The sequence below is a fragment of the Flavobacterium sp. 2755 genome, assembly GCF_031455715.1.
Classification (GTDB): Bacteria; Bacteroidota; Bacteroidia; order Flavobacteriales; family Flavobacteriaceae; genus Flavobacterium.
On record NZ_JAVDTG010000014.1, the window covers coordinates 57,447 to 115,117 of the forward strand.

Genomic DNA, 57,671 nt, shown 5'->3' on the forward strand with positions numbered 1-57,671 from the left:
TTCTTTTCTTCCTCAACAGAAACTATTTCAGTCACTTCAGTTGTTTTTTTTTCATCGGTTTCTGCATCTTTTGGAGCATCTGAACTTCTGTCAATAGGTTCTGCTTTAGCTAATTGTAACCACTCCTGAAAAGAATGTTTTTCACGTACAAAATCTATAGGTTTGCCTATTTCTAAATTCTCCTCTGCTTCTTTTACAGATTCAGAAACTTCAATTTCCGGAACTTCAAATTCTAACAGTTCTGCTTCAGCTTTTGGTTCTTCAGCAATTATTGGTTCTTCAAAAGTTACGGTTGATGCTTCTTTAATAGAAACGATTATAGATTCCTCGATTGGATCAACATGAACTTCTTCAATTTCATCATCTTCTACGACTTCATCAAAGAAAGTTATTTTTGTAACAGGTTTTTCGATAATAGCATCAGCTGTTTTTTCTTCAACTTCTGGTACTTCTTTAAAGGTATTTAGTATTTCTTCTTCGCTTGGAGTTAAAATAGTTTGTTCTGTTTCAACTTCAATAGTTTCTTCTTCTGTTTCTGTTACTTCTTTAAAAGTATCCAATATCGCTTCCTCGCTTGGAGTTAGAACAGATTCATTAACAATTGCTTCAACAGTTATATTTTCAATTTCAGCTGGCTCATTAAAAGAACTTTCAGCTTTTTCTTCTTCAAATGCTGAGATTGGTTCTTCTATAAGTTCCGGCTCAATGGTTTTTTCTTCAACTTCAGTTACTTCTTTAAAAGAGTTGAATATTTCTTCTTCATTAATAATAGCAATTGGTTTTTCGGTAACTAAATCTTCAGTTGTTTCATCAGTTACTTCTTTAAAAGTGCTAAGTATTTCTTCTTCTGTAGGAATTACAATTGATGGCTCTGCAATATGTTCAATTGTTTGTTCCTGAACTTTTACAGGTTCTTCAAAAGTATTAGATTCAATTTCTTCTGTTTGTGCTAAAGGTGATTCTTCAATAACAACTTCGGGTTTATTTTCTGCAATTTTAGAAGGCTCTTCAAAAACAACAGTTGTCGCTTCTTTAATCGATTTTAAAATTGATTGCTCGATTGGATCAATTCGAATTTCCGGAATTTTTACAACCGGTTCAAAAGTAACGACTTCGCTGTCAAATACTTTTATTTCTAAAAGTTCTCTTAACTTTTGATCGTAAAAATCATTCTGAATAGAAGTAAAAGTTTCAGAAGTTATAAAATCAAACAAAACCGAACGATCTGCCGTATGTGCCGCCGTTACTTTTAATGCATAATTATACTTAAAACTGTTTTGATTGTAAAGTCCTTTTAATCGAAGCGCTCTGGCACTTTGAAAATATGGAAATTCATTCAAAACACTTCCTAATGCTTCTGCCTGATTTTCTGTAATAGCATCAGGTTTGTTCATTAAGTATGTATAATCAGTAACGTTCATTTTTTATTGTTTAATCGTTTTTTGTGTTTATTCGTTTAACCGTTTATTTGTTTAATTGCTTTAAAATCGATTAATCGTTTAATCGATTCAACAAATAAACATTTTACCATTTTGCCAATGATTCATTAAAGATATCCTGTGTGATCCTTTCGTAAATCGTTTTAATAGCTGTATTTAAAGTAGATCCTGTTGGAAGATCTCTTCCTTCAAAATCATAGTAAAACTCAAAAGGTTTCTCAAAATCGTCAGTTTCTTTCTTTTTATTGGTAAACCTTACATTAATACGTATGGTTAAACGGTTTTGTGCCGCTTGCTGATCCGCTGTTGCGGTCATTGGCGTAATTCTGTAGTCTACAATTTCTCCTTCATATATTAAATCCCCGCCATTACTAACCAAGTTTAAATTGGTTTGATTCATAATTAAATCCTGTAATGCCAGTGTAAAATCTCTATCAATTCCAGGTTCAATCAAATCAGCATTATTATGGAAAAAGTTAACCTGAAAAGTTTTAGCATCAATTTGCCCTGTTGAACCAGTAAAATTGTAAAATCCACAACCGCTAAAAGTTGTCGCAATTAAAAGAATTAGAAGATATTTTAAGTGTTTCATTTTATTTTATAAGATTACTCCGCCAGTTTGCTAACGTTTGGGTCAAAGATATTCAATTCGTTTAAAACATTTTTGAGTTTTAACTTCTTTACAGGAAATTACAAGTCGAATTGTTTAATTTTTCGGTACAAAGTTCTTTCAGAAATCCCTAATTCATCTGCAGCCGCTTTTCGTTTTCCTTTGTTTTTTTCTAATGATTTTTTGATCATTTCGATTTCTTTTTGTTCTAAACGCAGAATTTCTTCTTCCTCAATAGTTTCGGCAAATAAATAATTATCATCGGGAATCTGCTGATAGTTTTCTTCGCGGGTGTTTGGCGTCATAACAGCTGTTCTTGGTTCTTCTTCAAAATCAATTTCGCTGTCATTTTCCTGTGATCCGTATATCTTCTGAATCAAATTCGGATTAATATCCTGCATTTTTGAAGTGCCGTTTTTCATCAATTCCAAAGTCAGCTTTTTCAGATCGTTTAAGTCGCTTCTCATATCAAAAAGCACTTTGTACAGAATATCTCTTTCAGTACTAAAATCGCTGTCTTTCTTAGTGTCGTTTATTACAGATGGTAAATTGCTTCCTTCTGATGGAAGATATGAGGATAAAGTTGAAGCCGAAATATCGCGATTGGTTTCTAAAACCGAAATCTGTTCAGCTACATTTCGAAGCTGACGAATGTTTCCGTTCCATCTAAATTTTTGAAGTACGTTTACCGCATCATCATCTAATTTTAACGGAGGCATTTTGTATTTATGGGCAAAATCGGCTACAAATTTTCTGAACAATAAATGAATATCGTCATTTCGCTCACGCAAAGGAGGTAATGTAATTTCGACTGTTGTTAAACGATAGTATAAATCCTCACGAAATTTTCCTTTTTCGATTGCATTAAACAAGTTTACGTTTGTTGCTGCTACAATACGAACATTGGTTTTTTGAACCTGTGACGAACCTACTTTTATAAATTCACCATTTTCAAGAACACGCAGTAATCTCACCTGAGTTGTTAATGGCAATTCACCCACTTCATCAAGAAAGATAGTTCCGCCGTCAGCAACTTCAAAATAACCTTCACGTGTACTTGTAGCGCCTGTAAAAGCTCCTTTTTCGTGTCCAAAAAGTTCACTGTCAATAGTTCCCTCCGGAATCGCTCCACAGTTTACTGCAATATATTTACCATGCTTTCTGTGTGAAAGCGAATGTATAATTCTAGGAATGTTTTCTTTACCAACACCACTTTCCCCAGTTACCATAACCGAAATATCAGTTGGAGCAACCTGAATGGCTTTTTCTATGGCACGATTTAATTTTGGATCATTACCAATAATCTCAAATCGTTGTTTTATTGCTTGAACTGTTTCCATGTATATTTTGTTTCAAGTTTTTGTTTGTTTCAGGTTTCAAGTTTGCACTTTTGCCTTTAACGTTTAAACTCCGGCTTATATTTTTTTTCTTTTGCCACGAATTTCACGAATTTTCACGAATTTTTTGAAAAGAGCTTAATGAATAACTCTTTTATGTTGTAATGACTTTTTATTAAAGTTAATAATAATTCCTAAATCACTATCTGCCAGTTTTAAATAATTAATTGTTTGAGCTGTATGTTCATCAATAATTTCTTTAGATGCTTTGACCTCTAAAATAATTTCATCATAAACAACAAAATCAGCATAGAATTTATGTGCTAAGACAATGTCTTTATATTGAATGCTGTATTCCTTTTCGCGTTCAAACGGAATATTGTGCTTTCTAAATTCATATTCTAAAGCATCTTTATAAACAATTTCAAGAAGCCCTCCACCAAGGATTCTATGAATTTCCATACAAATGCCTACAATTTTAAAATATTCTTCTTTTCTGTATAATTCCATAATTTACTTTTTCAAGCAAATTTATTGAATCATGAAATAAATGAAAGAAAATTCGTGTAAATTTGTGTAATTCGTGGCAAACTAACTTAATTCATTTCACTCAAACCAATAGCTTCACCTTTTAATGTTCCGCTCGTGCAGCTTGTGATTTTCACGTTTACAAAATCACCAATTTTATAATTCTCTTTAGGGAAAACAACCGTAATACTTTGAGAGTTTCTTCCTGAAAATTCATCTTTTGATTTTTTAGAAACTTTTTCTACTAAAACTTCAACTGTTTTTCCAACAAATTCCTCACTTCTAAACCAAGCATGTTTTTGCTGTAAATCGACAATTTCCTGAAGTCTTCTGGCTTTCGTTTCTTCCTCGACATCATCTTTCATTTTTCGTCCGGCCAAAGTTCCTGGTCGTTCAGAATACGAATACATATAACCAAAATTATATTTTACATATTCCATTAAACTCATCGTATCTTGATGATCTTGCTCCGTTTCTGTTGGGAAACCGGCAATCATATCCTGCGAAATCGAAGCATCCGGAACAATTGCTCTAATTTTATCAATCAAAGCCATATATTCTTCACGAGAGTGCAAACGATTCATTTCTTTCAAAATTCGGTTACTTCCAGATTGAACCGGCAAGTGAATGTGTTTACAAATATTTGGATATTTTGCAATAACATGCAGAATACTTTCATGCATATCCTGCGGATTTGAAGTCGAAAATCTGATACGCATTTTAGGGAATCCAACAGCAACCATTTCCAACAATTGATCAAAATCAACTGCAGTCGCTTTTTGCATATCTGAAGCGTTCACGAAATCTTTTTTCAAACCGCCGCCGTACCAAAGGTAACTGTCAACATTTTGACCTAAAAGTGTAATTTCCTTAAAACCTTTGCTCCATAAATCCTGAATTTCGGTCATAATACTTTGAGGTTCACGGCTGCGTTCGCGTCCGCGTGTAAAAGGCACAACGCAAAATGTACACATATTATCGCAGCCACGAGTAATAGAAACCAAAGCAGTAATTCCGTTACTCATCAAACGAACCGGCGAAATATCTCCGTAAGTTTCTTCTTTCGATAAAATTACATTAATGGCGTCACGGCCTTCTTCAACTTCCGCCAATAAATTCGGAAGATCTTTGTAAGCATCAGGGCCAACAACAAGGTCAACTATTTTTTCTTCTTCTAAAAACTGACTTTTCAAACGCTCTGCCATACAGCCCAAAACGCCTACTTTCATTTTCGGGTTCGTACGTTTTACCGCATTGTATTTTTCAAGACGCTTACGAATAGTTTGTTCTGCTTTATCACGAATTGAGCACGTGTTAACCAAAACCAAATCAGCTTCTTCTAAAACCGAAGTTGTATTATACCCGCCTTCAGATAAAATGGAAGCTACGACTTCACTGTCCGAAAAATTCATCGCACAACCGTAACTTTCTATAAATAGTTTTTTAGTATTCTCAGGTTTATTTTCTAAAACAAGACTTTCGCCCTGTTTACTTTCTTCAATAATCTTTTCCATTGTAAAATTTCAAAGTGCAAAGATAGCGTAAATACAGTCAATATGACAAGATGGCAGAGGAGAAATTTTAGATTTTAGATTTTAGATTGCAGATTATTTGTGCTTTTATGAAATTTTTGGGAATCTAAAATATTTAAATAGCACTGAATTTTCAGCTTACATTAAATCTTTGCGAACTTTGCGTAAACCTTTGTGAACTTTGCGGTTAAATTTTTAGTTTTAGCGCTTAGATTTTATATTAATAGAAATGAATTAAGATTCATGAGAAAGCTAAAATCTAAAATCAACAATCTAAAATAAAAGAATTTGACGGTCATAATCCTATAAAAGTTATACCTATATATATATTACAGAATATTACAGATAAATCTGCAATTTTAAGTTTCATAATATCAAAATACCTCAAAAATTCAATCGCGAGGTTAATATTTAAAAAAAATAAATACTTTTGTTGCAGAAAATAAGAGCAATGGCAAAGAATTTAGTAATAGTGGAATCACCTGCAAAGGCGAAAACGATCGAGAAATTTCTTGGGAGCGATTTTCAGGTGGAGTCAAGTTATGGTCACATAGCCGACTTACCATCAAAGGAAATAGGGGTAGATGTAGAGAATGGTTTTAAACCTAAATATGAAGTTTCTCCGGATAAAAAAGCCTTGGTAAGTAAACTTAAGACACTATCTAAAAATGCCGAAATGGTTTGGTTGGCAAGTGATGAGGACCGCGAAGGAGAAGCTATTTCATGGCACTTGGCGGAAGAACTGAAACTGGATACGAAAAAAACAAAGCGAATTGTTTTTCATGAAATCACCAAATCTGCGATTCTTAAAGCAATCGACAATCCAAGGGAAATTGATTATAATTTAGTAAACGCACAACAGGCACGTCGTGTCCTGGATCGTTTAGTAGGTTACGAATTATCTCCGGTTTTGTGGAGAAAAATCAAAGGAGGACTTTCTGCTGGCCGTGTACAATCTGTTTCTGTACGTTTGATTGTGGAGAGAGAACGCGAAATTCAAAGTTTCAATGCTGTTGCAACCTATTCAATTGTTGCCGAATTTGTAAACGAAGCAGGAAAAGCTTTCAAGGCAAAACTTCCGAAAAATTTTAATACTAAAAAAGAAGCCGAAGATTTCTTAAATCAAAACATCGGTTCTAAATATACGGTAGCTGATTTAGAAACTAAACCTACCAAAAAATCGCCAACAGCACCTTTTACGACTTCTACACTTCAACAGGAAGCAGCAAGAAAATTGTATTTGCCAGTTGGTATCACAATGCAGTTAGCACAGCGTTTGTACGAAGCGGGACTTATTACTTATATGAGAACTGACTCGGTGAATCTTTCAAAAGATGCAATGGATGCGGCTGAAGCTGAAATCATAAAATCATACGGAAAAGAGTTTTCGAAACCGAGAACTTTTGCAACCAAAAGTAAAGGAGCACAAGAAGCGCACGAAGCAATTCGTCCAACTGATATGTCTCGTCATACTGTAAATATTGATCGTGATCAGGCTCGTTTATATGATTTGATCTGGAAAAGAACATTAGCTTCGCAAATGAGCGATGCACAATTAGAAAGAACAAACGTGAAAATTGAAGCTGATAATCACAGCGAAATTTTTGCAGCTTCGGGAGAAGTTTTACTTTTTGAAGGTTTCTTAAAAGTATATCTTGAAGGTCACGATGATGATGAGGAAGAACAAGAAGGAATGCTTCCGGCATTAAAAGTAAACGAAAAGTTAGCTAACAATTATATTACAGCTACAGAACGATATTCAAGACCGCCTTCAAGATATACTGAGGCATCTTTAGTGAAAAAACTAGAGGAACTTGGAATCGGGCGTCCGTCTACGTATGCACCAACAATCTCTACAATTATCAACAGAAATTATGTTGAAAAAGGGACGCTTGAAGGTCAGGAACGTAAATATACGCAGCTTACTTTGCAAAACAGTAAAGTAGGAGAGAAGGTTTTAAAAGAAAATACAGGTTCAGATAAAGGAAAATTGGTTCCGACAGATATTGGAACTATCGTAACAGATTTCTTAGTTAAGAATTTCGGAAATATTTTAGATTATAATTTTACTGCAAAAGTAGAACAGGATTTTGATGAAATTGCCGAAGGAAATATTGACTGGGCAATTATGATGCAGGATTTCTACAATAAATTTCACCCAAATGTAAAAGAAGTTGAGGCAAATGCTGAACGTGAAAGCGGTGAAAGAATTCTTGGTAAAGATGCTGACGGAAGACAGGTTTCTGTTCGTTTAGGAAAATTTGGACCAATGGCTCAAATTGGGGAAGCAGACGACGAAGATAAAAAGTTTGCCAGCTTAATGGCAGATCAAAATATTGGAAATATCACCCTTGAAGAAGCTTTGAATTTATTCTTACTTCCTAAAACTTTAGGAGATTATAAAGGAGAAGAAGTAGAAGTGAGCAACGGTCGTTATGGTCCTTATGTTCGTCACGGAAGTGTGTTTATTTCATTACCTCGAGGAGAAGATCCTTTGAGTGTTACCAAAGAAAGAGCACAGGAATTAATTGATGAAAAAGCTCTTGCAGATGCTCCAATTGCAGTTTACAAAGGAGAAGCTGTTCAAAAAGGTGTGGGACGTTTTGGTCCTTTCATTAAATGGAATGGTCTTTTTGTAAATGTGAGTAAAAAATACAATTTTGATAATTTATCACAGGCTGATGTTGAGGAATTAATTGAAGATAAATTACAAAAAAACATAGATAAAGTTCTTCACAATTGGGAAGACGAAGGAATTTTGGTTGAAAAAGCGCGCTGGGGACGCTCGGTTATTACAAAAGGTAAAATCAAAATTGAGCTAAGCAAAGATGTTGATGCTACAAAGTTAACATTGGCCGAAGTTCAGGAAATGATTGAGAAAAAAGCACCGGCTAAAAAAACCGCTGCTAAGAAAACAACAGCAGCAAAAAAAGCACCAGCAAAAAAAACAGCAGCAAAAAAGAAATAAAGAATGGAATTTGATTTTCTAGAGCCTTTAAATGATGGAATTTTAAAATTCATTAGTTCATTGTCTTCACAAGAACTGGGAAGTAAAATTGTTCTGCATACTCAGGATCAATTTCCGGATATTAGTAAAATTAACATTGCAATTGTAGGTGTTTTAGAAGACCGACGCAATATTAACATGGTTAATGAAGTTAATCTTACTACAGTTCGTAAAAAGCTTTATGGAATGTTTCCCGGAAATTGGGATGCGTCAATTGCTGATTTAGGAGATATCCTTGCCGGAGATTCTGTAGAGGATACTTATTTTGCAGTTAAGAAGGTAACTTCTGCATTAATTAAAAATAAAGTCATTCCTATAGTTCTAGGAGGTTCGCAGGATTTGACATACGCTTTATATCGCGCATACGATGATTTAGAGCAAATGGTAAATATGGTTGCCGTAGATAACAGATTTGATTTTGGAAAAGAAGATGAAACAGTTTCGGCTAATTCATACTTAACAAAAATCATAATTGATGAGCCTAATAATCTGTTCAATTACTGTAATATAGGATTTCAAACGTACTATAATTCGCAGGAAGAAATTGATTTAATTGAAAAATTGTTTTTTGATGCTTACCGTTTAGGTGAAATCTCAAACAAAATAGCGCTGGCAGAACCTGTTTTTAGAGATGCTGATTTAGTTAGTATCGATTTGAATTCGGTAAAGTCTTCAGCTTCAGGAAATTCTATTACATTTGAACCAAATGGTTTCAACGGAAAAGAGATTTGTTCTTTGGCAAGATATGCGGGAATTAGTGACAAGGTATCTTCTTTTGGAGTATTTAATCATAATAGTACAGCTGCAGAAGCGCCTATTATTGCTCAGATTGTTTGGTATTTTATTGAAGGATATCACTATCGTTCAAAAGAATACCCATTTGGAAGCAGAACAAATTATTTAAAATATATTGTTCCTTTAGAAGAGGAAGAACTGGTTTTTTATAAAAGTGATAAAACAGAGCGTTGGTGGATCGAGATTCCATTTGAAACAAACGGCAGCAATAAACTAAAAAGAAATACGTTATTACCGTGTTCTTATGAAGAATATTTGAGCGCTTGTAATCAAGAATTGCCAGAAAGATGGTGGAAAGCACAGAGAAAAAACGCTTTGTAGAAGAAAATTTTAATGAAAATCTTAATTTTTTCAAGTTTTTCAAAATATAGTTAAAAAATTTAGTAAGATAAGGTTTATATATTATAAAATTTAACGTTTTACGTCGATTTTTTTAATCAGTTTGTCGATGAAATATTTTTTTTTTATTTTATTTAACATTATTTTTGAACGGTAAAATAAATTTCGCAAGTAGTATTGTTTTTTAGATAAATAATAAATACGTTTACGGACTTTTAATAATGAATAGATAATCCCAAATTTATATGAAGAAGTTTATTGCATTTGCAGCAATGTTAACACTAGTAATCGGCTGTGGTAAGTCAGGTGACAAAGGTGAATTAGTTGGTGTTACAGGAGGGAAATGGCATCCCGAGAAGCCTTATGGAATGACATTAGTTCCTGGTGGATCTTTTATCATGGGTAAATCAGATGCTGATTTAGCTAACGTAGAAGATGCTCCTACTAAAACAGTAACAGTTAGATCATTTTATATGGACGAAACTGAGATTACTAACAGTGAGTACCGTCAATTCGTAGAATGGGTAAAAGATTCTACAATGAGAGTACGTCTTGCTATTTTGGCTGATGAAACTGGTCAAAAAAGTACTGGTGGTAAAGGTGCTAAAGGAGGAAGTATCGCTGATTATGCATTTAATGATTCTGAGCCGGATAAAATGACAGCTTACGATAAATATATGTATGATAACTACTATAGTGTAGGAACAAAAGATGATCCGTATGCTGGTAGAAAATTAAACAAAAAAGTTAAGTTAATTAGAGATACTAAAGCTTATCCAGATGAGTATTATGCTGAAGTAATGGATTCTATGTATTTACCAATTGAAGAATCATACAATGGTTTAAGAACAATTGATGTAAATAAATTGAAATTCCGTTATTCTTGGATGGACATTCAGGCTGCTGCAAAAGCTAAAGTTGGAAAAAGAAAAGACTTCGTTAAAACTGAACAAGTTAGTGTATACCCTGATACTACAGTTTGGATTAAAGATTTCGCATATTCATATAATGAGCCAATGCATAATGATTATTTCTGGCATAAAGCTTATGGAGATTATCCAGTAGTGGGTGTAACTTGGAAACAAGCTAAAGCATTCTGTGCTTGGAGAACTTTAAACAAAAACAGCTACATTAAATCTAAGAAAAAAGGACGTGACCTAGTTAACGCATTCAGACTTCCAACAGAAGCAGAATGGGAGTATGCTGCAAGAGGTGGTCTTGAGTCTGGTACTTATCCTTGGGGAGGTCCTTACACTAAGAGTGACAGAGGATGTTTCATGGCAAACTTTAAGCCTAACAGAGGAGATTATGCTGCTGATGAAGCTTTATATACTGTTGAAGCAAAATCTTACGAACAAAACGGATACGGATTATATAACATGGCAGGAAACGTTTCAGAGTGGACAGATTCAGCTTATAATCCAAACGCATACGAGTATGTTTCTACAATGAACCCTAACGTAATTGACGGAAAGAACCAAAGAAAAGTGGTTCGTGGAGGATCTTGGAAAGACGTTGCTTACTTCCTACAAGTAAGTACTCGTGATCACGAATATGCTGATTCTGCAAGAAGTTATATCGGTTTCAGAACTGTACAAGATTACATGGGAACTCAAGTAACTGGAAACGGAACTGGTAAAAAGAAATAGTAATTTATAATTCAATCAATACAATAACCAAATCGAATCTATTTTAAAATTAAAACCTAAAAAAAAATTATTATGGCATTATTAAGTAAAAAAGCAATGAATTTCGCTTATGGTATGGGAGCGGCAGTAGTAATCGTTGGAGCATTATTCAAAATTACTCACTTTGAAATTGGACCATTAACAGGAACAGTTATGCTTTCAGTTGGTTTGTTAACTGAGGCGTTAATCTTCGCGTTATCTGCTTTTGAACCAGTTGAAGACGAGTTAGATTGGACTCTTGTTTACCCAGAATTAGCTAACGGACAAGCTAGAAAAAAAGCGGATAAACCAGAAACTACTGATGCCCAAGGATTATTATCTCAAAAATTAGATGCAATGTTAAAAGAAGCTAAAGTTGACGGTGAGTTAATGGCAAGCTTAGGAAACAGCATCAAAAACTTCGAAGGAGCTGCTAAAGCAATCTCTCCAACAGTTGACTCTATTGCAGGACAAAAGAAATATTCTGAAGAATTATCTGTGGCTGCTGCTCAAATGGAATCATTAAACAGTTTATACAAAGTACAATTAGAAAGTGCAGCAAGAAATGCTGAAGCTAATAAAGAAATCGCTGATAACGCATCTAAATTAAAAGAGCAAATGGCGTCTATGACTGCAAACATTGCTTCTTTAAATAGTGTTTATGGTGGTATGCTTTCTGCAATGAGTAACAAAGGATAATTAGTTTTTAACTATTATATTAAAATTATTAATAAGAACTAATTAGAAAAAAATGGCAGGAGGAAAATTAACCCCTAGACAGAAGATGATTAACCTGATGTATCTGGTTTTCATCGCGATGTTAGCAATGAACGTATCAAAAGAAGTAATTTCTGCTTTTGGTTTGATGAACGAAAAATTTGAAGCTGCAAACACTACTTCAGTTACAACGAACGAAGGTTTATTACAATCTTTAGATCAAAAAGCTGCTGAAGCAAAAGGAGAGTTCATTACTGCAGCAGAAACTGCTCACAAAGTTGAAGGAATCTCAAAAGAATTTTACGATTATATAGGTACTTTAAAAGCTCAGTCTATCAAAGGATTTGAGGTTGAAAAAGAAACTGGAAAACTACCATACGAAGCTATGGATAGAGGTGATAACATCGACGACTGGTTTACAGGAGACGGTTACACTAAAAAAGGTAACGAAATTATCGCTAAAATCGAAAAATACAAAGCAGACTTAAAAGCTGCTTTAGGAACAGATAAAAAGTACGCTAACATTATTGCAGAAGTTGAAAAGAAATTTGACGTTTCTGAAGTAAAAAACAAAGAAGGTATAAAAGAAAAATACTTAGCTTACCACTTTAAAGGTTTCCCTGCAATTGCATCTGCTGCTAAACTTTCAGCTTGGCAGAATGACGTTAAAAAAGCAGAAACTGATGTTTACAACAGTGCTTTAGGAAAAGCTGCAGTTGCTGCTGCTTCTTATAGCAACTACCAAGCAATCGTTGTTTTAGATAAAAATGCTTATTTCCAAGGAGAAAAAGTTACAGGTAAAGTAGTTTTAGGTCGTTATGACGAAAACACTAAACCAACTTCATTCCAAGGTCCTGGACAAATTGTTAATGGACAAGCTGTTATCTCTTTAACTGCTGGTGGTGTAGGTGAACAAAACATTAATGGTCAATTTACTTTCTTAGAAGACGGTAAAAATATTCCATTGAAATTTAAAGGAACTTACGTTGTAGTTCCAAGACCAAACTCAGCTACGATTTCTGCTGATAAAATGAATGTAGTGTATAGAGGAGTTGTTAACCCAATCTCTGTATCATTTGCAGGAGTTGATGCTAACAAAATCTCTGCTAGCGCTCCAGGATTATCTTCAGCTGGTAAACCAGGTAAATATAACATGAGCCCAGGTTCAGGTACAGAAGCTACAATTTCTGTAACAGGGACATTACCAAACGGAGATAAAGTTACTGATAAGAAATCATTCAGAATTAAAGGTATTCCTGGACCAACAGGAACAATTAGAGGTGAAATGGGTGTTGTTAAAGGACCTAGATCTAACTTAGAAATTGCTACTATTGGTGCTAAATTACTTGATTTTGATTTTGAAGTTGGTTTAGATGTTGTTGGATTTAACATGAAAATTGCTGGACAACCTACAGTTGTTGTTACTGGTAATAGATTAAATGCACAATGTAAGCAAGTACTTTCAAGAGCAGGTAAAGGAGATCAAGTTACTATTTCTGAAATTAAAACTAAACTTGTTGGAGCTGGTAGTTATTTATTACCAAGAACTGCTCCGGTAATTTATGAAATACAATAATTAAGTACTGAAATCTTCAGTCAATATCTTATAATAATACCACGATGAAAGTAAGAAATTTTTTAATAGCTATTGTTCTAATCGCTGGAGGTTTTGCTTCTAATGCGCAATCAAATTTGCTAAATGCAAAAACGCCTGCCCAAATTGGGCTTAAAACTCCTGCGCAACTTATCTCTGATAATGATAAGCCTTTAGCTTACGGTTATGTTGATGATAGAGATATCTTGATGGGTAAAACAACTTGGGAGATTATTGACTTAAATGAAAAGATCAACTTCCCTATGTATTTTCCAGTAGATACTGCTAATATTGGTTCTGATAGACGTTCATTATATGATGTTTTGACGAAAGCTGTTAGAAAAGGCCAAATAACTGAGGTTTATTCCGATAGTTATTTCAATACTAAAAAATCTATGAAAGACATCGAAGGTGCTTTATCTCGTATTGACACAACAGATGCTGGTAGAGAACTTATCAACCAATATCCAGATGACTATAAAGCACGTGTTGTGAAGAAAAAAGTAGTTACTGGTACTGGTAAAAAGAAAGTTGTTACTTATGTAGACGAAACAGTTGGGCCAACAAGAACAGTTCCTGCTGAATATATCTTAAAGCAAGATCTTACTGCTGCAGATGTTACTCAGTATAAAATTAAAGGATACTGGTATTTTGATAAACGTCAAAGTGAATTAAAATATCGTTTACTTGGAATTTGTCCTGTAACTCCAGACGTTTACACAATGAACAGTGACGAGAAGGATTATATCGAATTATTTTGGGTTTTCTTCCCAAATGCGCGAGCAGTTCTTCATGAAGCAAAAGCTTTCAATGATAGCAACTCAGCTCTGCCAATTTCATTCGATCAGATTTTAAATTCAAGACGTTTTAATGCGATTGTCTATAAAGAAGAAAACTTGTACCAAGATCGTGAGATCAAAGAATACATGAAAGATAACGCTCAAAATCAGTTATTGGAATCTGAAAGAGTAAAAGAGAAGATTCGTAACTTCGAACAAGATATGTGGAACTACTAAGTTCTAAAATTAAATAATAAGAGAAACTCTTGCTACTAACGTAGCAAGAGTTTTTTTTTTGATCAGATCTCAACACTTTTAATACTTTCTTATATAAATTTTAGTAAGCTTTAGATTTTTCAAAAAAACCGAATAGTAAAGAAAGATATTACAAAAGGATGATTTTGTTTTGTAATACTCAGATTTATAGTGGTTTGTGAACTATTTATTGTATGTTAGCTAAACGTTAATTAAATTTAATTTTTAAATTTGTAATTATAATTTCTACAATTTGATATTATTGTAAGAAAAATAACAATATTACACATCAAACTGCGTTTAGGTTTATTATAAAAAATATTATGATGAAAGTGAAAAGTTTTTTAATGGTTATTGTTTTTATCGCTGGCGGCATTATTTCTAATGCTCAATCTAATTTACTAAATGCTAAAACGGCAGATCAAATTGGGCTTAAAACAGCTGCGCAGCTTATCTCAGATAATGATAAGCCTTTAGCTTATGGCTATGTAGATGATCGTGATGTTTTAATGGGAAAAACAACTTGGGAAATTATTGATTTAAATGAAAAAATAAATTTTCCTTTATACTTTCCTGTAGATACTGTTAATATTGGTTCAGACAGACGTTCACTTTATGATGTTTTGACCAAAGGAATCAGACAAGGAAAAATAACTGAAGTTTATACAGACAGTTATTTCAATACTAAAAAATCTATGAAAGACATAGAAGGTTCATTAACTCGTGTTGATACAACAGATGCAGGTAGGGAACTTATAAATCAATATCCGGATGATTTTAAAACACGTGTTGTAAAGAAAAAAGTTGTAACGGGTACTGGTAAAAAGAAAGTGGTAAATTATGTTGACCAAACTATAGGTCCAACAAGAACAGTTCCTGCTGAATATATTTTAAGACAAGATCTTACAGCTGCAGATGTTTCTCAATACAAAGTAAAAGGATATTGGTATTTCGATAAACGTCAGAGTGAATTGAAATATCGCTTACTTGGTATTTGCCCTGTAACGCCAGATGTTTATACGATGAATAGTGATGAAAAAGACTACATTGAGTTATTCTGGGTTTTCTTCCCAAATGCACGAACAGTACTTCATGAAGCAAAAGCTTTTAACGACAGTAATTCAGCACTTCCAATTTCATTTGACCAAATACTCAATTCTAGACGTTTTAACGCAATTGTTTACAAAGAGGAGAATATGTATGGAGATCGAGAGATTAAGGATTACATGAAGGATAATGCGCAAAACCAGTTGTTAGAATCAGAAAGGGTAAAAGAGAAGATTCGTAACTTCGAAGAAGATATGTGGAACTACTAAGATCAAAACCAATTATAAGAAAAACTCTTACTACCTTTGCAGTAAGAGTTTTTTTATTTTATCTATACATTCACAATGCTTGATTATTTAATCGTGGGATCTGGGCTGGCTGGGATTTCTTTTGCAGAAGTTGCCCTTAAAAACAATAAGTCTATTTTAGTTGTTGATGACAAATCTCAAAATTCTTCCCGAATTGCGGGAGGTTTGTATAATCCGGTTATTTTGAAACGTTTCAGTGAAGTCTGGAATGCTAAGGAACATTTGGTCTTAATGAATGAGTTCTATGAACAGGTAGAAGACAAGCTGCAAGAAAAATTCAACTTTAAAATGCCTATTCTTCGAAAGTTTTTTTCAATTGAAGAACAGAATAATTGGTTTGCGGCTTCTGATAAAATTAACTTAGCTCCCTTTTTATCTACAAAACTAATTACTAAAAAATACCAAAGTATCGATTCACCTTATGATTATGGTGAAGTTTTGCATACAGGTTACGTTAAAACCGGACAATTATTAGAAAGCTACAGAGAGTATTTAAAGAAGAATAATTTGCTTCTGGAAGAATCTTTCCATAGCTCTTTTTTAGATTTTCATGATTCAGGAATTCAGTATAAAAACATTAAAGCCCGTCATATCATATTTGCAGAAGGTTTTGGACTACATAAAAATCCGTATTTTAATTATCTGCCTTTGGATGGAACAAAAGGTGAGCTGTTTTTAATAAATGCACCTAATTTAAAATTAGATGTAATTGTTAATACAAGTGTTTTTATTCTGCCAATTGGGGGTAATTTGTATAAAGTTGGTGCAACTTATAATTGGCATGACAAAACAGATCTTCCAACCGAAGAAGGGAAACAAGAACTTTTGGATCGTATTAAAGAGATTATTACCTGCGATTTTGAAATTGTAAAACATTTTGCAGGAGTTAGACCTACAGTTGCAGATAGAAGACCTTTAGTTGGTACTCATGAAGTCTACAAATCTATTCATCTTCTTAACGGATTAGGAACCCGAGGTGTAATGCTGGGACCGGCTTTGGCGAAAATGTTGTATGATAATATTGAAAACGGAATTCCATTAGACCGGGAAGCAGACATAAAACGCTTCCATAAAAGATATTTAAAATCCCTTATCCCTGACCAGCCTTAGGATCGTAAGAAACAAACATATTGATATATAGATTTCGGGAAAGTCGCAAAACAAACGGAAACAAAACAATTAAAGTAATAACAATTGCGATAAAAGATTCTCCAATACTTGCTCCAAAAAACACAAATGAAACAATAAAAGCAGCAATTCCCACTGCAACATTTAATCCGTAACTCACATACATTGCACCATAAAAAAACGAAGGCTCAATTTGATATTTTAAACCGCAATGACTGCAATGATCGTTCATTTTTAGAACTTTAGTCAAATGAAGCGGATTTTTGTCTGAATACATGCTCTCTTTTTGGCATTTTGGACAACTTCCTGTTAAAATACTATTTAGTTTGGATCCTTTTTTTAACATTTGCAAAAAATTTACATTACCATTTATTTAGGTAACGCAAATTTACAATTTTCATTCTCTGTTTATGGTATCAAAACATGAAACTTTAAACTTTAAACAACAATTTAATGCTTAATATACACAATCTTTCGGTTTCTTTTGGAGGAACATATTTATTTGAAGAAGTTACTTTTCGTTTAGGCGCCGGCGACCGTGTGGGTCTTGTTGGTAAAAACGGAGCAGGTAAATCGACAATGCTTAAAATGTTGGCAAGAGATTTTGCTCCGGATTCAGGAGTTATCTCTCAGGAGAAAGATATCAAAATGGGATTTTTACGTCAGGATATTGATTTTGAACGTGGAAGAACTGTATTAGAAGAAGCTTATGAAGCTTTTACCGAAATTAAAATTGTAGAAAAAAAGCTAGAAGAAATCAATCATCAATTGGTTACCAGAACCGATTATGAAAGTGAAGAATACGGACAGATTATTGAAGATTTATCTGATTATACACATCGTTTTGATCTTCTTGGAGGTTACAATTATGTTGGAGATACAGAGAAAATTCTTTTAGGATTAGGTTTCAAAAGAGAAGTTTTCAATAATCAAACCGAAACATTTTCAGGAGGTTGGAGAATGCGTATCGAGTTGGCAAAATTATTATTACAGTCAAATGATGTATTGCTTCTGGATGAGCCAACGAACCACTTGGATATCGAAAGTATCATTTGGTTAGAAAGTTTTCTTCGAAATTATCCCGGAGTTGTTGTAATTGTATCACACGATAAAATGTTCTTAGATAACGTTACAAACCGTACAATCGAAATCTCTTTAGGAAAAGCATACGACTTTAATAAACCTTATTCTCAATATTTAGAACTTCGCCATGAAATTCGTGAAAAGCAATTGGCAACGCAAAAAAATCAGGCGAAGAAGATAGAAGAAACAGAAAAATTAATCGAAAAATTCCGTGCAAAAGCATCAAAAGCTTCGATGGCGCAATCGTTAATTAAAAAGTTAGATAAAGTAGAAAGAATTGAAGTTGATGAAGACGATAATTCTGTAATGAATATTTCTTTTCCGGTTTCAAAAGAGCCAGGAAAAGTAGTTATTGAAGCCGAAAATGTTACAAAAGCATACGGAGACAAAACAATTTTAAAAGACATAAGTTTACTTGTAGAAAGAGGAAGTAAAATTGCTTTTGTTGGACAAAATGGACAAGGAAAATCTACTTTCATCAAAGCGCTTGTAAACGAATTTGAATACGACGGAACTATCAAATTAGGGCATAATGTACAATTAGGATATTTTGCTCAAAATCAGGCAGAATATCTTGATGGCGAAATCACTTTACTCCAAACTATGGAAGATGCGGCAACAGACACCAATCGTATGAAAGTGCGAGATATGTTGGGATCTTTCCTTTTCCGAGGTGATGATGTTGAGAAAAAAGTAAAAGTACTTTCAGGAGGTGAGCGTAACCGTTTAGCGCTTTGTAAATTGTTGCTACAGCCAATAAACGTATTGCTGATGGATGAGCCTACGAATCACTTAGACATAAAATCTAAGAATGTTTTGAAAGCAGCACTTCAAAAATTTGGCGGAACTTTACTATTGGTTTCTCACGACAGGGATTTCCTTCAGGGAATGTCGAATATCGTTTACGAATTTAAAGATCAAAAAATCAAAGAATATTTAGGCGATATCAATTATTTCTTAGAACAGCGCAATCTTGAAAACATGCGTGAAGTGGAGAAAAAAGATGTTGCAAAAGCGGCTGCTCCAAAAGAAACAAACAAAGCATCATACGAAGATCAGAAAAAAGGAAAAGCACTTCAAAACCGATTGAGTAAAATTGAAAGTCAGATTCAGCAATTAGAAAAAGACATTCAGCATGATGATAAAATGCTTGCTTCTAATTACGACAAACACATCGAAGACGCTTCGTTTTTTACGGCATACAACAAAAAGAAAAAAGATTTAGAACAATTACTTATAGACTGGGAAGTTGTTCAGGAAGAGATTGATAATTTTAATGTTTAGTTAGTTTTCAGTCGCAGTCTCAGTTTTCAGTTTCTGAAAAACATATTTAAGGCCTTTGGCAAAGTTTCAAACTTTGCCAAAGGTTTTTTCTTTACATTAAAAAATAAAAAAATCTGTTTAAACCAGCGTTATCCGTGTGCCATAATCAGCAGCAAAACTTATTTAATAATCCCAATAGATCTGGAATGCGTAATCGCTTCGCTGCTTTCTTTAAAATAACAAACAGAAACATCAAGCGATTCTAAATTTTTCATGATCTTTTTGACTTCCTTTTTTTTGCTTTTGCCTGTTTGTCGAATGTAAACGGCTATTACAGTAACAGGAAATATTTTGCAGATTCGTTCGTATAAAACGGGATCGTGCTGGGAATCATCTCCCAGTAAAACATATTTAAGATTAGGATAAAATTCTAAAACATGTTTTATTTTATCAAATTTATGATCATGATTTCCGCGTCCGCTCATGAAGAAATCAGTAATTCCTCTTCTAATATCTTTCAATAAAATAACGGCGCGGGGCAGATTATGAATTTTGGTAAATTCTATAATAAATCGGTACAAATTCCATTCGCTGCTCGAAACATAAAAAAAAGCATTTTCCTCTTCTTTATTGTGTCTTCCGGCAGAACTTAAAGCCTGATAATGCGGAACAACATCTTTAAAAACCTTTCGATCGTTTACATTCTTAAAAAGCAAAATGTACATTTTTTTAAAGATATTCTGCGTATGCGAAACCAAAAAAGTATCGTCGATATCAGATATAATTCCCAGATTTCCTTTATGTGGACGTATATAACTTCCTTTTGAAACAATAGTTTTACCGCCATATTTGATACTTACTTCGTATTCGATCCATCCAAAAGGACTTTCTTTTTCAAGCGGAATACAGAATTTAAAATAACCATCGTCCAGCGTTTTGGTATGAATTTCCTGTTTGCCGCATTTAAGGTAAACATCAAAATTTTCAATTGTTTTTATCCTGAATTGATTAACTACAGAACGTGCATTTTTTAGGTTTTTCTTCTGGAAATCATAATCATACGTTCTTTTAAAGACATGCCCCATTACAATTAATTCTTCTTCATTGGCATAACCCCGATATAATTGTAAAATTGGTTTCATTAATTCCGTATATTTATATAACACTGTAAATTAATTATTTTAATTGGTTTTAAAAATAAAATTTTGAAAAAGAATATCATATTTGTTGTAAACCCTATTTCGGGAGATCTTGATAAATCGAGTTTAATTGAGGCTGTTGAGGAGTTTGCAACGACAAATCATTTTGATTTGGAAGTTTATGAAACTACCGGCAAAAATGATTTAAAGGAAATACAAGCACTTTATAATCAATATCAGCCAGAACGAATTATAGTTGCGGGCGGCGATGGAACCATAAAAATGGTTGCCGAAGCTATGGAAGATCATGATGTAATTATCGGGATTTTGCCAGCAGGATCTGCAAACGGACTTTCGGTCGATTTAAATCTGCCTGCCGGAATCGAAGAAAATCTTAAAATTGCTTTTCAGCATCATTATATTGAAATGGATATGATTTGCATTAATGGCAAAAAAAGTATTCATTTAAGCGATCTTGGGTTGAATGCCAATTTGGTAAAAAATTACGAAGAAAGCGATGTAAGAGGATTTTGGGGTTATGCGTTGCAAGCCTTTACAACATTAACAGAATCTGATGAACCTTTTGTGGCAACTATATCAGCTAATAATAAAACTGTTGATCATGTGGCAAGAATGATTGTTATTGCTAATTCGCAGAAATACGGAACAGGTGTAATCATTAACCCAAATGGTTCAATGAACGACGGAAAATTTGAATTGGTGATTTTAAAAAGCCTCGATTTATTATTAATTGGAAAAATTATTACCGGAAACATGCCTATAGATTCTGAAGATATTGTAATTATTTCGACAGATAAAGCAGAAATAAAAACAGATTATCCGGTTCATTTTCAAATTGATGGTGAATATTGCGGAGCGCAAAAGGAATTAGAAATTCATATTCTGCACAAACAAATGAAACTAGCCGTTCCTTAAATCTTTGACAAAGTTCAAAACTTTGTCAAAGCTATTATTTAAAAGGATTGCGTTCCTGCCATTCTGTTTTTGGCTCTAAATAATTAAAAAACCTTGCAATATTATGATTGATTAAAGCATTACTATGCGTGATCAAACCGTACATTTTTACAGGTTTAGCACCAACAGAACTTTTAATTTCGAGAGCAGTTCTGGCAAATACAATTTCCTTAAATCCCTTTTTAATAGAATAGGCAATCATATCGTAAAGCATGTTTAAATACAACATTTTTTCGCGCTGAACACTTTCGTCATAACCTAAAAAATAAGTATCCATAACTTCTCCGTTTTTAATCAGCGTATTAAAACCGATTAGTTTTTCATCTAAAAAATAACCATAAAGCAAAAAATCCTCTTTCATGATTTCTTTAAAAAAACTGAAATGGTTTCTGGCCAGAAAAAAAGTATTAAACGGAGCATTTTTTGCCACATGAAAATACAAATCGTAAATAACATCTTCATATTTTCTAATGTCAGCTAAAGACAATTGCTGTTTCTCTATTCCTTCAGATTTTTTGCGGGCGCGTTTGTATTGGTCCCGATATTTTTTTGATAATGCATCAACGTAATCTTGTTCTGTTTTCCAATTTTCGTTGATTTTAAAAATCATATTTGGCTGTGTCGAAAACGTATAATTGTTTTTAAATTCAGCCTGCAGAGGTTCAATTTCTTTTGCAGTAAAATCTTTTATGCTGGTGATGTGGACTTTCTTTCCGCTTTCTTTTAAATCCTTTTTAAGCTGATTAATAGCTTTATGAAGAGTTTTTATAGCTTTAGATTCTTTTACATTTTGATCAAAAACAAAAGCATTCTGTCCCGTTAGCATATTGTTTCCAACAAATAATACGTGGGAAGCGAAATTTTTTAAAGCAAAATTACGAACAGATGTTTTTAAACATTGGTCGCGTTCACCAAAGGATTCCAGTTTTTCGGCAAATAAAAATTGGGTTAAAACAATTCCGATCAGTTTTTCCTCTTCAAAAATTCCAATAAAATGACAAATCATATTTACCGGACAAGAGTTTTCCAGTACTTCGAGATATTCCCGTGTCAAAAAAATATTATCTGCAGCCAGCGAATTCCATTCTAAAGGTAGTAATGACGCGCTGTTATAGATTTGAAAAGAATAAGTTGTATTCAAAAGTGTGAGCTAATTTCTTCAAAATTAGATAATATTTGTAATAACTCATTTTCTTTAAGTTATTATTAAGAAAAACCCGTTTGAGTTTTGGTTTCAAACGGGTTTGTAGTATTTATAAATTAGGCAAACTGGCAAACAATACCGCCTATTATAGTTAGGGTAAGCATCCAATATCCGGCATGAATAAAGATGTATTTCCAAGATTTTCTTTCGAATAAACCATTAATTCCGACTATAGGAAAAGCAAAAAACAATCCCGACATAAAACCATGAAGTGCGCCATGTTTAAAAGTACGGAAAGCAGTTCCGTAATCTGCCATGAAAGCGTGGAAAGATGGTTTTGCAGTTTCAATAAATTGCGGGCCGCCTATCATTCCAAGAGCGCCGGACTGATGAATGGTAAACGACATTAAAGCCATTGAAAGCATTACTGAAAAAATGTACGTAAACCCAAATATTTTGAGCATGTTTCCTTTTTTCAGGTCTTCTTCAGTAAAATTATTTTCTCTCATCCAAATTGTTCCAAAAACTTTTGGATGATACCAGATAAAACCGATTATGAGTGTCACAATCGCGGCAACGAAAAATGTAATTAGGTTAATTTTTTCCATAATATAGGTTTTTGTAATTAGTTGTTTCAAAAATAGTTAAAAAACTATAACGATTTCGATAATTTTATAAAGAAGAAAAGTAAGACGAATTTTTTATTTATCAACACTTTATCGACATAAGAGGCTTTATATCTAGTAATTAACTAATTTTAAGCAGAAAAACATATCCCCCAAATCTGTTATGAAAAGCCTTGCAACACTTTTTTTAGCATTTGTTTTTTCTCTTAATATTTTTGCAGATACTGTTTCAGATAAAGAGAAAGACGCGCTAATTAAATTATATCATGCGACAAATGGTTCGCAGTGGAAAATAAAATGGGATTTATCACTATCAGTCTCAACCTGGTATGGAGTTCATGCCGAAAATGGAAAAGTAATTTCTCTAAATTTAGCTGATAATAATTTGCAGGGAGAATTGCCTGCTGAATTTTTTGAGCTGGTAAATTTAGTGACAGTTGATCTTCATAAAAATAATCTTAAAGGACAATTATCAAATTCAATCATTAATTTTAAAGAACTTCAGGTTTTAAATGTTTCTGGTAATCAGTTATCTGGAACAATTCCGGGAAGTATTTGTGATTTGAAGAATTTGAAAGATCTGGAACTTTTTAAGAACAATATTTCCGGTGAATTACCTCAGGAAATTGGAAAACTAAATCAATTAGAAATTCTTTGTTTGTTTGATAATCAAATTGCAGGTGTTTTGCCAAGTTCGTTGTATAAAATTTCGACTTTAAAAATTCTGTTATTAAATAATAATAGATTATCTGGCGCCGTAAGTTCAGATATTTCTAATTTGAATATTCTGCAAAATTTAAGTTTATACAATAATAGTTTTGGTGGTGAGATTCCTAAGGAATTAGAAAAAATGCCTAATCTTTCAGAAATGAATCTTTCCTATAATAAATTCACAGGTTCGGTTTCAAAAAGCCTTACTTTATTAGATGCTTTGAATATGACAATGTTTGATGAAAATGGCAAGTTATTTTTATTAGATGTAAACGAAGAAAAAAAGTCTGAAAATAGTATTGTAAACTAATTCTATTTATGAAATTTCACTTGATTTCTGATAATCAGGTGTTTAAAAACATGAAAGCTGTAATTCGTTACAGCTTTTTTAGTTATATAGTTTATCAGAAATTTATTTTTGATATTTCGTTAATACGATGATTTTCAGCGGAATATCAATTCCTTGTAATTTTATAAGTAATTAAAAACCAGTCGCTTATGTTTGGGTTTGAATTTTGGAATCTGTTAGTTCTAATTTCTAAAATTCAAAACTATGAGTACTTATCAAAACCATCGAACTGCATTATTATTAGTTGATCCCTATAATGATTTTCTTTCCGAAAAAGGGAAACTCTGGCCTTTTGTAAAAGAAACCGTGGAAAGCAACAATATTATTGCAAACTTAAAAAGTCTATTGACCGCGGTTAGAAAACATAACATAAAAGTAATTTATGTGCCGCACCGTCAAACACAAAAAGAAGATTATTTAAAATGGAAATATTTTTCTCCATCACACAACGGAAGTAAAAATTTAACTCTTTTTGAAAAAGGTAGCTGGGGCGCAGAATTTCACCCGGATCTTTTGCCGGAATCGGGAGATTTAATCGCTCAAAATCATTGGACAGCAAGCGGTTTTGCAAATACTGATTTGGATTTTCTTTTAAAAATACATGATTTAGACCATATTGTAATTGCCGGAATGAGAGCGAATACTTGTATTGATTCAACAGCAAGATATGGTGTAGAATTAGGATATCATGTTACTTTGATCAAAGATGGAATAGGTTCTTTTAATCAGGACGAAATAATAGCAACCGTAGAAATTAATTTTCCCAATTACGGACACTCACTTTTATCTGCACAAGAATTTATAAACATTTTAGAATCATAAAGATGGAAATCCTTGCCGAATGTACTGCAAAGGCCGTTATTGATTGTCCTGCAGAAAAAATTAATATTACCGAATGGCTGTTTACTTTGAAAGATTTTGAATATCAATCGTGTTCAAAGGCACATATTGCAAGTGGAGTTTCATTTTCGGAAGATGGAAAGCGAATGTCTATAAATGTAGAAAAAGTTGCAGATAACTTTTTAGTACAGCATTATGTCGAAGAGATTGGAAGTAAAAACTATTGCAGAGTAAATTCTGTTTCCGATTCAATTTCGCCTTTAGGAACAACAAAAATAGGAGTGACTTGGGAGCTTAAAATTATCCAGATATCAAATGATCAGTGCGAACTTCATAATCATGTTGCTGTTAGCGCAACTCCTGAGTTTTTGGCGGTGCTGAAATCGTTAAATATTGAGGACTTAACATTAGTAAAAAGTCAGATGCTGCATAATTTAGAAGCGCATAATAATGAAGAAACGCCTTTGTTTGCCAATAATATTGTACAAAAATCGAAAGCTGGTATTTGGGATTAATTAGTTTGATGTAAAAAATCTAGAAAATAGAATTTATACTAACTTTGTTTCAATAAATTTGATGCGGGTTTTAAAAAGCATTCAATATTTTTTATAACTTTAAGATTAAATTCAATTCTAAAGAAAATTTAAACATAAAATACTAACCTTTTTACTATAAAATTATGACACTACAATATCAAGGTGAACAATACGGAAAGTCAACTACATTTACCATCAGAATTATTGGTAATAACTTATCAAAAAGCAGCTCGAATTATCAAATCGATCTTTTAGTTGGAGATAAAAAACTACCAACTTTTACAAGTGAAATTCACCAGAGTTTATCAAACTGTTTGAGAGAAATTTACTTATTCAGAAAACACAACGGGATTAAATTTGACGAATCGTCAGAGAAAATAGTTTCGCTTTATGTTCCTTATGATAAGGTTTTGTATAACTATAATAAATATGCTTTGTTTAGAGCTTAATTATTTTTAAGAAAAATATATTTTGAAGACCGTCTTTTTTGAGGCGGTTTTTTATTTAATAAAAAAGCTTCGGAAACCTCCGAAGCTTTTGCTTTTTATATTATTTCAAATGAATTATTCTGGCTTCTGAATTGAAAAACACTTCAATAGAATCTTTATATTTTTTTCGAACAACTAAACCGTTAACTGGATCGTTTAACTTGAGTTTATGTAATTTAGAATCTATTTTTAATAATACCAATTCCTGATCTTTAGATTTTAAATAGCCATAATATTTCAATGCAGGCCAATTTATGTTTACAACAGGTTTTGGGATTTTTATAACTGGCGGCGCTTTCTTAATTGGATGATGATAAGTAACCGGTTTTGGTACAGGATTATCTCGATATTCCTTATTTAAAAACGGGTCCCGATTTATTTTTTCTAATTCAAATGTATCTTTGTCAATTTTTTTAAGAGACACATTTTTAGAATGCGTTTCTGTATTTGCAATAATACTGCTATCCCCAAAATAGCGATTAATAGTTTTAAACCCTACAGTTCCCCATAGTCCTAAAACGACAATAATAAGAATTATATTTATTTTCTTTTTGGCCATTATTATTTTACAGTAAGCTTATATCCTGCGCTGTTAGTTCCAATATTTCCTGCTCCGTCAATAGCTCTAACTCTCCAATAGTTAACCCCAACAGTAGAAAATGAATGTTGAATACTTGTAGTTTCACTGTTTAAAGTTTCAACGATAGAATTAAAAGCGGCATCACTTGCAAATTCAATTACATAAGAAATTGGAGATTTTGCGGTTCCAACATCTGATGCAATACTCCATGTATAAGTTGTTGTTGTATTAACATTTTGCGATGATCCGTCTTCGGGAGATACATTTTTTGGCTGATTTGGAACTGTAGTGTCAATATTAAACTTTCGTGCAGAATATTGTCTGGTTTCACTTTCTGTATTCTTAGCTTTTATTCTCCATTCGTAATTTCCATCAGCTAGTGTTGCTAAATCTAGTGTTACAGCATTATCAGTTAAATCAAGTTTAGAAAAAACTTCTTGTCCTGTAGCAGTATTAACAACTTTAGCGCTATAGCTTGTTGCTTTAGCCAATATTTGCCAGTTTAGTGTTACATTGATAAAATTAAAATATTTATCGTTGTCAGGCCCTGTTAGAATAACTTGCTGATTAGTTAAATCATCTGGAATTGTTGTTGAAAAATTGGATGGAAAAGAGTAGGTAGACTCATAAGCATAATTTTCTGCGCGTACTCGCCAAATATAACTTCCTGCATCTAATGGAAGCGTTAAACTTGATTTTGTAGTTAGTGAGTCTAGCACCAAAACCTGATTAGATTCAAAAACCTGAACACGATATTTGTCAGCACCTTTTAAAGTATTCCATTTAAAATTAACTACGTTACTTTCTATTTTTGCATCTTTTGTTGGAGATATAATTTGAATTGTATCGTCGCTAATATCTTCTTCAAGAATATCATCACAAGAATAAGTAAAGACTGCAAGGGCTATTAATATAATTTTATTTATTGTTTTCATAGTTTTGAAAAATCATTTTTAAATGTAAAACTTCAGATTTGTTATTCTTCTTTGTGGTGTAAAAATTTTGGCTGACCATTCTGGAATAGTCAAAGTTTTTTTCAAAACTATACGCCAGTTCTAATAATTGATTTGCGTTTCCTGTAACATCCAGCTGATTTGTAATGATATGATAATCATCTTCAGGAAAATCGTGAATAGGCTTCAGGTCGCTTATCGAAATATTTTTCGAATTTGTTGATGCAAAACTTACAATGCCCTGCTGCACCATTTCTTTTGTAATGCCTTCTTTTCCAATAATTTTATCTAAATAAGCAATATCGTTAGTCAGTGTCCCTGTATTTTTTGATTTTTTATTGATATCATCTGCTTTTTTTGAAAGTGTTTTATATTCTGAAACAACTTCAAATAACGTATGAAACGATCTTTTGTATGCTGCGATCGAGAGCATAAAAAAGAGTATAATCAAAGCATAAAACTTTTGTTTATAAGAGTAGTTTTCAAACATTTTTAAGAATGATTTTTATTTCAAATATTGATTTATTCTTCTTGTCCTTTTTTAAGCTGATGATTTCGAAATTCTGCAGCCAATCCATCTTTTTTAAATTCTCTAACCAGTTATTAAAAGATGATTCTTCAAAAGTTTCTCCTTTAATTATAATTGTGCCGTTATTAAACAGTGCTTTTTTATTTTCCTTATATTCTTCTTTAAGCGGAACAATATTCAGCTCATTTAAAGAGATATTGCCTGGAATTGTTTTGATGATTTCATAGCTGTAATAAGAGAGAAATTTAGAAGATAAAACTCCCGACTCTTTTAATAAATTAAGCTTTTTTTCTTTTTGAGCTTCTAAGTCTAAAATCAATTGATAGGATTGATTTGAATATACAGTTTGAAGATTCAATTCAGAATTTTTTGTACCGTAATATTGAATTAAGAAATAACTTATCAGCAATGAACCCAGAAAACTGCAAAGTATAATTGCCCCAAGCAGATTGAAAGCTTTTTTATAAATTAACTCTTCGCTGTTTAAACTTGGATTTATAGTTTTTGAAACTTCTTTCTGTTTTACAAAAAAGTGAATAACAGCCCCGTATAAGGGTAAAAAAGTACTGGAAATACTTTCTTCTCCAATAGTATAATTAAGAACATTTACACTTTCATTCTGCTTACTAAAACCAGTTAGTTTTTCATTTTCAAATTCTAATTTCAAATCGTTTGAAAAAATGATATCTTTCTTTAAAACATTGTTTAACAAAGCCGCTAAAAATGAACCAATATAAACATCAATAACCTGAAACCCGCTTTTTTGAAATTTGGTGATACTTTCGTCAACAATATTTTTTCTGCAAAAACTGATAAAATTCGATTTTGAACCTTTAATATCAGTATAATAAATAGAGTTATAATCGATATTTTTCTGCCAGTTTACATCAGTTTCATTTTCAAAATCAATCTCTTTATTCAAAACCCCTTTTCCTTCTACAACAATTAAAACAGGAAGTTTTTTGTCGATCGTTTTTGTTAGGGTTTCAAAGTTTTCAAATGTTAGTTTAGCACCAATAGAAATCTTATTTGCTTTCTTTTTTATAGTAAGCAGATTATAGATTTCATAATCATCTTTTTTGATTATGCCAACAACATTTAAGTCGTTTATTTTTATGAATTTAGATAAAGTATTAAACATTACTAATAAATAACTGTCGGTTTAATAAAAATATGAAGCTTAGAATCGCTTTTGGCTTTCTTTCTGCTGCTAAAGAACCATTTAATAACCGGAATTCTCGATATTAATGGAGTTCCTGTACCTGAATTTTCTTTTTTCAATTCGTCTAAACCGCCCAATAAAATCATTTCTCCATTTTTAACCCTTACTAAAGATTCAAATTTTTGAGTTGCTTTTCCCGGAGGAGCATCTTCAGCAGCTCTGGCAAGGAAAGAACTTTTTTCTACCGCAATAGTTAATGTCACATTTTCATCTGTAGAAACATACGGTTTTATAGATACACTTAAATTAGCATCTGTTGATTTCCAGGTTCCTGAATTTAAAATGTCATTTCCGATACTGTTGTTGATTAGTCGGTTATTTTGCTCAAAATAATAACTTGTTTCTCCAATAGATAATTTAGCCTCGTGTCCGCTGATCGTTGCAATTTTTGGCGTAGATTCTATTTTTAAAGCTGAGTTATTTTCTAAAAGTTTAAGGTTTAGGTAAAAAGATTCAGTAACCTTTCCAATTTTAAAAAGTCCGAAACCATTAAAAGCATTGATCAAACTATTTACAGACGATCCATTTAAAGTTACATCAGAATTAGGAAATAAAACCCCTCCGGTTTTAACCGAATTAATTTTGTCTAATCCTGCTTTCATTCCCGTTTGGATATCATATGCTTTGTTATACTGCACAATAATAACTTCAATCTGTACCATTGGCACGACCTTGTCAATTTGTTTCATGTATACTTTTAGCTCTTCCAAAATAGATCTTGAACCCGAAACAATTAATCCGTTTAATTCGATGAACTCTTTAATTTCTAATTTTTCAGAGAAAACTTTAGGTAAAGTATTGACTACCGATTCGATAGATCTATTTTCTAACTGAATCATTTCTGTAATTCTTAAACCTTCGGTTGTTTCTTCTCCAATTAAATATAAATCGCCCTGTTTTTTATAAGTATATTTTTTTCCTTTGAAAATGTGGGACAATAGTTGATCAAAAGTAATATTATCGGCAGAAAGTGTTGTTTTTTCGTTTTCTGGTTTATTGTATAAGAAATAATTGATATGCAGTTTTTCAGCTGCTTCTGTCAATAAATCAGATGCATCTGCAATATATGCGTTGACCTGTAAAAATCCTTGTTTATTAATATTTACTTCATAAAATCCAGGAACTCCAAGACTAACTTTTGGCTGTTTTGCTTTTGGCCCGTTTGTTACTGAATTTAAGGCTTGAGCCGTCATTTTTTGCAGAAAATAAACACCATTATCATCTTTAACAGCGTTTAAATCATTTGATTTTGACATCATTTCGATAACCTGATCAAAAGGACGATTGATGATGTAAGATGAGACTCGGATGTTTTTTATGTCCTGAGCCAGGATTATATTCTTTCCCGATTTATCAATAATTGCTTTTGCAACTGCAGATAATGTATCGTTTTCAAGTTTTACAGACAGAAAATCATTCTGCGGATTGTACGTTACATCAATAACTTTAGGTTGTTTTTTTTCGACAACGGGTACAATTTTTCTCTTTTTGAAAACAATAATATTGCTCATAAAAGAAACTTCAAGATCGTATTTTTGAACAAGATGAATGAAAACATCTTTTACCGTAACATCAAAAAAGTTATTGGCTACCGGCTGGTTCAAATCGATATCAACATCAACATTTAATTGATGCTCTTCTGCAATTGAAGCAATAAAGTCATGTAATGTAAGTCCTGAAACATCAATTTTAATGGTTTCATTTAAACCTTTTTTTTGTACTGAAAATTCGTCAAATTTTCTACTTAACTCGACAATATCCTGCTGAGCGAAAATTATATTTGAAAAAAGTAACGCAGCGAGTGCGAAAACTATCTGTTTGAACATTATTTATATGTTTATTAAAATTGAGTATATTTCTTCCAGAGATGTTTCTCCGGCGGCTAAAATTTCAAATGCTTTTTCTGGCAGTGATTTATAGTTTTTATCATTGCTGTATAATTTTGTAATTGTATTGTTTTTGATTGCTTCGGCAATTGTATGATCAATATCTAATATTTCATAAATAGCTGTTCTTCCTTTATAACCAGTATGAAAGCATTTGTTGCAGCCAACAGGTTTATAATAAGAGGAGATGTCAAAAGGAAACTTAAAATTAAGCGGGAAATCTTTCGGGTTAATTACGGTTTCTTTTTTACAGCTTTCGCAAAGTTTTCTAACCAGTCTTTGAGCAACAGATAAGTTTAATGTCTCGGCAATTAAATAGGAGGGAACTCCCATATCGATTAACCTTGAAATTGTTCCAATTGCTGAGTTGGTATGTATAGTTGATAATACCAAATGTCCCGTTAACGATGCACGAATTGCCATTAACGCTGTTTCAGAATCACGAATTTCCCCCAGCATGATAACATCAGGATCCTGACGTAAAAATGATTTTAGAGCAGAGGCAAACGTTAAACCAATATCTTCTTTTAATTGTACCTGATTAATTCCTTTTAAGGTATATTCGATTGGATCTTCGACCGTTACAATATTTCTTCGGCTGTCGTTCAATAATCTTAAAGTAGCGTAAAGCGTCGTGGTTTTTCCTGAACCTGTAGGACCGCTGATTAAGATAATTCCGTTTGGTTTTTTTACAGCTTCAAGGTATTTTTCCAATTCCTCTTTCTGCAATCCCAAAGTATTCAAATCGATATTTGAAGCGTCCTGACCTAAAAGACGCATTACAATTTTTTCTCCAAATAATGTCGGCAGGATTGAAACCCTTATATCAAAAGATTCATTGGTAATCCTTCCGTCCTGCGGAAGCCTTTTTTCAGTAATATTTAATTTCGCTTTAATCTTGACTTTATTTACGAGTTCAAGATAGTTTTCGCGTTCAATTTTATAGCGTTCAATTAATTGACCGTCAATTCTAAAACGAATACGGGATGAATTTTCGTAAACCTCAAAATGAATATCACTGCATTTTAGCGATTTTGCTTCGGTCAGTAAATTTTCAAGAAAATCGCCTTTGTCAACATTTAAAGATTTGTTTGATGCTAAGGCTCTTTCTTTTCGATAATAAATAGATAATGCTCTTTCAATTTCAGAAGAATCTGCGGGATGAAAAACGATATTTTTTCCTAAAAACAGCTCTAATTCATCTTTTGCATCTTCATTATTATTCGAATCATCAACATACAATTCTATAGTATTTTCATACATTGATTTTGGCAGAATTCTATATTGATTCGCCAAATCGTTAGATACGGTATGCTGTATTTCAGGAAGGATTTCGATATTCTGGATCATTATAATAAGGTGATTTTTTGAAAGGTTATAAAATAGTCTTTCAGTATTACGATGAATAGAAACAAAGCCGAAAATCCTGCCAAAGGAACTGTTTCTTCCTTAATCAGTTTTTTTAATCCAAACTGCATCAAAATCGCAAAAAGAAGGGATAAAATGAAAAATAAATTGTAGTTTTCTAATGCAAATAATGGAGTAACTGCGATGTAAAATAGTAAATCCCCCAATCCAAAATAATGCTGAAAAGGGTTTAGAAATTTTTTAGATTTCAAACTCATGTACAATGTCAGAATACCTAAAATTATCAGGAAAAAGAGGATGTTTAAAAGTGCAATTTTACCCAAAGCATAACTCTCTACAGGAATCAAAAAGAAACCAGCAGTAAAAATAACAAGTGGTAAAACCAAATGTATTTTTCTGTATTTCCAATCCTGAATAAAAACAATGATTAAACAAAATAACAAAATTGCGAGGGCTATTTTCAATTTACTCTTTTGTTACTTCTGTTAGTATTTTTTTGCTGTCAATTTCCCAAGTGTTGAAACTTCCGTCCCCATCTAAATCTGATGTTGCGGTGGCTCTGGCCATAAACGAATCGTTTGAAGCATCTATAATTTCGATTCTGTAAACTGCCTGACCTCCTTCGTCTACAGTTTTCTCTTGTTCGAAACCAATTTCTTCTAAACTTCCTGAATATTTTGAATGTCTGTAGAAATAACTTTTTTCTAAACCATAAACCTGATTTAGCATAGCCTGGGCTTCGATTGCTTTTGCCTGACCGATAACCGAAGTCTGGTTTGGTAATACCATTAGCAGTAAGATACCAATGATACATAATACTATTAAAATTTCTGTTAAAGAGTAGGCTTTAACATATAGTTTTTTGTAAGATTTGTGGTATTTTTTAATTGTTTTTAACATTTATGTGTTTTTTTCAGTGTTAAAATTTGTTAATTAATGTGGGCAAAAATACAAATTGAATTGATGCGATAACTATTTATTTATGATTTTACTTAAATCGAACATTGGTGCATACATCGAGACCATAATTACGCCCACAATTGCTCCAATTACGATAATAATCATAGGTTCGAGAATTACTCCAATCATCTTGGTTTGATGGCTTATTTCTTCATTATATTGTTCTGTTAATCGTTCAAACATCGTTTCGAGCTGGTTGACCTGTTCTGCCACTTCAACCATCGAAACCATTTTATTTTCGAATACATTGTGCTTTTTTAAACTTTCATTTAATGAAGCTCCTCTTGTAATATCTTCTTTAATTTGATGAATAGCAACTTCAATAGGGTAGAAGCCAATCATTTTTGCAGTCAAAGTCAGGGAATTAATTAAGGTTGTTTTAGACGTAATTAATAAATTCATTGCCTGGCAAAAACGCGAAATGTATATTTTACGAATCAGGTTTCCGAAATACGGAATTTTTAAAAGCATTTTTGTAGTAAACGATCTGTAACTATCCTTGTCTTTTAAAAGCATATGAATAGCCACCAAAGCCGCGATAACCCCAATTACAAAAGAAAATATCAGTCCCGAATGATTCGAAATTTTCAGGATAATCTGCGTACTTTTTGGCAGTTCGCTTCCAAATTGTTTAAAAACCGAACTAAACATCGGTACCACTTTATTCAGCATGAAATACAAAACCAAAATAGTAACCAGCATAACAATTGTTGGGTACGTCATAACCGAAACGATCTGCCTTTTCATTTGAATTTTTCGGTTAAAATACTTTTGCAGTTCACCTAAAACTTCTTCAAGTTTTCTGGTTTCTTCGCCAATTTGAATGCTGTAATATTCGTATGGCGAAAACTGGTTGCTTTCTCGCATAGATTCGTAAATACTTTTTCCTTCTATAACCTTTTCTTTGATTTGAAGGATAAGCTCTTTTTCAAATTTATTTGCCGATTGATTGCTTAAAATTTCCAAAGCCTTTTTAAAATCGACTCCGGATCTTAAAAGCATACCGAGTTCCCTGTAAAAAATCTCCTTTTTTTTATCGGAGAGTTTTTTAGAAAACTGAAAAGAACCGGTTTCAATCCTGAAATCCTTTTTCTCTGCTTTTGGCGCTTTATATGTTGATAAATCGAAACTCATTCGCTTTTTATTCGTTGTAATAATTCATTAGGATAAACTCTTTTATAAAATCGTAAATCCAGTTCTTTCTCGTTTGCTTCTACGTTTAATTTTATCTTTTGAAAAACAAATTGCTCTGTTTTGCTTTTTACCGTATCCAGAATTATTTTGTTCATTTTAATGCGAAAGGTATCAACAAAAGTTTCGCTGTTTCTTAAAATATAATCATCCAGAAACTGATAAGAAACCCTTTCGCCTGTATATCCGTTAAAATAAATTTCATTTTCTGAAGCCGTCATTTTCTCCTTTTCAAAAATATCTTTGTTTAAGCTGTATGTCAATCGGTTTAAATCGTTTACCAATTGATTTTGGCTTTTAAAATCCAGCATTCGTCCCGTAACAATCGAAAAAATAACAAACAAAATCCCCATGATAATGGCTGTAATTGCCATACCAACGACCGCTTCGATAATAGAAAAAGCAGGAATCGATTTTGACTGACTACGGATTGATTTGAACATAGAAACTTTTTTCGAATTTAAACTGTGTACTGTCTTTATATTGAATTGATATTTTTTTGAGATTATCGTTTACCGGTTCTTCTTCTATCAGCAGATTTTCATCTTCACTTTCATTTGATATGGAATCGCTTTTTATTTGCGATAAATAAAAAAGTTCGTTTACCTTATTTTGTGTGCTGTAAAATTTAGCCGATGTTTTTGGCGTATAAACCGAAGCAAAAATCATAATGGCAAAATACAAACAAACCGAAATAATGGTCAATGCAATAACCGATTCTAACAGCGAATTTGCCGCCAGATTACAACACTTTTTTAATGACGCCATAGGTTGTTGTTTTAGTGTTGAATAATGGAATTGAAATAAAATAATCCGGTCGTTTACTAGTATTGATTTCGATATTGCTGATCAGGTTGTCATAAGACGAAGAATCGGTTTTCTTAAAAAAGCGATTGGTATAAACAGAGCCGTAAACATTGCTTTTGAGCATTAGTTTCCCGCTGCAGTATAAATCGCCAAAAAGCAGTCCTTTTTCGTCTATTTCTATAATGTTTTTGTCAATTAAATTATCTGCGTTTCCAAACAAAACTACAGCACCCATTATGTTGCATTCTTTCTTGATTTTGATTTTAGATGGTTCGCCGCTTTCGTTAAAAACACAAATTACAGACGGATAATTTAAAGTCACTTTATCCTCAAGTTCAATTCCTTTTGTGGCAAATGCCTGAACAGTTCCTTTAAAACCTTCTTCAAAAGTTATTTTAGGAGCTATTAAAATAACGTCTTCTAAAACAGCATTTTTCCTTACCCGAATAGAATCATCAGATCGCAAAATGAAGTTGCCTTTGAAAATAATATTTGCCAAATTTGATTTTACCTGTATTTCTTTTGTTGGATTAAAAAAAGAATTGTAAAACAAAGAATCTTTTAGATTTTCGATATCTGAGAGTTTTGTTTTTTCCGATTTCATTCCTTGAAAAACCTTTTTGAAATCAGGATTAATTTGTGGTAATTGTGATTCTGAAACCGAATTTTTTCCATCGACAGTAAGTCTGTTCAGTTCATTATTGATATAAGAACTTTCGATAAAAGTGTTTGGAAGTTGATTATTCCCAACGAGTTTTACTGTTCCTGAATAAAAAAGAGATTTAGATAAATTAGTTAGATAAATTGCATTTTTATTAGTATTGCGTGCACCGACAAAATGTGCCGATGAAACAGTGTCATTTGCGATATATGATTTAGCTAAAACTAAAGATAACAAACCATAGGATTTGGTTTCAAAACTTCCTTCAATTCCGGATTTTTCATCTTGTTCGATTTCTGCAGGAACTATTTTATTTCCTAGGGCAAAATTTAAAACCGACTGATTCTGAATATAAAGTTCTTCCTGCAGGTTATAATATAAGTTAAGCTGATTGTATAAGTTTGAAAAATACAGCAATGCGCCGCAAATTATAGAAACAATTAAGCATATATAAATGGCATATAGCAAACTGTGAGCTTTGACCATTATTTTGGAGCTTTATCTTTCTTTTTAAAGAGGTTATTAAAGAAGCTTTTTATTTTTAAATCTTTTTTAGGTTCATTTTTTGCTCGTTCTTTCTCTCTTTCTTTTGCCTGTTTTTTAGCTTCTTTTTCTGCTTTTTGGGCAGCAGCTTTGGCTTCTGTTTCTTTTTTAGCTTTTTCTTTTGCCTGTGCTTTTTCTTCTTTGGTTTTAGCTTTGTAGCTTTCCAGTTTTAAAGCATCCGAAGTTTCTTCTAACTCTTTTTGAGTTTCTTTAGCATCTTCAAGTTTATTATTTTCCTGCTTTATTCTGTATTTTTCAGATTTAGTAAACGTTTCTTTTTTCTTAACAATAACGCCGTCTTTGTAAGTGGTAATTTCTTTAGTTTCGGCATTCGTCCATTTTCCTGTTTTTTCGTTAGAAGAATATTTACCGTTTTCGACTAAAGCGCCAATTTCGTTATATCTAAAATATTTTCCGGAACGAAGTCCTTTGCTGTAATTTGATATAGAGGATAAAACACCATTTGGGTGCCAGGTTTTCCATTCGCCCACACGAAGACCATCTTTAAACTGGCCTTGTTCTGCCAGTTGGTTGCTGTGGTACATTTTGGTAAACTTATCATTTAGCAAGTCACCGGCAATACCGCCTTGTGCTTCATGGATAAGACCGCCCTTGAACCAATAGTACGTTTTTGAAGTTTTAGGAGTAATTTTTTTGTCGGTAGTGTAAAACTCGTATCTAAAATCTTTGTCAGAAATTCTTTTGATCATATACGGATCTCCAAAAGAGACCAAAACGAATGCCAAAAAGATAACGAAATAACGTGGTATTGTTAATGTTTTCAAGGGATTTTTTTAATTTTTAAACAGGGGCAATATAGCTTATTTTTATTACCTTACAAAAATAAATTGTACGTTTAGCAGGACTAATTATTTATTAAATAGAGTAGGGATTGTTGCATTTTTTTGAATTAATATATGTTCTTATTTTAGCTCAAAAAAGAGTTTTTAAAAGCCAATTTTACTAACTTTGAAATGCCGAAAAGTGCTAAAAAATGTATTTTTAATACAATTGATATAGCTCGAAAGTTCTTATTTATATTGACATTGCAGATGTTTAGATTACTATCCTTTTGGAATGCTGGTGCCGGGACGTCATGGAGCCAGCACCCCTGATGGTTATCGCTATGGGTTCCAAGGACAGGAGAATGATAATGAGTTAAAAGGTGACGGGAATTCGCTGAACTATACTTTCAGGATGCATGATCCTAGGATCGGCAGGTTTTTTGCGGTGGATCCCTTACAAGAAAATTATTCGTGGAATTCTCCTTATTCTTTCAGTTCAAATAGAGTAATCGATATGATTGAACTTGAAGGTGCAGAAACAAAAGATTATGCTGCGATTGGAACTATGTTAGTAACAACAGGGAATGCGATCCAACTGTCAAACTTTACATATGAGGATGCAATAGAGATGGTTTCTAAAAAATCAGAAAAAACGCCTAGTTTTGGTTGGATAAAATATGCGAAAGGACCTGGATTAGTTGCGCTTTTACTATATGATTATTTAAGTCCAAATGTGGGTGGTGACAAAACAGAAATAAGAAGAGATCGCTCTATTAAGTTTAATTTCGGTGTTTTGGAAATTTCTAGAAGGCTTAGTGGTACTTCTTTCTTGTTCATCCCATTAAACAGTAAAGGGATAAAAGATCCATCAAAAGCTTTTGAACCTGATCCAATAGAAATTTTTACAGATAATCCTTCAAAGTTAAGTGATTTTTATTTGGCCGGAGTAATTCAGAGGATTGCAGATGGGAAACAACGTGGTAGTGATCAAAATTATTTAAAAGAAGCCATTTCTAGAAAAAGTGTTGTAGACAAATCCAATAAATTATTTTATTCTCCAACTGATAAGCATAAACCTGGTGGATGGGGTACCGAAATGGATTTAAATGATACAACGGCTTTTGAGGTATTAAATGATTCACAGTCATTAGGGAAACAAAAATACTCTGTTTATAATGGTGTAATTTATGAATTTCAACCAGATAATGTTGGAGGTTGGCATGGTTATCCAATACCTGGTATTGAATTGGTTGGACAAAAAGGAGGAAGTGCAATTCTTCGAGAATGGCTTAAAACAGCAAAAATAACAAAAATAGAATATAATAAATTATCTAAACAATCTAAACTATAATGAACTTGAGTTTTAATTTTGTGATAAAAGAAAATCCGTATAGTGATAATTCTTCTAAATATTTGATTTGGGGTAGAATATTATTAATAATCGATAACAAAATTATTATTGATTATGAATGGGATATTCTAGAAGTAATAGAATGGTTTTTTAATAAAAAGGAACATTTGTTAGAGAAGTTCGTATTTAAAAAGGATGGCTTCTCAAGTATTGCTGAAATACGAGATCATCTATATGATTCTGTAGATTATAAGACCCCTTTAGATTACATTGAAAAACTAGAAGATTATTTTTCTAATCATATATTTAGATTAAAAGGAACTTCATTAGGAATATATTATATTGGCATTTTCGATAATAAATTAGGTCAGATTTCATTTAAAAGAGATAATGATTTTTTTTGTTATGAATTTGATATGAATAAATTTATAAAAGAAACAGAATTAAAAATATATGATACTACTAGACAATGGAATAAATCTTTTTATAAAACGGTAGAAGCAACATCAAAACTTGAAGAATTAAAAAAAACATATTCTTTTTAAGATTTTTCCATACTGATTACTGGCGTAAGTATATTGCTCGTGAATATAAAATTGTATCATCCTGACAAAGTTTACATATTTATACTTAAATCCTTAGATTTACAACCATCCTTTTATGAATTGAATATTTAAGAGAAGAATTTTAGATATTTTAGAGTTGTAAATATTAAATTATCTTACGAATCAGAAAATAAAAAAACTACAACCCTAAAAGTTGTAGTTTTTTATTTAGATTCAAACCGTCTCAATTCTCAACTAAAACAATATTTTTGTCAAAACAAAAACCATGAAAAAACCGAGTCCAATTATTCCCTTATTCAAACAATTCATAAAGGAAACCGAAACAGGAAAACGACTCAAAAAAAATGGTGAAAAAATAAAACCAGACTCCATACAAAACTATAAGTATGTATTGAACAATCTAATCCAATTTTCGAGTGAAACCAAATTTGAATTGCGTATTTGTGATGCATCAAAGTTGGACAAGCGAGAACTAGCATCAGAGAAAAGTTATTGGAAAAAATTCTACCAAAAGTTTACAGAATTCTTATATAAAAAAGGTTGTCATGATAATTATGTGGGAGCCAATATTAAAGTAATTCGTGTCTTTTTCAATTATTTAAAAAATGACAAAGATTTAAATACAGGTGATTTCCAGCGTTTGTTTTATGTTCGAAAAGAAGAAATTGAAATCTTTGTTCTTTCACCAGAACAACTAAAATTCTTAATTCACGATAAAGAATTTGAGCAGACTTTAATTCCAAGTTACAAACGTATAAAAGATATTTTTGTTTTTGGCTGTTCTACAGGTTTACGCTACTCCGATATTTTTTTATTAACCAATAAAAATTTCGAAAAAATAGATGGCGAATGGTACTTGAAACTGAAATCTAAGAAAACAAAAACGTTTAGTTTTATTAAACTTTCTGCTTATGCAATAACAATTTTTCAACGTTATACTACAGCAAATAACAAGACTACACTTTTTGGAAATACTAGTTTATTCAATTTTAATAAAAGTTTAAAGCATATAGGCGAACTAGCAGGTTTTACGACTCCTATTGAAATTTCAAGAGAAAAACAGGGCAAAACTCAAAGTATAACTAAAAAAACAGATACCTCAAAAAATCGTTTTTGCGATAAAATGTCCTCGCACATGATGCGACGAACTGCCATTACCACTTTACTAATTTTAGGAATGCCAGAACATTTAGTTCGCAAAATTAGCGGCCATAGTCATGCAAGTACTTCTTTTAATCGATATGTGCATTATGCGCAAGCCTATATGGATAAGGAGATTGAAAAGGTGCATTGTAAATTGGAGAGTTATTAAAAAAAACGACAACTTTTAAGTTTCTCGCTTTTTTTTAAACAAGACAACATTACGTTTACGAGCAAGATGTTCGCGCTAGCGAGGGGCTAAAGCTTGTTCTGCTTATGCTCCTCCATAAAACAAAAAAAGCAACTCAGTTATTGAGTTGCTTTTTGCTTTTTATTATTGTTAAGGGTCAGGACAAGACAATCTTTGCGGGCACGGAAAACTTTTCCGCGCTATCGTTGCATTTATATATCCGAGCCATCGGTATTATTACATATTTTTTGCATTAAATCAAAATTTACACAACCTTTTTTATATGTTTTTTCATATAAATAAGTATAAGCTTCATCAGTCAACTTGTTTGTCTTATAATTATTTTTACGAATATCAGAAAGAAAATCTATAGGTAAAATATAGTTATGCTTTTCGATATAATAAATTATATCTGCACTCCATATCCATTTTCCATCTGTAAGGTGGGTATCAAAATGTTCTATATTTTCTCCTGTAAAAATGCAATTTGTACAATCAAGCAAAATACTCAAATACTCAGACTTTTTCATATATTTTACAATTCTACTTTTGTCTTCAAGGTGGAAGTTTTTTAATTTATCATCTTTTAAATGATTATTAGTAACTTCAAATAATTTAAATGGTTCTTGATTAGTATCTATTATTATTCTCATAAATTATTTATTTGTTCCGTCAAATAGCTGAAACGAGTTATTTTCAGAACCGATAAGTTCATATCCTGTTCTTGACACTTTTACAGGAAAAGGAGAAGCTTGTATCTTTATACCTCTTTGTGTAGCTAATTCAAATAATTTTTCAGAATCAGCCCCAGCTCCACAAACCCATAGCCTAACATTTCCAGTAACCCCTTTTTTATCTAACAATTGTCCCATTTCAGCAACAGTAAGTTTATTAAAATTTTCGCCATGCATAACAAAATCAGCAAATTCCTCTGGTAACCCTTTAAAACCAGAAATATATGCAGCAGCAGTAGATGTCCCATCTTTTACCCCAAAAAACTTAACAGGCTTTTTTGCTAGAGTTATTCCCGCTTCTTCAAAACTTTGAAGGGCAATTGTATTTTTTGCAGAACTAACTTCATTTGTAATTCCAACACCTGCTTTATGCCATACAAATAATTCACCAGCGAGTTCATAATTTTTTAATTCTGTAAAACTATTTAATACGCTTTTAAAGATTTGCTTATTACTATGACTTGTTAAATCATTCCAATCATTTGATAATTGATTTGAAAATTTATTTAATTTCTTATATGTTTTGAAGGAGAGATTGTCAAAAACATCATTATATTTTCCAGTTAATGTATTATATGCTCCATTAATAATATCTGAACTAAGATTGTATGCAGGGACTACTGTTATATTAGTTAAAAAACCTGTAGTATTGTGTGCTGCATTTCCAACTCTGTCTGAAATAGTTCCAGCTCCTTCGACAAAAACAGGTTTGTACTTAACCTTTTGTTGATAAGGTGTTACTTCTAAACCTTCAAATTCAACTCCATCTATAACTCTATTTGCACTAAAAGCATAAGTACTATTCCAAGAAAAATCAGCTTCAAGAGGATCCACCGCAAAAAACCTACCAATCCGAGGATCATGCATCCTGAAAGTATAGTTCAGCGAATTCCCATCACCTTTTAACTCATTATCATTCTCCTGCCCTTGAAACCCATAGCGATAACCATCAGGTGTGCTGGTTCCATTTCGTCCCGGCACGAGCATTCCAAAAGGATAGTAATCTGAGTAGCTTGTAATGTCAGGATTAAAGTATTTCAAAGAACCCATTGCATCCAATTCAGGAATCTTAACGTCTGATATTACTGCCAGTACATTTCCTAAATGATTTGAAAGCTCATAGCGTTTGTCTCCAGCCAAATTTACATAATTATTTAATTGAATTTCTTCAACAGCTGGATAAATTCGGTCTTGATAATCTAAGTAATCCGGAATTCCGTTTTGATCTGTATCAAGTGTTGCTCCTGTAAATGGGTTTCCATCTTCATCAGGGTTTGCACCTTCTTCCCAGGTTTGGTAACCATCACCATCATCATCAATATCCAGGTAATTTGGAATATCGTTTACAATCATTTTTGGATGATCAGCTGAAGGAACTCCATTTGTATTTAATGGTGCAGGACCAGCAAACGGATTATGATCGTGCATGTTGTTTTCATCAACAGGATCGGCACCTTCATAAATGGTAAGCAATCCATCGCCATCATCGTCATTATCGAGATAATTCCAAAGATTATCAATTCTGATATTTCCTTTTACTCCGGTATAATGATCTGTATTTAGTGTTGGACCTGTATTTGGGTTTCCATCTCCATCAGGATTTGCACCTTCGTACATCGTATACAAACCGTCGCCGTCATCATCAATATCAAGATAATTGTAAACGCCATCATCATCTGTATCTAAAGTCTGACCAGTTTCCGGATTCAGGTCTCCATCAGGATTTGTACCTTCATATAAAGTTTTAACCCCGTCATTATCATCATCATCATCTAAATAGTTTGGCAGTCCATCTCCATCGCTATTTAGTGAGTTGGTATTATAAAAATACGGTGTAGTATTTTGAGTTTCACCTACAATTACGGCTCCTTCGTATTTAGTTCCCACACCATCACCGTCGTCGTCATTGTCGAGGTAATTTGGGTATTCGTCACCATCAGTATTGTCATTCGCTAAATCACCATCATTGTTAAGATCTTCGTAAATGTCTAAAATACCATCCTGATCACTATCTGCAGCACATGGACCGCTAAGAACTCTTTGCAATGGAGAAGGAGTTACGGTCATGTTAATACCCGAAATTGATTTTGTTGGATTATTTGTAACCAAAATACTCGCTGCATCATCAAATGTAAAATTGTTTGAAGAAGCTGTTCCAGTATATGGATTAATACTGTAATCAAAAAAGCACATATCAAACCCTAATTCGTTTGAACCTCCTATCTGATTTGTATTAGCAAGCGGAACCAGAGGTAAGCCTGTTGCAGTCTGTGTTGTCCAATCGGCATTATTAACATCCTGAGGAGTTCCATTAATTAAATGCGTAACTGATTTTAAATTAAAATCGGCAGTGAATTGCATGTCAATACCATTTTTTGCAACACTTGGCAGAATAATGTCAGATATTGTTGAGTAATAACGTAATGTTTGATTTGCGGTTCTTTGTGCAACGATCATTTTGGTATTATACCCAATAGGGTTTTTTACTAATTGTACTAAAACCTGATTTGTATACTCTTCGTAAGTCGTTTGTGTTTTGAAAAGTCTAAAATGCTCAACATGCTGATTGTCATTATCAATATATGCATCTAAATATGCAGGCGAATTAGCATTATTTACAGCAGTATGTATAAGATTGTCATTAGCACTAAATAGTATCGAATTCCCTTGTCTCTCAATTTTTAAAAGAAAAGTAGTACCATAATTTCTTTCGCTAAATACACTAGACTCTTGACCACCTATGATTTTATAAATATCAAAATATGATTTGCCATCATGAATTCCTTTAACAGTCTTAAATTTATAATCAGTTCCATTAATAGTAAATCCGATTATTACACCATCTGATGTATCTCTATTTATACCCAAAAATTCAACAAAACCATTCTCGTTTGCTTTTAATACTTCTCCAAATGATACACTTCCACTACAATTAGAGTTAGTACTAAGGGTATATATATTTTGTCCACCTTCTGCGTCAAGGTTTAAGCAGCTATGATCCGGAGATTTTGTTAAGGGACTGTTGTAAGGTCCCATCGTTGCAATTCCTTTAGATTCCAGGCGGGCAATAGGATAGGTTCCCATAACAGCATCTGGTAAATTGCTTGTTACTTTGAATTTGGTGCTGATATTAATTTTGGTCAAATCAGCATTACTTTCCACTGTGTTATCTGTAAACATTGGCCATGTACCAATAGTACCAGGATTAAATCTTAATGCATAATCACGATATACAGGAACTGGAGTTAAATTTAAGGCTTGCAATGAACTTTGTGAATTTACAGAGTTTGAGGTATCTGCAATTTCAGTTTTTGCTGCTGTATTATCTAGGCTTGATTTATTTGTTTTACGTGCAGCTGCACCTTCTGATTGATATACTATTTTATTTGATTCTTCCAGTCCAAGTCGGCTGCTTCCAAAAATATGATGTTCTGTTAAAACCAAATTTTTATTAGAAGAATTTTCATTTAATTTGTAAACAGCTAGCTCATTTCCTTGCGCATCTCTTGAATAATATGTTGTTGTGACACTTGCAGGAGTATTTTGGTAAAAGACTTTTTTAGCAATTCGATTACCCAATCCATCATATTCAAAAGAAATGATCTGATTTGTATTTCCGATTGTTTTAGTTACTTTTTTTACTTTACCGTCTACACGCCAGTCAATTGTTAATCCTTCAGCTTTATCTTCAATAAGCTGACCTATCTCATCATAAATATAATTATGGGTACGTTTATCGTTTTGGTTATAAGTGCTTAATTCACTAACATTATTTTTAATGTCGATACCAGTATCAGTATAAAGATCTGCAGCAGAATCAAAAACTTTATTCAATCTATTACTGCCTGGTGCATATTTATAACTCAGGTTATCCATAGTGGGAGGAGTATTATTCCCTTCTGTTGGAACCGTATTGTACATTGTTTGTAAATTTCCATTACGATCGTAAGTATAACTTGAACTGTAGCTATTCTTAGCTTCACCATGTCCTGATTGAGTTGCCGGAATTGCCTCAGAGTTCATTGTTTTTATACGATTAAGCTGGTCGTATGTATAATTGTTTTTTTGAACTGGCAGTAATTCATCATTTTTTTTACGAATTGCAGTTGTCATTTGCTTAATGTTTCCATTATACAAATTATTAATATTCCCCACAAGTGCTTGATCACGACTAAACATTAAAGGCTTAAAACTTTGATTACCATCATCGTTTAAAATAGCTTTATAATCGTTGTCATAATAACTTAAAGAAAAACCAAAGGCATCTTTTGTTTTAGTGCCAGTACCATCCTGACCCAAATCATTTGCTGCATCTGAAATATTTTCGCCGTTTACAGTTTTCAGCCAGCCATGGAGGGTATAAGCATAATCAATACCCTGCACATTTTTATTCCCTAATTCCACTCGGGCAAGAGGCCCATGAGGATAATATTGATAACTGGCATCTTTTTCCCAAAGAACACCATCTGTAGATGTGTTTACATCAACAATTCGGTTATCGGCATCATAATTATATTTATGAATAAACTGGTCTGCTTTATTAGGCTGAAAAGTAACCGTATTTACATTTCCGCTAATTAAATCATAATCATACACAACTCGTTTTAAATGCAGTTCACAATCATTCGCCTGACCCGAATCTGTATCAATGATAGTTGACGAATTACAGCTTAAATTTTTTAGATAAGCATTATAGCTTAATAATTCTTTTACATTTCCATGAACATCATAATTATAGAAAAGGGCATTATCAAAAGATAAAGGAGTATTATTAGTGTAATTGTTATAATAAAAAACTCCTGTTACTCTATTTCTATTGTTGTTGGCAGGATTGAAATCAGGGACTGTATTTGTACTAAAAAGGGTCGATGCTTTAACGGCTCCATAAACTAAAGGATCTTCTGTATAAACAGTTTTGCTTACTTCAGTTTTAGAAAAATTGTCATCAAATTTTTCAGCTGCATTATTACCTGAAAATAATTTTCCTTCTTCGGTAATAATATATAATCCTTTAGTAATATGTATTTCACCAGCTTCTGTAATTCGTCCTAAATAGTCATAATTAGTATAGCTAAAACGCTCCAAACCTGGTTCAACTGTTGAAACAACCTGATTGGCATTTTGAGAAGCAATAATTCGTCCTAATTTGTCATAAGCAAATTTGGTGATTCCTCCATCAGGCGTTTTTTGCCATACTAATTGATTTAAGGAGTTGTACTTATACTCTGTTTTAAATGTATGTTCAGGTAAAAATGCTGTATTTTCACTAGCCAGACCATTTCGAATTTTATTGATATTTTCATTTAATACTAATGTCTCAGCATCATTTTGTTTAGATAAACGTTTTACACCATCAGGCGCAATGGTTTTTATTAAATTGCCGGCCTGGTCATAGTAGTATAAAGTATACTGATATTCTTTATCAGCATAAGTCATGTTGAAATTTTCAACAACAGTACTCATCGCTTTCTCTGTATACTGATTGATGAATTCCTGACGCAATGACTCAATATATCTATTGTATGAATCTGTTTGGTAAGTATCTGCAATTATTGTTTTTAATTCATCACAAGGTGTTTGTGCCGGTATCGGTAAAGGTTCAGAGTAAAATGGCATTGCAACAGGAGGGCAGTCATTAATAGTTTTTGCATATATTGTATTAATGAACTGCTGCCAATATAGTCTGTCATCATTATTTGCATTTGTTGTATTATAGCTATTGTAAGCTGCAATAGCTGCACTCATGTTTTTGTATCCATAATGCAGTTCAGTATCACCAAATGTACTTAAAGTAACATAATTTGGATCATCGGTATTATGAATATTTAACGTTGTTATATATGTACTATAGTCATTTACTAAATATTGAAAATTAGAATTACAAAATTCTTTTTTCCCATCAGGGCTAGTAATTTCTTCGATATTTACCCCTTCAATTTTTGTATTCGCATTTGATAAGAAGTTTATATAAGTTATATATTTATCTTCACAGCTAACTGGTTCTACAGTTTGTGGAATACATAGACCTGTACAGTTTGATTCTGGGGTCGCAAGTATAGATGATTTTGATGTTAGACTTTTTGATGCTTCTTTGTCTGCACGTTGATAAAACGTACATAATGACTGAGAAGTTCCACTGGTCGGATAACCATCTTCTCTAGGAAAATTCCAAACTATAAAGTTACAATTTCCTTGATGAGTTTGTATTATATCGTTAGTATCTAAGTAAGTTAAGATTAATCCACTTTGTGGAAAAAGAGGAGAATCTGTAAATGCAATTGAGAGAATGCTTTTAATATTAGTTACATCAATATAGGCTTCAAATGATCCTTCATAATATTCAGGATTTGGATAGTCATGAAAATCAATATTATTAAAGCTTATATGAAAACGGTTATCATAAATGCCTATGCGGTATCCATTGAAAATAACAGAAGAAGGGAAATCTTTATGGAAACCACTTTTACGATTATTATCTAAATCTGTTTTTAAATTTGTAACAGCCAAAAAGCTTTCGATTAACGGATTGTTTTCTACTCTTGTGTAACAATCCATATTGTAACAACCTTGTGGGCCATTTGTAATTCCGCCTGAATTATTTATATTACGATTGCCTGAAATTAACAAATCATTTAAAACTCTTTTTAATTCCTCTCCAAAAGTTAATATCTTATCAATGTACTTGGTACAATAAGGCGTACTATTATCACAATTATCGCCATAACCATCGCCATTTTTATCCCATTCACCACACGGAGCACAGCAAGCCAGATAAAGCGGCATACCTGTTTTTCCAGAAGCAATAGTGGCCAGTTTAATATTTTTTTTGCCAGAAGCATCAGTGTATGTGATTTTAAGGATATGAGCTTTGTTACCAGTTTTTAAAGATGCTATTGCTGCGTTTGTAATATTTTCTCCTTGATTAAGTGTAAATCCTTGGAAATCGATAGCAACTCTTTTAAATGTGTCTACAGTTATTGAAGCAATTCCGCCAGAATTATTCCATTTTACAACACTTGAAGTTGTAAGTCCAAAATAGTTGTATAAAAATCTATTCGAGCTTAAAGCGTTATAAGAAGTAATATTAACATCATTATTATATAAATTACCACTTGCTTGTAAATCAAGTAGGATAGTGGTTAATGCTTCGCTAAATTCGTCCTTTTTAGTACAGTTAAAACTTTCAGGAATTAAAACTTCTCCAACGCCAGCGGTACCGTTCGTGCTGCATTCTCCAATTTTAGCAAAAGTAGTTCCCGATAATACAATTTCCCGTTGTGTTGCAGTACTACCGTTTCCTACTTCTATTTTTGCGACAACTTTATATGCAAAAACAGGGTGCTCACCAGATAATGTGGAATTCGCAGCATCATAATAAATGTTATTAAGTGCTATAATGTGCCAATTATTAACAGAATAATTATTCCATGCTAAATTAGATCCTGCGGGCAATGTTAATTTTAAAGCTGTTCCAGACAAAGTAGTAGGACTAAAGTTAAAAACTAAGTCATAGGCTCCAGATGTCTGAATGTTCATCGTTGGCGAAGATACATTTAACGGTAATGTTGCTCCGGTAAAAGCGGCAAATAATTTAGGAGATAAACCTTGTCCAATTTTATTCCAGTTGCTAAGTGATGAACCAGCCGCATTGACATCCTTGAATAAGCCGGTAAAAAACATATTTAAATCGGTCAATGCCGGGCAATTTCCGGTTTGTACATATGTTTGATAATTTGCCTGAGTCACTAATTGGTTTTGAGCATCAATTGCATCAACATCTGAATCATAACCAAAGTCAGTCGCAATAAATCTTTTTTCTTTATTTTTATAATTTACAGCATCAGCATTATTGCAAAAACTGTTAGAAGGAATTGTTATATATGTTTTAACAGTAGCTGCGAATGTATTGTAATTTTTAATTACGTTGGTAAATTCTGCTGATCCATCTTTACCAATACAGCTATTTGAATTCCCTCTATTGGTTGTATAAAGGTTCATGAAAACATGTTTAATGTTTCCTTTAAGTGAGAGGTATAAGTTCTTATAAGTATTCCATAAAGTTGTTTGTTCACTGTCAGATAAACTTGAATAGCTAATCGTACTTGCATCACAGGCCTGAATAGCATTACATTTTACCATTTGTAGTGCTACCTGAATCATTTTTGCAGCACTTCCGCCCGACTGGCCATTAACTGTAAAATTTTCATATTGAATTTTTACAGCATAATCCATTATAGCTTTTCTGGTATTAAAGAAAGCACTGGTTTCTACACCATTTGGCAATACTGATGAAAAATAAGGATCTTGACTAAAAATCGTATTAAACAAACTAGTATCAGTTACGCTAAAATATCCTGCGGCTTCAGCTTTAGCATAAGTATCCAGAGAATTCAAATATCCATCATAATCATCAGAAGTTAGTGTTTGATTTGTACCCTGTACCAATGCTTTAAGACTACATAAAGCTTTAGAGTAATTTAAGTAATCATATTCAGGATGATAAATGACTAATGATTTAGCCCAAGATGGTGACCAGTTGTCTAAAAAGTCATTTACAGATGCCAGATTTTCAGGCAAAACATAAAATCTTCCGTCTTTATTAATAACTGTTCCGTTTTTTATTTTTGGAGAATATTCATTTCCTTCCTTTGTTATCTCAACCAAAGCGTCATTTCCATATGAGTCAAGATACTTATATATAGGATTTCCATTTTGATCTAAGTATTTAGGATGTCTCCAGTTATGATCTACGGTCGTTCCTTCATAAAGGATTTTATTTGTATCGTTAAAAACACTTAATACATCCCAGGATTCAATTGGTGCTTCAGGATCATCGTTGATCAAACCATATTGCCCATTTTGACTAACATCAGCCAGTAATGATTCTTCATTGACAGAACAAGAGGAAACAATAGAAGTTCCGCCGCATAATTGTTGACAAACTTGCGAAAGTTTATCCCATTCGTTTTGAAGACGAATGACAAATTCAGCAGCTTCAGATGGATTTATTGTTTGTCCAAAATTCACATATTTAGGTATATTAGTACTAATAGTTAAAACAAACGACTCATTCATTGTTAAAACATTAGTGCTATCCGCTGGGATACTGTAAATTTCTTTTAAATGGTTTAAAACATATGGATGTTTTTCTATTAAAGATTTTTTACATTCATCACATGTTGTTGTACAGGTAATTTTTGAAGCTTCTACATTTTCAAAAATTATAGGCTGAATGTAGCAAGGACTTGATGGACTTGTTAATTTAGTGACATAATTATCAGCATACTTTTTTAATGCATTCTGATTTATTTTTAGTTCTTTTAGCAAAGAATAGCTGCCTGCATCAAGAAGTAAACTATCAGGCAAAATCGTAATATCAGGATAATTTGAAACAGGATTTGGATCTATATCATCATTTCCAATTTGAAAGTTTTTTAGAGCAGGATCAAATAATTCTCCGGCGCAATTGTCTTTAAGGCTAATATTTAAATCGTAAACAAAACCATATTTATCAGAACAATTTTCAGGAATTTGAGGTTTAAAAGAATTATTATTTGTTACTGAATAATTAAAATGATATTTAGTCCCTTTTGTTGGAACTCCAAGCTGTTTAGACACAACAAGAACATCTTTTCTGTTCGATACATCAGATGAACTGCTTAGTTCGTTATTATCTAAATCAGTGTCAACTGCATCCGCATTTAGTTTATTAAGCAAATCAATAGAAATTGTTTTATGCAAAATCTGATCTAAGGGTTCTTTAATGTCATCTAAGGGTTCTAATGTATTCTTAGCAGGTTCGCCAACTAAAGCTGTAGCAATTGTTCTCCCTTGTGGGTCCAGATAACTTACACTAGATTGTCCGTTAGGATCGATAACGATATTTTTCTTGTAATGAGCAGCAAAACCTGCTTCATATCCAAAAAGACGGTTTAATTCTTCTTGATTTGGAACAGAGTAAATATATTGCATTTCATGTCCGCTGCCTAATTTATGACTAGGTCCAACACCTCCTTTACGAGCAATTCTTCCTGTATTGTCTGGGGTATATTCTGTTTGACTGAAAGGGAAATTAGAAGCTGAAGGAATGTATTTTTTAAAAGGACTTTCAATATCGTTATTACTAGAATAATATTTACTTGATCCGCTATTAGCAGACATTCCGGAAATTTCCGTGTTACAAGTTATGTTTTTATCTTCCCAATCAAAATCAAGATGACTGTACGGCTGATTATTTATGTTTTGATTTAAGTCTTTAAAATAACTGATATAATTTTGATTTACAGGAACGGGAAGTATTTCAATTGCAGGACGTCCCTGCGAGTCATATATTACCTCACCAACAACAGCTTTTTCATTTGTATTAATTTTAGTAACAGTCTGTCTATTGCGCAAAGACCCATCGAAATAACTTACGACTTCTTTCTTTTTTCCCTGCTCTGCATAGCTAGCCTGAAATTGCCAGTTTTTGCTTTTTTCATGCTCAAAATCAATAAGGGTATAGCTTTTAATCCAGTCAGAAACTTTTGTTTTATTTGCTAAACCAGAACTCCATGGACCATAATATGTTTTTTTCGTATCATCCAAAAATCGACCAACTGCTCTGACACGATAGATGATATAACCTTTGGAATAGATTAAAGGAATTTCATAAAAAGTGTTTGCAGTTCGTATTCTGGTGTTGTTTAATTCAAAATCGCGTGAACGAAAAATGATATCAGCGGCATCTAATGCAGTACTGAAATTTGTTTTACTATAATTATCTACCCATGTCCATTCAAGTTCATATTCTAAAGCACCAACGAGCGTCTGCCAGTTAAAATTTAAAGTAGCATGTGAAGCGTTGATATTAGCCTGAACGTTTGCCAGTTGTTCTGTAACAGCATAGTAGCGCTCTGATTCAAAACCTAATTCAAGAGAAATATTATCGTTTAGAATATTTGCAGTTCCATTTGTTTCATATGATTTAACTATAACTTTTACTCCATATCTGTTAGTTAATTCATGAGATGACAAATCGACAAACGGCGCAGCATTTCCTAAAGGATTGTATTCAACTTCTAAGGTAGTATCATATTGATTTGCCAATTCTTCTTCATTTCCATTAGGAAGAATAGGAATAACAGTTAATACGATCTTTGTTTTTGAATATACAAAGGGACCAATATCGCTATTTACTTTTAATCGAATATAAGCTTTGGGGCTAATCGAAATTTGATTAGGAATTTTTATTTCCGGATCTATTATACGCTTAACAATACTTGTATTTTTAAGCTGCGCACTGCTATATGTTTCAATAGGGGCTTTAAAAATATTCTTTTGTCCAAATAACGAAACATGGCTTAAAATGATTAAAAATAAGCATGATAGAAATTTTAATTTGTGCGGTATTTTATATATGTTCATAAAATGGAGAATATTATGATTTAAATAATTGATAAGTTGAAAATCTTTTTGAGATTGTTATGTCGCTGCCCTTTTCAGAAAAGTAATTTTCTTTTGAAACTAAATAGCTATCGCTTTTTTCATCCCTTGGTCTGGGAGTAAAAGTTATTTCTAATCTGGGAAGAGAATACATTCGTTTTCCCTTAGAGTCTTTACTTTCCATTTGCTCAACAAAAAAGAGACTTTGTTTTGCAATGCTGTAATCTTTTTTTCGAATATAAATTACAATTTTGCTTAACATAATTTGTGTGATCTTATTGGGAGTTAATTCACAGATATAATTTTTATTGTCTGTTTCAATTAATTTAGCGTTGTAAGCATCCAGATAATTCTTTAGGGACAATGGAGACTCATCAATTTTCTTTTTTTGTTTTTCAATTACAATTGCTTTCTCATCATTGTTTATTTTAATGCCAATATTTTTAAAAGTGATAAATTCTGTATTTTTAATTTTAAAATAATTGACATTGTTTTTCTTTAGAACCATGCCTGAATAATGCTCATATACTTTTTTTGAATTATAATCCAGATATAAGTTATAATTTGAATTGTAAGTAATATAAGCGGCCTCATTGTATGCATCAGCTGCTTTGGTAATGATTTGCCTGGCTGTTAATTTTTTTTCCTGACTATAAGTGTTTATAGAGAATACCAAAAAAATAAAGATGTAAAAATGGATTACTGATTTCATTATTCTGTATCGTTTTTACTGTTGCCGCTTCTTGTTTCCTGAATGGTAAACACCCCTTTTTCAGTTTCTTTTTTTACTCTGACTAAACCACCTTCTAAATCATATTCATAAAATGTAGCATAGTTGTTTTCGTCAAGTTCGGCCATTAAACGCTGAGTTTGTTGATCATAAACAAAACTTTTCATGTTTCCTTTTGTAGGCAATATTCGGATATCATCAAAATAGACCATTTTTCCGTTTGTAGTAGATTCGTTAACAAGGTCCAGTTTCATGTCATCGACATTATTTGGTACAATAAATTCTCCTATTATACGCTGCCATCCATCGATTATTTCTCCCGAGGGATGAAAATTAAATGGAACACCAATATCGGTACCGCTGATATCGGTAAATGATATGCTTATGCTTGATTTGCTGTAGTTTTTTACTTGTAAATTAGGAAGGTTATAATCAACTTCTTTTACCCATCCGCTTACTAAATATTTTTCATTTTTCACTAAATTAAAGGAAGCACAGTAATCGCATGGTTTGCAATCAATAACATAAATGTCCTTTGTGAAGTTGTTAGAACAGCCATCTTCACTTGTAACGACCAAATCTAAATGGTATAATCCAAGAGTTGGGAATAAAAAATAATGGGTTCCTGTTGTATTTGAAACTTCTTCAATTATGTTATTGCTGGTATCTTTGATTATCCATTTATAATTTAAATTTACTGACTGTGTTTCGAAAGACATATTTACAGGTTGACTGATACATACATTTTCAGGAACACAAGCCGCAACAACTTCAATCGATTTTGAAAAATTTGCTGTACACCCCGCAGCGTCTGTTACTTCGAGTTTAATGATGTATGACCCGGGGTTTGCAAATGTATAGGCATAATTAGCATTACTATCTGGTGGAATATCTAAAGCTAATCCAGTTGATGCTATGGCGGACCATTTATAAGTTAAATTAGCAGCTGTCGTCTCAAAAGTAAATGCACTTTGTTGCGAGATACAAAATTCTTCTGAAGGTGAAGTTATTTTTCCGGTAAGTAAATCACAATTAAGAACGTTTAAAATAAGAGGTTCTCTTTCTAAAACCAATGGCGACATGTCAGGAATTAAGTGGTAAGCTTTGCATGTGTAAGTTCCGGCATCAGAAAGTGTCGCATTATTTAAAACATATGTTCTGGAATTTGCTGCAGCAATTTCAACACCATCTTTAAACCATTGGTATGTATCTTCAGGATGGAAATTACCATTTTCAAACATACTTAAAACTATATTTTTTCCTTGTCCTACAGTTATAGTTTTTGGAGTATCTGTTTTTGCCTGAGGCGAAAAACTAAACGCCGTTTTTGTTGCCTTATAGGAGCTAAATTCATTAACAAAATCATTAAAATAAAAATTATTAGCACCTATTAGTAATACTTTCAGAGAAGATGAAGTAGTTAAGTTAGGAACTTTTCCTGAAAATTTATTTGAACTAACATCTATTCCATACCAAGGATTTTGTTGAGACGGTAAAAAATCCAAATTTCCAGAAAGCTGGTTATTGTTTATCTTAAAGAGATAAAAACTTGTGCAGTTTTTAATTTCTATTGGCAGTGTTCCATCAAATAAGTTATAGGATAAGTCAACTCCACGCAGCGTATTGGATTGAAATAAATTTCCAGGAATATTTCCAGAAATTTTATTATATGCTAAATATAAGTATATAAGATTAGTGCTTAAATTGCTGTCATTTGGCAGACTAGTAAAATTGTTATTATTAAGTGCAAGAGTAGTTAGTTTTTTCATATTAAATATCTCTACAGGAATTGAACCGCTTAAATTATTCATCTGTATCACTAGGCCGGTCAATAATTTTAAATTTCCCATTTCCACAGGTAAGGTACCGCTTAATTGATTTAGGGTTAATCCTATATCAATTAGGCTTTCCATGTTACCAATTTGTGGAGGTATAGAGCCACTAAGCAAATTATCTCCTAAGCTTAAGGTCTTCAAACTTTTTAAGTTACCAATTTCAGGGGGTATGCTTCCAGATAATTGATTTTGAGACATATACATATATTCTAAATTTGTTAGATTACCAATTTCAGGAGGAATAGGTCCTGATAATTTATTGGTTAAGATCTGTAAAACTTGTAATTGCTTTAATTCTCCTATTTCCTTAGGAATTTCACCTGTTAGGTTATTACTATCTAATCTTAGTTCTTTTAAATAAGGCAAATTTTTAATTTCCGGAGGAATCGATCCGGATAGATTATTTCCACCTAAATCAATTCTGTATACTTGATTGTTACTTAGATAAACGCCATACCATTTTGATAGATCAGGATTATTAACATCCCATCCGGTTTTGGACCTCCAATTAGGACCATTTGTGCTATTGTATAGTGCAATTAAAGCAGCTCTTTGTGTCTCAATAGTTGGTGTTTCGGCCGCCATAACAGCCATACGATTTGTTTTATTATTTACAGCTATTGTATTATCTTTTTTTACTGCTTGAAGAGTAAGAGTATCAATTTCGTTTTTCTTCATCTCTTTATACAAAATCGTAAATACCTCTCTTTCTTTAGCTATTTCACGATCTAAGTCTTCATTTGCAACACCATGCTCTTTTAAGGAACTTTTAACTCTATCAACATTAAAACCAATAGTTTCATCACTAAGCACTTGTCCTGTTACAGCAGTTAGAGAGTTAAACATCAGGCAAATTGTAAACACCAAATATTTATTTAGTTTAATTTTTTTTGTCATCTTTTAGATTATTATAATAAAAATCATTTTGCCAGTACTAATTAGTATATTCAAAAGTTACGCCTCCTGATGCCGGGACAGATAAAAGCAAGACACTCCTATTTGGCTTGAATGTTAAAGTTGTGCCATTAATTTTTGTGAGCTTAATTGAAGCAGTTGTTGAGATGTGAGCATTTTGTATTTGCGAGAACGGAGTTGCAAGATTGATTCTCACTACATTATTAATCCCATCATAGACAATTGTATGACTAACAGCCATCATGACTGGTAATATTGTGAAATTCTCCGGAGCAGTTGGAGGATATTGTACTGAATAATAATGATTTGGGCTGCTAAAAGTTGAATACGTCTGGAACTCAATTGTTAACTCGTCCCCAGCTTTTAAATTCACACCACTATTAAGATATATATCAGCGTAAGCATTCCCCCATGTAAAATTACCTCCACTTGGATAAGTACCATAATGCTCAGATATTCCGCCACGGGTTAATTCAAGAAGACCTGGATTAAGTGTAGAGGAAGTTTGGCAAGTATAAGTATTAATTATTTTGCCAGTATTATTAATTAAATAAACTATCCCATTACTGTTTTTGTACCAAAGACTATTGCCTTGGAAGCCAGTGGTTAAATTGGCATCAGTATAAAGCTGGCTATTGACATGTAATTCATTTTCTCCTGTATAAAGTTTAAGAGGAAATTGAATTTCAGAGCATACTCCAGTAGGTGATCCACTACCAGTTGATGAAAACTGAAATGTATAATTAGTAACTGCAGGATTTTGAGTGAGTTTTATTACTCCAATTATAGGTCTGCAAATTGCATTTATTGTTCCACTTATTGTGGCAATACCACATCCTCCTGTTAATGTAACTGTATAAGGACTTGAGCTTACGGCAGTAGGTGTCCCGCTAATAGTTACAGTATTGGAAGAAAAGTTCCCGATAACTCCTATTGGTAATCCAGTAAATGCAGCACCAGTTGCACCAGTTGTAAGGTATGTAATTGGTGTTATTGCTGTATTGATATATTTTGTTTGATTAGTAGTGCTTAAATCAGAAGTTAATTTTATTGTATTATTATCTT

Annotated in this window: 43 protein-coding genes and 1 pseudogene (2 of these 44 cut by a window edge); 17 read left to right on the forward strand and 27 right to left on the reverse strand. The window is 32.5% G+C overall.

The genetic code is table 11. From position 1 onward, the window contains the following. The 5 genes from J2Y38_RS23355 to miaB form a co-directional block, all read right to left on the reverse strand. Positions 1 to 1,421: the 5' portion of a hypothetical protein gene (locus J2Y38_RS23355; protein WP_309847506.1), read on the reverse strand. 283 nt of this gene lie to the left of the window's left edge; only the first 1,421 of its 1,704 coding nucleotides appear in the window; the start codon lies at positions 1,419 to 1,421; its stop codon lies off the left edge, out of view. A 103-nt stretch (positions 1,422 to 1,524) separates the two neighbouring features. Next, on the reverse strand, positions 1,525 to 2,031 hold the full coding sequence (locus J2Y38_RS23360; RefSeq protein WP_073488818.1) for an LptE family protein: 507 nt from the start codon (positions 2,029 to 2,031) through the stop codon (positions 1,525 to 1,527). Positions 2,032 to 2,129: 98 nt separating this feature from the next. Beyond that, positions 2,130 to 3,389 carry a sigma-54-dependent Fis family transcriptional regulator gene (locus tag J2Y38_RS23365; RefSeq protein WP_073488816.1) on the reverse strand — a complete coding sequence of 420 codons (1,260 nt, stop codon included), beginning with the start codon at positions 3,387 to 3,389 and terminating at the stop codon, positions 2,130 to 2,132. 135 nt (positions 3,390 to 3,524) lie between these two features. Further along, complete coding sequence (locus J2Y38_RS23370; RefSeq protein ID WP_180860016.1) at positions 3,525 to 3,896, reverse strand: GxxExxY protein; 372 nt, start codon at positions 3,894 to 3,896, stop codon at positions 3,525 to 3,527. Positions 3,897 to 3,982: 86 nt separating this feature from the next. Next, complete coding sequence (miaB, locus tag J2Y38_RS23375; RefSeq protein ID WP_309847514.1) at positions 3,983 to 5,428, reverse strand: tRNA (N6-isopentenyl adenosine(37)-C2)-methylthiotransferase MiaB; 1,446 nt, start codon at positions 5,426 to 5,428, stop codon at positions 3,983 to 3,985. 469 nt (positions 5,429 to 5,897) lie between these two features. Between miaB and topA the strand changes: the two genes are divergently transcribed. The 8 genes from topA (at position 5,898) to J2Y38_RS23415 (ending at position 17,064) form a co-directional block, all read left to right on the forward strand. After that, entirely contained in the window at positions 5,898 to 8,414 is a 2,517-nt protein-coding gene (gene topA, locus J2Y38_RS23380; protein ID WP_309847516.1) for a type I DNA topoisomerase, read from the forward strand. A 3-nt stretch (positions 8,415 to 8,417) separates the two neighbouring features. After that, complete coding sequence (locus tag J2Y38_RS23385; RefSeq protein WP_309847518.1) at positions 8,418 to 9,569, forward strand: formimidoylglutamase; 1,152 nt, start codon at positions 8,418 to 8,420, stop codon at positions 9,567 to 9,569. A gap of 263 nt (positions 9,570 to 9,832) precedes the next feature. After that, positions 9,833 to 11,236, forward strand: coding sequence for a gliding motility lipoprotein GldK (gene gldK / locus J2Y38_RS23390; RefSeq protein ID WP_053470628.1), 1,404 nt, complete (start codon positions 9,833 to 9,835; stop codon positions 11,234 to 11,236). A gap of 72 nt (positions 11,237 to 11,308) precedes the next feature. Next, positions 11,309 to 11,953 carry a gliding motility protein GldL gene (gene gldL / locus J2Y38_RS23395; RefSeq protein WP_056204976.1) on the forward strand — a complete coding sequence of 215 codons (645 nt, stop codon included), beginning with the start codon at positions 11,309 to 11,311 and terminating at the stop codon, positions 11,951 to 11,953. 52 nt (positions 11,954 to 12,005) lie between these two features. Continuing rightward, positions 12,006 to 13,547: a gliding motility protein GldM gene (gene gldM, locus J2Y38_RS23400; protein ID WP_053470626.1), complete on the forward strand. Its 1,542-nt coding sequence runs from the start codon at positions 12,006 to 12,008 to the stop codon at positions 13,545 to 13,547. 44 nt (positions 13,548 to 13,591) lie between these two features. Continuing rightward, positions 13,592 to 14,581 (forward strand): gliding motility protein GldN, encoded by a 990-nt coding sequence (gene gldN / locus J2Y38_RS23405; RefSeq protein ID WP_053470625.1) that lies wholly within the window; start codon positions 13,592 to 13,594, stop codon positions 14,579 to 14,581. Positions 14,582 to 14,925: 344 nt separating this feature from the next. Next, the gene (gene gldN / locus J2Y38_RS23410) at positions 14,926 to 15,915 is read left to right on the forward strand and encodes a gliding motility protein GldN (protein WP_309847595.1); all 990 of its coding nucleotides are present in this window, start codon (positions 14,926 to 14,928) and stop codon (positions 15,913 to 15,915) included. A 75-nt stretch (positions 15,916 to 15,990) separates the two neighbouring features. Then, positions 15,991 to 17,064 (forward strand): FAD-dependent oxidoreductase, encoded by a 1,074-nt coding sequence (locus tag J2Y38_RS23415; RefSeq protein ID WP_309847523.1) that lies wholly within the window; start codon positions 15,991 to 15,993, stop codon positions 17,062 to 17,064. Here J2Y38_RS23415 and J2Y38_RS23420 read toward each other — a convergent pair. After that, a complete protein-coding gene (locus tag J2Y38_RS23420) occupies positions 17,045 to 17,428 on the reverse strand; it encodes a DUF983 domain-containing protein (RefSeq protein ID WP_309847526.1) in 384 nt (127 codons plus the stop codon). The genes J2Y38_RS23415 and J2Y38_RS23420 overlap by 20 nt on opposite strands. A 107-nt stretch (positions 17,429 to 17,535) precedes the next feature. Here J2Y38_RS23420 and J2Y38_RS23425 point away from each other — a divergent pair, with 107 nt between their 5' ends. Next, on the forward strand, positions 17,536 to 19,449 hold the full coding sequence (locus J2Y38_RS23425; RefSeq protein WP_309847527.1) for an ABC-F family ATP-binding cassette domain-containing protein: 1,914 nt from the start codon (positions 17,536 to 17,538) through the stop codon (positions 19,447 to 19,449). Between the two features lie 158 nt (positions 19,450 to 19,607). On the opposite strand, the gene J2Y38_RS23430 is transcribed toward J2Y38_RS23425, so the two are convergent. After that, on the reverse strand, positions 19,608 to 20,570 hold the full coding sequence (locus J2Y38_RS23430) for an App1 family protein (RefSeq protein WP_309847529.1): 963 nt from the start codon (positions 20,568 to 20,570) through the stop codon (positions 19,608 to 19,610). 63 nt (positions 20,571 to 20,633) lie between these two features. On the opposite strand from J2Y38_RS23430, the gene J2Y38_RS23435 reads away from it, so the two are divergent. Further along, on the forward strand, positions 20,634 to 21,503 hold the full coding sequence (locus J2Y38_RS23435) for a diacylglycerol kinase family protein (protein WP_309847532.1): 870 nt from the start codon (positions 20,634 to 20,636) through the stop codon (positions 21,501 to 21,503). Between the two features lie 34 nt (positions 21,504 to 21,537). Here J2Y38_RS23435 and J2Y38_RS23440 read toward each other — a convergent pair whose 3' ends face one another. Together J2Y38_RS23440 and J2Y38_RS23445 are read right to left on the reverse strand one after the other, a co-directional pair. Then, entirely contained in the window at positions 21,538 to 22,683 is a 1,146-nt protein-coding gene (locus J2Y38_RS23440; protein WP_309847534.1) for a GNAT family N-acetyltransferase, read from the reverse strand. 119 nt (positions 22,684 to 22,802) lie between these two features. After that, the gene (locus J2Y38_RS23445) at positions 22,803 to 23,294 is read right to left on the reverse strand and encodes a DUF1761 domain-containing protein (RefSeq protein WP_291143310.1); all 492 of its coding nucleotides are present in this window, start codon (positions 23,292 to 23,294) and stop codon (positions 22,803 to 22,805) included. Between the two features lie 181 nt (positions 23,295 to 23,475). Between J2Y38_RS23445 and J2Y38_RS23450 the strand changes: the two genes are divergently transcribed. The 4 genes from J2Y38_RS23450 to J2Y38_RS23465 all read left to right on the forward strand — a co-directional run bounded on the left by J2Y38_RS23450 (position 23,476) and on the right by J2Y38_RS23465 (position 26,197). After that, positions 23,476 to 24,333 (forward strand): Two component regulator three Y domain protein, encoded by an 858-nt coding sequence (locus J2Y38_RS23450; protein WP_309847538.1) that lies wholly within the window; start codon positions 23,476 to 23,478, stop codon positions 24,331 to 24,333. Positions 24,334 to 24,576: 243 nt separating this feature from the next. Beyond that, positions 24,577 to 25,194 carry an isochorismatase family cysteine hydrolase gene (locus J2Y38_RS23455; protein WP_309847541.1) on the forward strand — a complete coding sequence of 206 codons (618 nt, stop codon included), beginning with the start codon at positions 24,577 to 24,579 and terminating at the stop codon, positions 25,192 to 25,194. A 2-nt stretch (positions 25,195 to 25,196) separates the two neighbouring features. Beyond that, on the forward strand, positions 25,197 to 25,727 hold the full coding sequence (locus tag J2Y38_RS23460; protein ID WP_309847544.1) for a hypothetical protein: 531 nt from the start codon (positions 25,197 to 25,199) through the stop codon (positions 25,725 to 25,727). Positions 25,728 to 25,891: 164 nt separating this feature from the next. Next, a complete protein-coding gene (locus J2Y38_RS23465; RefSeq protein WP_053470614.1) occupies positions 25,892 to 26,197 on the forward strand; it encodes a hypothetical protein in 306 nt (101 codons plus the stop codon). A gap of 100 nt (positions 26,198 to 26,297) precedes the next feature. Here the strand turns inward: J2Y38_RS23465 and J2Y38_RS23470 are convergent, their stop codons facing one another. The 13 genes from J2Y38_RS23470 to J2Y38_RS23530 all read right to left on the reverse strand — a co-directional run bounded on the left by J2Y38_RS23470 (position 26,298) and on the right by J2Y38_RS23530 (position 37,721). Continuing rightward, positions 26,298 to 26,795, reverse strand: a complete 498-nt coding sequence (locus J2Y38_RS23470) for a hypothetical protein (RefSeq protein ID WP_309847547.1) — start codon at positions 26,793 to 26,795, stop codon at positions 26,298 to 26,300. Between the two features lie 2 nt (positions 26,796 to 26,797). Beyond that, complete coding sequence (locus J2Y38_RS23475) at positions 26,798 to 27,751, reverse strand: hypothetical protein (RefSeq protein ID WP_309847549.1); 954 nt, start codon at positions 27,749 to 27,751, stop codon at positions 26,798 to 26,800. Next, the gene (locus J2Y38_RS23480) at positions 27,735 to 28,259 is read right to left on the reverse strand and encodes a hypothetical protein (protein WP_309847551.1); all 525 of its coding nucleotides are present in this window, start codon (positions 28,257 to 28,259) and stop codon (positions 27,735 to 27,737) included. Before J2Y38_RS23480 ends, J2Y38_RS23475 begins: the two co-directional genes overlap by 17 nt. Continuing rightward, positions 28,252 to 29,439, reverse strand: a complete 1,188-nt coding sequence (locus J2Y38_RS23485) for a hypothetical protein (protein WP_309847553.1) — start codon at positions 29,437 to 29,439, stop codon at positions 28,252 to 28,254. Before J2Y38_RS23485 ends, J2Y38_RS23480 begins: the two co-directional genes overlap by 8 nt. A 2-nt stretch (positions 29,440 to 29,441) precedes the next feature. Then, a complete protein-coding gene (locus J2Y38_RS23490; protein ID WP_309847556.1) occupies positions 29,442 to 31,346 on the reverse strand; it encodes a type II and III secretion system protein in 1,905 nt (634 codons plus the stop codon). Between the two features lie 3 nt (positions 31,347 to 31,349). Then, positions 31,350 to 32,756, reverse strand: a complete 1,407-nt coding sequence (locus tag J2Y38_RS23495) for a GspE/PulE family protein (protein ID WP_309847558.1) — start codon at positions 32,754 to 32,756, stop codon at positions 31,350 to 31,352. Next, positions 32,756 to 33,238, reverse strand: coding sequence for a prepilin peptidase (locus J2Y38_RS23500; protein WP_309847560.1), 483 nt, complete (start codon positions 33,236 to 33,238; stop codon positions 32,756 to 32,758). Before J2Y38_RS23500 ends, J2Y38_RS23495 begins: the two co-directional genes overlap by 1 nt. Position 33,239: 1 nt before the next feature. Beyond that, positions 33,240 to 33,674, reverse strand: a complete 435-nt coding sequence (locus J2Y38_RS23505; RefSeq protein ID WP_309847562.1) for a type II secretion system protein — start codon at positions 33,672 to 33,674, stop codon at positions 33,240 to 33,242. 72 nt (positions 33,675 to 33,746) lie between these two features. Further along, entirely contained in the window at positions 33,747 to 34,868 is a 1,122-nt protein-coding gene (locus J2Y38_RS23510; protein WP_309847564.1) for a type II secretion system F family protein, read from the reverse strand. Further along, the gene (locus J2Y38_RS23515; RefSeq protein WP_309847566.1) at positions 34,865 to 35,368 is read right to left on the reverse strand and encodes a hypothetical protein; all 504 of its coding nucleotides are present in this window, start codon (positions 35,366 to 35,368) and stop codon (positions 34,865 to 34,867) included. Before J2Y38_RS23515 ends, J2Y38_RS23510 begins: the two co-directional genes overlap by 4 nt. Then, complete coding sequence (locus tag J2Y38_RS23520; RefSeq protein WP_309847568.1) at positions 35,349 to 35,693, reverse strand: hypothetical protein; 345 nt, start codon at positions 35,691 to 35,693, stop codon at positions 35,349 to 35,351. Before J2Y38_RS23520 ends, J2Y38_RS23515 begins: the two co-directional genes overlap by 20 nt. After that, positions 35,668 to 36,879 (reverse strand): hypothetical protein, encoded by a 1,212-nt coding sequence (locus J2Y38_RS23525; RefSeq protein ID WP_309847571.1) that lies wholly within the window; start codon positions 36,877 to 36,879, stop codon positions 35,668 to 35,670. The genes J2Y38_RS23520 and J2Y38_RS23525 overlap by 26 nt, the downstream gene beginning before the upstream one ends. Next, complete coding sequence (locus tag J2Y38_RS23530; protein ID WP_309847573.1) at positions 36,879 to 37,721, reverse strand: hypothetical protein; 843 nt, start codon at positions 37,719 to 37,721, stop codon at positions 36,879 to 36,881. Before J2Y38_RS23530 ends, J2Y38_RS23525 begins: the two co-directional genes overlap by 1 nt. Before the next feature lie 289 nt (positions 37,722 to 38,010). On the opposite strand from J2Y38_RS23530, the pseudogene J2Y38_RS23535 reads away from it, so the two are divergent. The 3 genes and pseudogenes from J2Y38_RS23535 to J2Y38_RS23545 all read left to right on the forward strand — a co-directional run. Then, positions 38,011 to 39,072, forward strand: a pseudogene (locus J2Y38_RS23535) (hypothetical protein); the annotation flags it as partial. 5 nt (positions 39,073 to 39,077) lie between these two features. Beyond that, positions 39,078 to 39,617, forward strand: a complete 540-nt coding sequence (locus tag J2Y38_RS23540; RefSeq protein ID WP_309847576.1) for a hypothetical protein — start codon at positions 39,078 to 39,080, stop codon at positions 39,615 to 39,617. Between the two features lie 286 nt (positions 39,618 to 39,903). Beyond that, entirely contained in the window at positions 39,904 to 40,950 is a 1,047-nt protein-coding gene (locus J2Y38_RS23545; RefSeq protein WP_309847579.1) for a tyrosine-type recombinase/integrase, read from the forward strand. A gap of 230 nt (positions 40,951 to 41,180) precedes the next feature. On the opposite strand, the gene J2Y38_RS23550 is transcribed toward J2Y38_RS23545, so the two are convergent. The 5 genes from J2Y38_RS23550 to J2Y38_RS23570 all read right to left on the reverse strand — a co-directional run. Next, positions 41,181 to 41,621, reverse strand: coding sequence for a hypothetical protein (locus J2Y38_RS23550; RefSeq protein ID WP_309847580.1), 441 nt, complete (start codon positions 41,619 to 41,621; stop codon positions 41,181 to 41,183). A gap of 3 nt (positions 41,622 to 41,624) precedes the next feature. Further along, positions 41,625 to 53,108 carry a DUF6443 domain-containing protein gene (locus J2Y38_RS23555; RefSeq protein WP_309847583.1) on the reverse strand — a complete coding sequence of 3,828 codons (11,484 nt, stop codon included), beginning with the start codon at positions 53,106 to 53,108 and terminating at the stop codon, positions 41,625 to 41,627. Positions 53,109 to 53,121: 13 nt separating this feature from the next. Then, positions 53,122 to 53,838 (reverse strand): hypothetical protein, encoded by a 717-nt coding sequence (locus tag J2Y38_RS23560; protein WP_309847586.1) that lies wholly within the window; start codon positions 53,836 to 53,838, stop codon positions 53,122 to 53,124. Beyond that, on the reverse strand, positions 53,838 to 56,537 hold the full coding sequence (locus tag J2Y38_RS23565) for an immunoglobulin domain-containing protein (RefSeq protein ID WP_309847589.1): 2,700 nt from the start codon (positions 56,535 to 56,537) through the stop codon (positions 53,838 to 53,840). The genes J2Y38_RS23560 and J2Y38_RS23565 overlap by 1 nt, the downstream gene beginning before the upstream one ends. Positions 56,538 to 56,625: 88 nt before the next feature. After that, positions 56,626 to 57,671 carry part of the coding region annotated (locus J2Y38_RS23570) for a hypothetical protein (RefSeq protein ID WP_309847591.1) on the reverse strand (this coding region is incomplete at its 5' end). The annotated region continues 2,465 nt past the right edge of the window, so 1,046 of the 3,511 annotated nt are shown.

Bases quoted from the DNA above. Each gene is read 5' to 3' on its own strand.
- J2Y38_RS23360 (WP_073488818.1), bottom strand. From the start codon at position 2,031: ATGAAACACTTAAAATATCTTCTAATTCTTTTAATTGCGACAACTTTT.
- J2Y38_RS23365 (WP_073488816.1), bottom strand. From the start codon at position 3,389: ATGGAAACAGTTCAAGCAATAAAACAACGATTTGAGATTATTGGTAAT.
- J2Y38_RS23370 (WP_180860016.1), bottom strand. From the start codon at position 3,896: ATGGAATTATACAGAAAAGAAGAATATTTTAAAATTGTAGGCATTTGT.
- miaB (WP_309847514.1), bottom strand. From the start codon at position 5,428: ATGGAAAAGATTATTGAAGAAAGTAAACAGGGCGAAAGTCTTGTTTTA.
- topA (WP_309847516.1), top strand. From the start codon at position 5,898: ATGGCAAAGAATTTAGTAATAGTGGAATCACCTGCAAAGGCGAAAACG.
- J2Y38_RS23385 (WP_309847518.1), top strand. From the start codon at position 8,418: ATGGAATTTGATTTTCTAGAGCCTTTAAATGATGGAATTTTAAAATTC.
- gldK (WP_053470628.1), top strand. From the start codon at position 9,833: ATGAAGAAGTTTATTGCATTTGCAGCAATGTTAACACTAGTAATCGGC.
- gldL (WP_056204976.1), top strand. From the start codon at position 11,309: ATGGCATTATTAAGTAAAAAAGCAATGAATTTCGCTTATGGTATGGGA.
- gldM (WP_053470626.1), top strand. From the start codon at position 12,006: ATGGCAGGAGGAAAATTAACCCCTAGACAGAAGATGATTAACCTGATG.
- gldN (WP_053470625.1), top strand. From the start codon at position 13,592: ATGAAAGTAAGAAATTTTTTAATAGCTATTGTTCTAATCGCTGGAGGT.
- gldN (WP_309847595.1), top strand. From the start codon at position 14,926: ATGAAAGTGAAAAGTTTTTTAATGGTTATTGTTTTTATCGCTGGCGGC.
- J2Y38_RS23415 (WP_309847523.1), top strand. From the start codon at position 15,991: ATGCTTGATTATTTAATCGTGGGATCTGGGCTGGCTGGGATTTCTTTT.
- J2Y38_RS23420 (WP_309847526.1), bottom strand. From the start codon at position 17,428: ATGTTAAAAAAAGGATCCAAACTAAATAGTATTTTAACAGGAAGTTGT.
- J2Y38_RS23425 (WP_309847527.1), top strand. From the start codon at position 17,536: ATGCTTAATATACACAATCTTTCGGTTTCTTTTGGAGGAACATATTTA.
- J2Y38_RS23430 (WP_309847529.1), bottom strand. From the start codon at position 20,570: ATGAAACCAATTTTACAATTATATCGGGGTTATGCCAATGAAGAAGAA.
- J2Y38_RS23445 (WP_291143310.1), bottom strand. From the start codon at position 23,294: ATGGAAAAAATTAACCTAATTACATTTTTCGTTGCCGCGATTGTGACA.
- J2Y38_RS23450 (WP_309847538.1), top strand. From the start codon at position 23,476: ATGAAAAGCCTTGCAACACTTTTTTTAGCATTTGTTTTTTCTCTTAAT.
- J2Y38_RS23455 (WP_309847541.1), top strand. From the start codon at position 24,577: ATGAGTACTTATCAAAACCATCGAACTGCATTATTATTAGTTGATCCC.
- J2Y38_RS23460 (WP_309847544.1), top strand. From the start codon at position 25,197: ATGGAAATCCTTGCCGAATGTACTGCAAAGGCCGTTATTGATTGTCCT.
- J2Y38_RS23465 (WP_053470614.1), top strand. From the start codon at position 25,892: ATGACACTACAATATCAAGGTGAACAATACGGAAAGTCAACTACATTT.
- J2Y38_RS23470 (WP_309847547.1), bottom strand. From the start codon at position 26,795: ATGGCCAAAAAGAAAATAAATATAATTCTTATTATTGTCGTTTTAGGA.
- J2Y38_RS23475 (WP_309847549.1), bottom strand. From the start codon at position 27,751: ATGAAAACAATAAATAAAATTATATTAATAGCCCTTGCAGTCTTTACT.
- J2Y38_RS23480 (WP_309847551.1), bottom strand. From the start codon at position 28,259: ATGTTTGAAAACTACTCTTATAAACAAAAGTTTTATGCTTTGATTATA.
- J2Y38_RS23485 (WP_309847553.1), bottom strand. From the start codon at position 29,439: ATGTTTAATACTTTATCTAAATTCATAAAAATAAACGACTTAAATGTT.
- J2Y38_RS23490 (WP_309847556.1), bottom strand. From the start codon at position 31,346: ATGTTCAAACAGATAGTTTTCGCACTCGCTGCGTTACTTTTTTCAAAT.
- J2Y38_RS23495 (WP_309847558.1), bottom strand. From the start codon at position 32,756: ATGATCCAGAATATCGAAATCCTTCCTGAAATACAGCATACCGTATCT.
- J2Y38_RS23505 (WP_309847562.1), bottom strand. From the start codon at position 33,674: ATGTTAAAAACAATTAAAAAATACCACAAATCTTACAAAAAACTATAT.
- J2Y38_RS23510 (WP_309847564.1), bottom strand. From the start codon at position 34,868: ATGAGTTTCGATTTATCAACATATAAAGCGCCAAAAGCAGAGAAAAAG.
- J2Y38_RS23515 (WP_309847566.1), bottom strand. From the start codon at position 35,368: ATGTTCAAATCAATCCGTAGTCAGTCAAAATCGATTCCTGCTTTTTCT.
- J2Y38_RS23520 (WP_309847568.1), bottom strand. From the start codon at position 35,693: ATGGCGTCATTAAAAAAGTGTTGTAATCTGGCGGCAAATTCGCTGTTA.
- J2Y38_RS23525 (WP_309847571.1), bottom strand. From the start codon at position 36,879: ATGGTCAAAGCTCACAGTTTGCTATATGCCATTTATATATGCTTAATT.
- J2Y38_RS23545 (WP_309847579.1), top strand. From the start codon at position 39,904: ATGAAAAAACCGAGTCCAATTATTCCCTTATTCAAACAATTCATAAAG.
- J2Y38_RS23550 (WP_309847580.1), bottom strand. From the start codon at position 41,621: ATGAGAATAATAATAGATACTAATCAAGAACCATTTAAATTATTTGAA.
- J2Y38_RS23555 (WP_309847583.1), bottom strand. From the start codon at position 53,108: ATGAACATATATAAAATACCGCACAAATTAAAATTTCTATCATGCTTA.
- J2Y38_RS23560 (WP_309847586.1), bottom strand. From the start codon at position 53,838: ATGAAATCAGTAATCCATTTTTACATCTTTATTTTTTTGGTATTCTCT.
- J2Y38_RS23565 (WP_309847589.1), bottom strand. From the start codon at position 56,537: ATGTTTAACTCTCTAACTGCTGTAACAGGACAAGTGCTTAGTGATGAA.